The sequence below is a fragment of the Embleya sp. L77 genome (assembly GCF_055557415.1).
The window spans coordinates 1478330-1535466 of the sequence record NZ_CM145710.1 but is presented as its reverse complement, the minus strand read 5'-3'; the positions used below and the strand labels follow the sequence as shown (position 1 = coordinate 1535466).

The following is a 57137-nucleotide window of genomic DNA, read 5'->3' as shown; positions in this document are numbered from 1 at the left end:
GTGCACGGCCGACCAGTCGATGATCACCCAGCCGAACACGTCGGTGGGCACGCCGGTGTCGTCCAGGAACGGTACGAACCAGCGCAGCACCCGCTCGGCCACCGGCAGCAGTTCGGCGATCTCCTCCCGATCGCCGACATAGCGGTACAGGTTCCACACCGAGTGCACCCAGTGCAGCGCCCAGTCCGGGATGACCGTGAAGTCGGCCCACTCGGCGTCCCCGGCCACCGCCATCGGCAACATCCCGTCCGAGCGCGGCGACGCGGCCAGGCGGGGATGCCAACGGGCCAGTCGCCAGTCGGAGTTGGTGGTCAGATCGACCATCTGGTGCACCACCGCGTCGCCCGTCCAGGCCCGCTGCTCGCGGGTGGGGCAGTCGACGTAGGCATCCGCCGAGCACAGCGTCACGGTGCGGCGGCCGACCCGCCAGATGTGTTCCAGCCGCGGGTCCGAGCAGGCGAACCATGCGTCGCCGGTGACCGGATAGGTGCGTTCGCGGACCGCCACGCGGTGCACGGTGACGCCGTCCGGGGCCTCGACCAGGACGCCCCGCAGGCCGTACGAGTCGAACGATTCCAGTGCGCGGCGGGTGCCGTCGGCGGTCACCGCCAGGCTCGCGTCGTGCTCGCCGGGCGCGGGCCTCCCGCTCGGGTCCACGAACTCGGCGGTGTGCACCACGATTTCGGCGCCGGCCGGGCCGTGGGCGTCGACCACCAGGGTGCCGGAGAGCACCTGCTCCGCCGTGTACGCGCCGCCCGGGCCCGGGGTCAGGATCGTCTCGCGCGGTTGTGGCCAGGTGATCGGCCGGCCGCCGAACGGGCCGCCCGGGTAGCTGGGCGGTTCGGGCCGACCCGGCTCGCCGGTGGTCATCGCCCGCCGCAGTACGGCCGTCGGCCAACCGGGATCGTGGTCGGGGCGCTGCCAATCGGCGGGCAGCGTACGGGCGTCGAGCAACTCGCGACCGCGCCCGGAGACGGTGCCGCCGCCGGGGGTCGCGGTCCACCCGTCCAGGACGCGGCCCTGCCAGCGCTCGTCGGTGACGAACCACGCGTCCGGACCGAGCCGGGCCTCCAGCACGAATGCGCCGTGCACCAGGTCGTTGCCGAACGGCGACGGCGGCAACCACCACGGAGTCGGACCGTCGTGGATCCAGGCGAGCGCGGTCACGACGTTGGCGCCCGGCCGCAGATGGGCGGCCAGATCGAGATCGTCGTACGGTCGGATGCGCGGATTCGCGCGCACCGGCCCACGCGCCACCTCGACCCCGTTCACCGCCAGGGCATACCCGGACAGCGCAACCACGCGTGTGGGCACCCGCTCGGGCACCCGGTCCAGATCGAGAACGGCCCGCAACGCGACGGCATGCCGCCCCGGTGGCCGCCCACCCTCCGGCTCGGCCCAAATCCACCGGGCCCGCCACCGCCCGGGCGGAAAGTCGGTACTGACGATCACGCGATCGTCCTTTCGTGTCGGAAGAACGGGGAAACCGGGGCCGGCCTGCGAACGGCCCCTGGGGGCGAACGATCCGCGGGCGGGCGAGGTGCGGATGGGGAAAGGGGCCGTGCCGCTATCGGGCCAGGTGCTCCCGGACCGCGGCCAACCAGGCGTCCGGGCGCTCCGTTTGCGGACTGTGCTTGGCTCCCGCGACGACGCGAAGCTCCGCCCTTCGGATGCCCGCGGCGAACTGTTCGGCCGCGCCGCGAAGCCGGCGGTCGTGTTCGCCGACGACGACGGTGACCGGGCAGGAGGGTTCGGCCAGCCGGCCGGCCAGCGACGGATACGCGCCCAGCGCCCGAGCGCAGCCCACGAAGGCGGCCGGGTCCATCCCGGTGATCGCGCGGGTCTGCCGCTCGCGCCGGGCCAGGTCCTCGGGCGTGGCGTCCGCCGGTGTACGGGTGAACGGCTTGAGCACGGTCAGCAGCGGGGCCAGGCCGAACCGGCCCACCACCGCGTTCATGCCCGCGCCGAGCACCCGCAGCAGCGGCGTGGAGGTGGGTTCGGCGGCGGTGTCCATCAGCACGAGCGAGCGCACCCGGTCCGGGTGGGCCAGCGTGTACCGCAGCGCCAGGACGCCGCCCATGGAGTGGCCGAGCAGATCGAACGGCTCGGGCAGCATGCGCTCGACGAACCCCTCCAGATCGGCGGAGAGGTGATCGAAGGTGTAGGCGGATCGGTCGGCGAACTTGGTGCTGTCACCGTGCCCGCGATGGTCGTACGCGAGCACCCGTCGATCCCGCGCCAGCAGCGGCGCGACGCCGTCCCAGTCGGCCAGGCTGCCGGCGAATCCGTGCAGCAGGAGCAGCGGTGCCGCGCTCGGGTCGGGCTCGGTCGCGGGCAGGTCGCAGTAGCGCAGATCCGCCGCGGAGAAGGGTGGTCGAGGGGGGTCGAAATGGTGCGATTCGGTCTCGCCGGGTGCACCGCCGGCGAGGAGTCGGGATGATGCCGTCCACGAAAGCCTTCCATCTGGCATGTATTCGATGTTAGCGTCCCGCCGACGTGATGTGACACACAAATCCACCCGGATTCGTCGGAGCCAGGGCCTCCGGCCGCCATGCCCGGCACGGATCCGCCCTCGCACGACGGCACTCCCGGCGCCGCCCACCACGATCGCGCCGATCCCGTGCTCGTCGACTCCACCGCCGATCCCACTTGCGAACCACCCGTGATCCACTGCTTCCTTCGAAGGACAGGTGAGCCGTTGTGTTGCTCCGAGGAGATGGACCCGCTCCGGCGCGACGTATCGCAGTAGGCGTCCTGCTCGCCGCCTTCGGCCTGACCGCTTCGGTCGGCTGTTCGGTCGAGAAGAAATCGGACGACAAGAAGGCCGCCGGCCCGGCCGCCGCCCCGAGCGGCCCGGCGCGAGGCGTTACCGACACCACCGTCAGGCTCGGCGTCGCCGCCACCGATCCGGCCCAGCTCAAGGCGTTCGGTGTGCCGAGCGAGGGCCCGGCGAGCAAGGACATGTACGCCGCCTGGATCGCCGCGCAGAACAAGCGCGGCGGCGTCCAGGGCCGCACCATCGAACTCGCCTTCCGCCCGTTCCTGCCCACCGGCCCGGCCGAGGCGCAGGCCGCGTGCGTGGAACTGAGCGAGGACAAGAAGGTCTTCCTGGCGATCGGCATCCTCACCGGGGACACCCCACTGTGCTTCACCGAGACGCACGGCACGCCGTACCTCGGCCAGTGGGGCCAGTCCGCCGAACGCGACCGCCGCTCCAAGGCACCCTTCGTCGCACTGGAGATGGCCGACGACCGCCAGCGCGCCGCCGCGGTCAAGGCGCTGCTCGACCAGAAGCTGCTCCAGGGCAAGAAGGTCGCGCTCTACTGGGAGGCTCAGGACGCCGCCGTCACCAAGAACACCGTCAAACCGCTCCTGGACGCGGCCGGTGTCGAGGTGGTCGTGCAGACCCCGCTGGACGACTACGGCACCGACCAGGCCGCCGGCGACCAGGCGTTGGACACCCTGGTCCAGAAGATGCGCTCGTCGGGCGCCGACACGATCCTCAACACGTCCAACTTCTCCAACCTGATGATCGCGCTGCAACGTGCGAACTGGCTGCCCGAGCAGGTGTACGCGACCTCGGCCCAGGCACTCAGCCCGGCCGTGGTCAAGACCACCGGGATCAAGCCGGCGACGATGCAGCGGGTGACGGTGGCCGCGCCGTACATCCCGACCAAGGCGGAACTGCTCGCCGATCCGGCGGTGACGACGTGCGTGGACGAGTACAACGCGGGCGGCGGCGAGCGCTTCGACGCGGCGGCGGCGAGCCGGGAGAGTCTGAGCGCGGTGGCCAACTCGTGCGCCGCGTTCCGGCTGTTCGTCCAGGCCGCGGACGCCGCCGGCCGCGACCTGACCGCCGCGTCCTGGCAGCGCGGCGCCGAATCGCTGACCAAGCTCGCACTGCCCGGCATGCCGCTCGCCTCGCTCGCCCCCGGCAAGCACAGCGCGGGCGACGCGGTGGGCGTGTACCGCTGGGACCCGGCACAGAACCAGATGCTCCCGGCGGGGCCACCGATCTCCGCCACGAAGTGACGACTCTTCGCCACGACGTGACGACGTGACGAGGGCCGAGGCACGAGGCAGACCCTGATGGCGACTGCTTCGACGGATCTCATTGCAGGCGACTGCTTTGACGGACCGTACGGCACAGCGACCGCTTCGACGGACCGCACAGGTCGGCGATCGCGTCGGCGGACCGCGCGGCTCGGTCACCGATTCGACAGACCCCACGGCCCGGCGCCGCATCACGGGCCGGACGTGGCGGCAACCACCCGCACGGCACGAAGTGACGGCACGCGAACCACGAGAAAGGCCGATCACATATGGACGGCGGCACCGCCGCACCCCAGCGCGACGACACCGCAGGCGAGCCGGGCAACCTGGCGGACCTCGCCGGTGCGGTCCTGGACGAATCACCTCGGGCCGGCGGGCGCACGTCGCCCGGCGGCCGGAAGTCGCCGCCGGCCCCGCAGAGCCCCGCCGCCGACGCCGACACCGCCGTCCCCGGCGTCGGCGGCGGTCCCGGCCCGGCCGGCGGGAAGCCGGCCGCCGAGCAACCGACCCTGCGTCAAGGACTGCGCCGGGGCGGCACGTCCGTGTTCACCGTGCTGCTGATCCTGACCGCACTCGACGAACTCGAAGGCGCCGCGCTCGCGGTGCTCGCCCCCGACATCCGGGACAGCCTGGGCGTGGGCAACGGCACCATCGTCTTCCTCGGCGTCGCCGCGGGCGCGTTCACCGTGCTCGGCGCGGTGCCGATGGGCTGGATCGCGGATCGCTTCCGGCGCGGTCCGGTGATCGGCATATCCACCGCGTTCTTTGCCCTGATGGTGTTCCTGTCCGGCTTCGCGACGAACGCGTTCATGTTCTTCTGGACCCGGTTCGGCGCGGGCGTGGCCAAGTCCAACAGCGGTCCCGTGCAGGGGTCGTTGTTGGCCGACACCTACCCGATCGGGATCCGGGGCCGACTCGGTGCCTCGATCGGGGTGTCCGGTCGGCTGTGCGCGGTGCTCAGTCCGCTGGTGGTCGGCGGCATCGCCGCGGCGGTCGGCGGGCCCGACGGCTGGCGATGGGCGTACTACCTGCTCGGCCTGCCGGTCGTGATCTTCGCCGCGTTCGCGTTCTTCCTGCCCGAACCCCCGCGTGGGCAATGGGAGAAGACCGAAGTGCTCGGCGAGGTGATCGAGGACGAGAACCCGCCGCCGATATCGATCGAGGCGGCGTTCGCCCGGCTGGGGCGGATCCGCACCCTCAAGACGGTGATCCTGGCCTTTGCGGCGATGGGCTTCGGCCTGTTCACCACACCCGTGCTGGGAAACCTGTTCCTGGAACAGGAGTACGGCCTGGACGCGTTCGACCGCGGCCTGGTCGGCACCGCCGGCGGCATCGGCGGACTGCTCGTACTGCCGTTCATCGGTCGCTACTACGACCGCCGCTTCCGCGAGGACCCGGCGCAGGCGCTGCGCCTGATCGGGTTGTTGATCGTGCCCTCGGCGCTGTTCGCGCCGCTGCAGTACTTCTCGCCCAACCCGGTGCTCTACACCGTCTTCGGCGTGCCGCAGATCGTGCTGCTGTCCTGCGCGTTCGCGCTGATGGGCCCGCTGATGCAGACGATCGTGCCCTATCGGCTGCGCGGCCTGGGCACCGCGATGGCGTCCATCTACGTGTTCTTCATCGGTGCCACCGGTGGTGGGTTGGTCTCCGCGCCGCTGATCGACAGCTTCGGCCCGCGCACCGCCGTGCTGATCACCCTGGTTCCGGCGACCGTGATCGGCGGTCTGCTGATCATGCGCGGCGCCGGGTATGTGCGCGACGACCTCGCGCTGATCGTGGCCGAGTTGCACGAGGAACACGAGGAACACGAACGCCGGCAGGCCGAACCCGATCGGATCCCGGTGCTTCAGCTCAACCATGTGGACTTCTCCTACGGTCAGGTGCAGGTCCTGTTCGACGTCGGCTTCGAGGTTCGGCGGGGCGAGGTACTGGCCCTGCTCGGCACCAACGGCGCCGGCAAGTCGACCATCCTGCGGGCGATCGCCGGCCTGGCCACCCCAGAACGCGGGGTGATCCGACTGGGTGGCCGTACAGTCACCTTCGTCGCGCCCGAGCAGCGGATCCGGCTGGGCATCGTGTCGTTGGCGGGCGGCGCGGGCGTGTTCCCCGGGATGAGCGTGCGGGAGAACCTGGAGATGGGCGCGTACATCCACCGCGGCGATCCCGAGCAGGTGCGGACCCGGATCGAACGTTCGCTCGCGCTGTTCCCGCAGTTGGTCGAACGGGCCGACGAGCCGGCCTCGGCGCTCTCCGGCGGGCAGCAACAGATGTTGGCGCTGGCCATGGCGCTGTTGCACGACCCCGAGGTGCTGCTGATCGACGAACTCTCGCTCGGGCTGGCACCGGCGATGGTGGCCGAACTGCTCGCGGTGATCGAGCGGTTGAAGGCCGAGGGCCTCGCGATGATCGTGGTGGAACAGTCGCTGAACGTGGCGATGTCGATCGCCGATCGAGCGATCTTCCTGGAGAAGGGCCGGATCAGGTTCGAGGGGGCGGCGGCGGATCTGGGCGAACGCGACTTCGTTCGGGCGGTGTTCCTGGGTGGGGATGCGGGGGCGGGGGGCCCGAGCGGGGATGGCGTGGGTGACGCGGGCGGGACGGACGGGGCCGCCGGTGAGAGCGATGGTGCGGGTGCGGGTACCGGTGCCGTGGTCGGCTCCGGGGCCGGGCCCGAGTCCGGAGTCGCTTCCGGGTCGGGCTCCGGCTCCGGCTTCGGCTCCGGCGGGACCGTAGGACCCGTAGGACCTGTAGGACCCGTCGGGCCCGTTGATTCCGCCGGACCTGCCGGACCGGCCGGAAAGGGCGCCGACCATGGCTGACCTGATGACTCGCCAGATCGCCTTCGACGGGCTGGTCAACGGCCTTGCGATCGGTCTTATCGCACTGGGCATCGTGCTGGTGTACCGCTCCAGTAGGGTGATCAACTTCGCGGTCGGCAACCTCGGTGTGATCGGTGCGGCGCTGCTGCCGCTCGCGGTGATCAACTACGGCGTGCCGTTCTGGGCCGCCCTGATCGGCGCGCTGCTGGTCGGTACGCTCGCCGGCACCATCGTCGAACTGGCGGTGATCCGACGGCTGTTCCACTCGGCTCGGGTGACCGTACTGATCGCCACCATCGGCGTCGCGCAGGCCTGCGTGGCGGCGGTGCGGGCGCTGCCCGACGTGGACGGCGCGGTTCGGGCGAGCTACCCGGTGGCGATCACCTCGCAGTGGGAGATCGCCGGAGTCCGGGTGACCGGCGCCCAGGTCTGTGTCCTGGTCGTGGTCCCGGTCGTGGCCGGCGCGCTGACCTGGTTCCTCGGCCGGACCACCCAGGGCCGCGCGGTCACCGCGTCCGCCGAGAACCCCAACCTGGCCCGTACGGTCGGGATCAGTCCCAAGATCGTGTCCACCGTGGTCTGGACCCTGGCCGGCCTGCTCTCGACCCTCGCGATGATCCTGATCGCGGGCCAGTCCGGCCGAGTCGCCGCCACCGCCGACCTGGGCCCCAACACCATGGTCCGGGCGATGGCCGCCGCGGTCGTCGCGGGGCTGACCTCGTTTCGCTGGTCGATGCTGGCCGGCGTCTTGATCGGCGTACTCCAGGCGGCCGTGCGGTTCAACTTCGTCGAACAGACCGGCCTGGTCGACTTCCTGCTGCTGTGCGCGGTGGTCACCGCGGTGTGGGTGCGCGCCCGGCGCGACGCCCGCACCGACGGCCGCGGCGGCGTACGCGCGTTCGCCACCGGACCGCGGCCGGCCCCGATCCCGGAACGGCTGCGCGGCATCTGGTGGATCCGGCACCTGAACCGGCTCGCCCTGGTCGTACCGCTCCTGATCGCCGTACTGCTGCCGCTCGTGGTCACCCAGGCCTCCCGGCACCTGCTCTACGGCACGATCCTGGCCTTCGCGATCTGCGCCTGCTCGCTCACCGTGCTCACCGGATGGGCGGGGCAACTCTCGCTCGGCCAGATGGCGTTCGCCGGTCTGGGCGCGCTGACCACGGCCGCTCTCACCCGGGGTGTCTCGATCGACATCGGCGCGGACCGCACGATCGCCTTCCAGGCCCTGCCGTTCGCGCTTTCCGCGCTGCTCGCCGCACTGGTCACGGCCGCGCTGGCGGCGATCGTCGGCGCCGGCGCCCTGCGGGTGGACGGCATGCTGCTCGCCGTCAGCACCTTCGCACTCGGCGTCGCCGCAGCCGGTTACCTCTACCGGCGGCCGTTCCTCACCGACGGCAACGCGTCCTCGGTGCCGCTGCCCAGAGGCGACCTGCTCGGCCTCGACCTGTCCGACGAACGCACCTACTACTACGTGCTGTTGGTCGTCCTGATCGTGATCCTGGCGCTGATCGCCCGGCTGCGTGCGCACGGCACCGGGCGGCGCACCATCGCGGTACGCGACAACCCGGAGGCGGCTGCCGCCTGTACCGTCGCGCCGCTGCGCACCAAGGTCACCGCGTTCGCGCTGTCCGGGGCGATCGCCGGGCTCGGCGGCGCGTTGCTCGCGGGCAGCGTGCAGAGTGTGCCGCTCACCGAACGCTTCTTCCAGGTCTCGGATTCGTTGACCCTGGTGGCCATCGTGGTGATCGGCGGCCTCGGGTCCACCGTCGGCCCGGTGATCGGGTCGGTGTGGGTGGTCGGACTGCCCGCGTTCTTCCCCGGCAACTCGCTCGTGCCGATCTTCGCCTCCAGCATCGGACTGCTGGTATTGCTCCTGTACTTCCCGGGCGGACTGACCCAAATCGCGAACGCGGCACGCGCGGCGCTGCTGCGCTGGGCCGAAGGGCGACTGCCGGCGGAAACCGGGCCGCCGACGCCTGCGCCGAAACCGGAACGCCCCCTGCGAGTTCGCGAGCGGACCGAGACGCCTGCGGCCTCGACCGACGCTCCGGTACTGGTCACCCGCGAGGTGTCGGTGCGCTACGGCGGCAACACCGCGGTGGATTCGGTGTCGATCCAACTGCGTCCCGGCGAGATCCTCGGCCTGATCGGCACCAACGGCGCGGGCAAGTCCACGCTGCTCAACGCGATCGGAGGATTCGCACCGGCGACCGGAACGGTCGAGCTGCTCGGCCGGGACATCTCGCGCCTGGCCCCGGCCCGGCGGGCCGCACTCGGCCTCGGCCGCACCTTCCAGGCGGCTCGGCTGTTCCCGGAACTCACGGTGCGGGAGACGGTATTGGTCGCGCTGGAGGCGCGCCGCCGCTCCGGGTTGTTGTCCACCGCACTGCTCCTGCCCGCCGCCACTCGCGCCGAGCGACACCGACGGACCGAGGCGGCCGATCTGATCGACCTGGTCGGCCTGGGCCGCTACGCGGACACACCGGTGGCACAACTGTCCACCGGCACCCGGCGGATCGTCGAACTGGCCAACCTGATCGCGCTGGACGCACGGGTGTTGTGTCTGGACGAGCCGACCGCGGGCGTCGCGCAACGCGAGACCGAGGCCCTGGGCCCGCTGCTGCTGCGACTGCGCCGGGAACTGGACGCCGCGATGATCGTGATCGAGCACGACATGCCGTTCATGATGTCGATCAGCGACCGGCTGTATTGTCTGGCCGCCGGACGGGTGATCAGCGAGGGTACGCCGGAACAGGTGCGCACCGACCCGGCCGTGATCGCCGGCTACCTCGGCACCGACACCCGCGCGATCGACCGGTCGGGGGCGGCGACCGCGGGCGGCGGTACCGCGGTCTCCCGTGAGGCCGGGGCCGACCTCGACGGTGATCGCGACCCTGACCGTGATCGCGACCGTGATCGCGGCCCCGATCGCGGCCCCGGAGCCGAGTCCAAGCCCATCCCCGCCCTGTCCCACCCCGCGCCCGACCCCGCGATGGAGAACTGACCCATGCCCCTGGACCCGCCGATTCAGCGCATCATCGACCTGCTGGCCGCCCACCGCGACACGAACGAACCGCCCGGGACCCTGGAGGAGCGGCGCAAGCTCGCGAACGCGACCATGCGGCTGGCCTTCACCGGCCGACCCGACGACGTGACCGCCACCGACCACCGGGTGCCGGTCGCGGACGGCGAGATCACCGTCCGGATCCTGCGACCGGCCGGACTGCCCGTCGTCGCCCCGGTGTTCTACTTCATCCACGGCGGCGGCTGGTTCCAGGGCGACCTGGACACCGCCGAGGTCGAACTCGGGCCGATCACCTCGCTGGTGCCCTGCGCGGTGGCCCTGGTCGACTACCGGCTCGCGCCTGAACACCCCTATCCCGTACCGCTGGAGGACTGCGTCGCGGGCTACGCGTGGCTGCACGCCAACCATGCCGAACTCGGCCTGGACCCCGAGCGCATCGCGGTCGGCGGGTGCAGCGCCGGCGGCAACCTGGCCGCCGCGCTGTGCCTGGTCGCCCGGGATCGCGAACTGCCGATGCCCTGTGCCCAGTTGCTCGACGTACCGTGCCTGGATCTGACCGAGATGGACACCGATGCCGACCCCGAGGCGATCCTCGACTTCGGTGGGCTGACCCCCGAGGCGTGCAACGAGTTCTTCGACCTCTATCTGGCCGGCGTCGCCGACCCGCGCGATCCCCGGGTCTCGCCGCTGTACGAACCCGACCTGAGCGGCCTGCCGCCGGCCGTGATCACCGTCGCCGAATACGATCCGGTCCGCGACCAGGGCGAACGCTACCTGACCCGGCTGCACGAAGCGGGTGTTCCGGGCGCGGCCTTCCGGGTGCTGGCCCACCTGCACGGCGGTTGGGTCATCCCCGGCACCATCACGCACGCCCTCGTCGGCGACCTCCGCGCGGCCTCCGTGCGCAGAGCGCTCACCGGGACACTCGCGCCCTGACCACGGCGCACGTCCGCCAACCGTAGTGCGCGCCCCGACCGCGGCGCGCGTCCGCCAACCGTAGTGCGCGCCCCGACCGTGGCGACGTCCGCGAACCGTAGTGCGCATCCCGACCGCGGCGCACATCCGCCCACCGGAGACGCGGGCCCGTCCCTGATCGGGGCGCCGGCCCGCTGACCCACAGCTCGAACGGTCGTTGTCGAACGCCGCGTGACCCTGCCGCAGTTCGTTCTCCGGAAGCCCGGAGCGCTCGGCGGCATGGCCCGCCCGGCGTCCGAGACCGACGCGGCCGCCGGCCGGCCCCTGGGCCATGCCGCCACGCGGCCATCCCGGCACGCCCACCTCACGGCCGTGCCCGCCCTGCGCCGTCGGGCCCACCCGGACCCGACGCGACCCGATGACCGACCCCATCCATCCCGCCACCCATCCCGCTCATCCCACCCATCCCGCTCATCCCGCCTATCCCGCTCATCCCGCCCAGCGCAGTTCGCGCCACCGTCCCCTTGCATCGCGTGATCCTTGGAGGTCAGGGTGTCCGTCCACAGACCCGTCCACATCCCCCCGCAACGAACAGCAGCACGCAGAGCGGCCCGCCGACGTGTCGGCGTGGCCCTCGCCTCGACCCTCGCCCTGCTCGCCGCGCTGTTCGGCGCGGTACCGGCGAGTTCGACGCCCGCCGCCGCGACGCCGCTCGTGCAGGGCAGCGTCGCGCAGTACGGCATCGCCAAGCAGCAGAACCTGCCGGTCACGATGTCCGACGGCACGGTCCTGCGCGTCGACGTCTACACACCGGCCGTCGCCGGCACCTCCACGCCCGCCGCCGGTTCGTTCCCGGTGCTGCTGACCCAGACCCCGTACGGCAAGGGCTCCACCGAGGCCGAGCTGTCCTGGTTCGTCCAGCGCGGCTACATCGCGATCGCCGCGGACGTGCGCGGCACCGGCACCTCCAACGGCTCCTGGTCGCCGTGGGCGCCCAAGGAGGGCCAGGACGGCGCCGAACTCGCCGCCTGGGCCGCCCAGGTGCCACACTCCGACGGCAAGGTCGGCCTCAACGGCGGCTCCTACGCCGGCATCAACCAGATCATGACCGCCGCGTCCGTCGGCCCGAACTCGCCGGTCAAGGCGATCTTCCCGCTGGTGGCCGGCAACGACCTGTACCGCGAACTGGCCACCATGGGCGGGATCCCGGATGCCGAGTTCATGTCCTTCTGGCTGACCTACACCGGCATCTCGCACATGACCGCACCGCTGGCCGAGGCACTGCGCCAGGGCTCGACGCAGAACATCCTGGACACCCTGACCCTGGAGCTGCAACACCTCGGTGGCGTCGCCTCTGCCAACCTGCCGATCCTGACCGGCCTGCTCGGCGGCGGTGAGCAGGCGTACGACGGCGCGTTCTGGCAGCAGCGCCGACCGGCGGACATGCTCGCGGGCGTGGTTGCCAACGGCGTGCCCGCGTTCCTGGTCGGCGGCTGGTACGACCTGTTCCAGCGCGGCGCGTTGATGAACTACGCCGGTCTGCAGAACGCGTGGGCGGGCCGCCCGGTCGGCGCGCCGATGATCGCCGGCCAGCCGGTCACCGACCGCTACCAACTCCTGATGGGCCCGTGGTACCACGACCCGCGCCAGGACCCGACGCTGGACCTGCCGGCCCTGCAACTGCGCTGGTACGACAAGTGGTTGAAGGGCATCGACACCGGCATCACCGGCAGCGCGAACCCGAACCCGCTGCACGTCAAGGAACTGGGCGGCAACCGCTGGCTGGACACCCGCAACTACCCGTTCACCGGCGCCGATCCCACCCGCCTGTACCTGGACCGCGGCCGCACCGGCAGCGCCCCGGCCTCCGCGAACGACGGCCTGCTCACCCCGACCGCGCCGACCGGCAACGGCAGCGAGTGGATCAGCTGGACCACGAACAACAGTCCGTGCACCCGCTCGACCGCACAATGGCTCGGCGGCTTCATCAAGGACCCCGCCTGCACCGACAGCAACACGGCGCGGGAAACCGGTTCGAGTTCGCTCGTCTACACGACCGCCCCGCTGACCGAGACCAAGGTGCTCGCCGGCCCGATCGGCGCCACCCTGTACGCGCAATCCAACACTCCCGAGACGCACTGGGTGGTCACCGTCACCGACGTGGCCCCCGACGGCTCCTCCGTCCCGCTCAGTTCCGGCGCCCTGGCCGGCTCCCACCGCGCCCTGGACCCGGCCCGCACCTGGTACGCCCCGGACGGCACCACCCTGATGCCGTACCACCCGTCCACCCAGGCCACCACGACATCCGTACAACCGAACCAGATCACCCGCTACGACATCGAGGTCTTCCCGACCTTCGCCTCGATCGCCCCGGGTCACCGAATCCGGGTGAACATCACCACGGCCGACACCCCGCACCTGGCCGCGACCCTGACCCAGACTCCGGGCCTGTTGGCCGGCATCTGGCAGGTGAAGTCGGGCCCGGCGAACCCGTCCTCGGTGACGATCCCGCTGGCGCCGACAACGGCCTTCGGAACGCCCTGCACGAGTGTCTGCCCGTGATGGGCTGACCGCTGCCACGTAGTTCGTGTGCGGGCGCCCGGCCGGGGATGTGCATCCTCGGCCGGGCGCCCGGCTGCGTCGGCGCTGTAGCGCCTGGCGGGGCCGTCGTGTCGAGGGTGTCGGCGCCGGCGAGGACCGGGGCGCTTCGGTGCTCCGTAGTGCGACGACGGCCTTGTTGACGTCGGGCGTCTGCGGCCTGGGTTGCCTGGGTTGCCCGGGCGGCGTGGCGGTTGCGGGTTGATGGAGCCCGAGACGGGATGGGGTCCACCAGTTCGACGGGTGAGTTCGACGGGTCAGTTCGTACGGGTCCGGCGAAGGGTGACTCCGTCCGGCAGGCTCCGTCCCGACGCGGCAGCCGCCACGCGGAGGTCCTGCCATGTGGGCCGGTGCTCCGCGGTGTCGCGACCGCATGGGCAGCGGTGGGCGGCGCGAGCGTTGAACGCGCCGACCACGCCGATCCACCAGTTCGACATCGCTTGCTCGTACATGTCGGGCAGGAGCGCCGTGCTCGGGGGCGCCAGATGGGCGAGGTAGACGCCGAGGTTCGTGCCGAACCCCACGAGGGGCGGGTACTCCGGCACGCGGGTGTGCCACACGCCCTTGTCCGTGACGACGACGCCATCAGGGCCGTCCGTGACGATGCCGAGGGTCAACGGCGGTGTCTCGACGCGGCCGACCGGCGCGTCGACGGATACGCCGTGCTCGTCGACCGACGGCGCCTCGTAGGCCGGGAAGACCGTGGGCAGCCCGGTCGTGGGGTGAGTCAGCACCAGCGGGCCGGTGGTGTGGCGGCCGATCAGCGATGTGTGCAGCGCTGCATTCAACTCGCCCATGGTCAGGGGAACCGTATCCAGCCAGGCCCGGCGGTGCGATTCGTGTTCGAACGAGCGGGGGAAACGCGTCCCCGGCACCTCCCATTCGAAGATGGCTTGGTCCAGGTTCGAACTGGGCAGCAACCTCGACTCCGCGAGGCGCAGGCCCGGCAGGAACATCCGGGCGACGTCCCCGGCGTTGGTGAGCGCGACCCCCTCGGCGGGGGACAGGCGATGAATGCCGACGGTGGAAGGCTCGCTGGACACGAAGGCTCCGAAGTTCGGTGCGGACAAGGGGAACACGGATCACTTGCACTTGCGGTTGGGCGCCGCAGGGGCGGGCTGCGGCGCCGGTAGCACGGGGTCGGCTACATGACACGGGACCAGGGCCGGCGCGCGTTCGATGGAGGCGATACCGGCGGTCTTCGGGTCAGGCCGCGCCGTTTCACATCATTGAGGTGAGGTCCGTCAGGACAGGCGCGGTCGCTCGTTCGGGGTACTCATGCTGCTGCCAGGACCACCGTGAACGTCTGGAATCCCGGCGTGCGTTCCTCACACGAGAACTCTCGGGACAGCTCTCGCACCATCGCCAGTCCGCGTCCGCTCTCTGCGTCCGGATCGGGCACTGTGGCCTCGGGCAAGTCGAACCTGGGCTGGGGAACGACGACTTCCAGAACGAACTCGTTCGCCTGCTTCCGCCAATGGACCCTCACCAGAACCTGCCTGCCCGGGGTGAGACGAGCATGCGTGTACGCGTTGGTCAGGAGCTCGACCATGACGAGAACGAGCACGTCACCGGCTATCTGCCACTGGTGGCAGGCCGCCAGCACGCACTTGCGAGCCCGCCTCACCGGGCGGTCTTCGCCGGGCATCAGGCTCAGGAAGCACGGCTTCCGCACACAGCCGGCGGAGCGGTCGAGACAGACGGAAGCGTCGGAAGGCACAACTGTCCCCTTGAGGTTGGGGCGGTCCGGTTCAAACGGGCTTGTTGCGGAACGTGATCCTGCATGCGCTCTGGGGTATTCAGCAATACCGTCACAAGTTCCCATCGGTTGCGTCAATGAAAATCCCAGAGATAATTTCTGAGTCCCTCGAACGAGCGACATCGACACGTCTGACGGTGGTGCACAATGAGCCCTCACAGGGAGGGCGGTCATGACGAGCACACGTGGGCCGGTCACCGGCGGAACCGTCGTTGGGCAACGCACGCTCGGCGCAATGCTCAAGGCGGAGCGCAAGCGGGAGCGCGGCCGGTCGCTGAAGTGGGTTGTGGAGAAGACTCAACAAGCCTTCTCGGTCAGCCGGTTGAGCCGCATCGAGAACGGCGATGCCAAGCCGACGCGGGCGGATGTCAAGCTGCTGATGAAGCTTTACGGCGTTCCGAAGGAGCAACAGGAGCGCTTCTACGAACTGTTGCCCGCAGAGGGTGCGCTACCGAAGCCACACCTGTGGTACGAGCCGTACAGCGGAATCCTGAGTGCGGATCTCTACCAGCGAATCGCGATCGAACACGAAGCCGTCCGATGTCAAGAGCACTTGCCTCTCGGTATCCCGGGACTGCTCCAGACTCGGGATTACGCTGCCCTGACGCAGCATGGCGCCTACTTGGCCATGGGTGCCGACGAGCGTGAAGACCACACGAGAGTCCGAATGCTTCGGCAGGAACGCCTGCACGATGATGAACCCCTCGTGCTGGTGGCTTACATCACCGAAGCCACGCTCTCCTTGACCTTCGGCGCAGGACCGGAGCTGATGGCAGCCCAGATCCGGCGCCTCGTCGACGAGGCTGCACACCCGAACATCACGATTCGTATCGTGCCCAATACCGCGGGGTTCAGGGCCATGTACCCATGCGGCATCAACCTCTTGGAGTTCGGCGACGCCAGCAGTTCGGTCGTGTATCTGGACGTAGTCGGCGGGAGCGTGCTGCGCGACAATGAGCGCGACATCCAACGCACGCTACGGGTCTTCGAGGAACTGGACAGGCAGGCGTTGCCGCAGGAGAAGTCACTCGATCTTCTCCATCGAAAATTGAGAGAGATCACGTGAGTCAGAGCGAGCACCCAGGTGCACCATGGCGCAAGTCAACGTACTCCGGCGAGGGCAACGGGTGTGTCACTGTTGCGCCGCTCGACGTGACCATCGGCGTCAAGGACAGCAAGCTCAGCGACAGCCCGGTACAGGAGTTCCCGCCCAGCGCATGGACCCGGTTCCTGCTCGACGGCATTCGCTGAGGTAGAACCGGCGGACTTCCGCCATAAATACGATCAACCGAGAGGACGGCCCCCGGCGTAGAGGGGCCGTCCTCGTTTGCGTCACCGTACTGTCCGCCCCTCGGGCTGGGGGCGGGTAACCGTGGATTCGTGGGGTCATTAAAGACGAACGTGGGGGTCGACAGGCCGACGGGGTCAATGACGTTGGGTGAATAGTTCTCTAACTGATCGTGATTGACGAGCCATGCGTGTCGCCCGTACGTTGAGAGAGGCCAGACCTCCGCGCGATCAGGGCTGTACCCCCGCGAGGACACGGTCCGCAAGTCGTCGCACAGCGGAGCCCAGAACGACTGTGTTGAGGCCGGCTCGGGGCAGACATGCGTTGGTGTCCGCGACACCAAGCACCGCGTCGGCGGCTTCGTCGTCGTATCCGACGGTGCCTGGCAGGACTTCCTGAACACGCACCGCTGATACGACCCCCAAAAACAGAGGACGCCCCCGGATGGTGGGGGCGTCCTCATCTGCGTCGACGCGCAGGAGCCAACCGGGGCTAAAGCACCCGTCGGGCTCGACGTGACCGTCGGCGTTAAGGGCAGCAGGCTCGGCGACAGCCCGGCACAAGAGTTCCCGCCAACCGCATGGACCCGGTTCCTGCGCGACGGCATGCGCTGAGGCGTCACCGGGCCGACTTCCGCCACGAGGCCGATCGTCCGAGAGGACGGTCGCCCGGCGTGGAAATCCGGCCTTGTCTGCGTTTCCGTAACTGTCCGAACCCGGGGCTGGGGGTGGTGGATCCGTGGGATGGGCGAACCTATCGGATTGGTGACGATGGGTCAATTATTCATGACTGATAGTGATTGACGCGCTGCGCATGTCGCCCGTACGGTGAGAGAGAAGATCTCCGCCCGAATCGGGCCATATCCGCGAGGATTACCGACCGGCGCGGCGTGCGCTTCGTTGCGGGTCGGGGCGAGGTGTACAGGGAGGGAACCGATGGGAGACCACAGCGGCGGTCCGGCGCCGATCGGCCCGCAGAAGCCCAACCCCCGGCCCAAGCCGGGCGGACCCGACGACCATCCGGACGGTTCCACGCCCGCCGGTCCCGGCACGCATCGCAAGGACGACAAGTGACCACCGGGATCGCCCGTCTCCTCGCGGACGCGGGTGCTCTTCCGCCCGGCTGGCAAAGCGCGTTCGACACCGTCCGTCGCGCCGACTTCCTGCCCGCCCGACTCTGGGCTTGGCGCAACGAGAGCGGATACACGCCCCTCATCGACCGCAACGCCGCCGGCGAGTGGGGACGCCAAGCTTGGGACCGGGTCGCCGACGACGACTTGGTGCTTGTCACCCAGTGGGATGACGGCGACCACACCGGCGACGTGCGTGGCGACAATCCCACCTCCTCCGCCTCCGCGCCCGCCGCGGTCGCCCGCATGCTCGACGCTCTCGACATCCACGGCGGCGAGGCCGTCCTGGAAGTGGGTACGGGCACCGGATACACCGCAGCTCTCCTGGCCGCGCGCGGCTGCCGCGTCACCACGATCGAGGTGGACGCCGAACTCGCCGAACGGGCCCGCAAGAACCTCGCCCGGGCCGGCTACCCCGGCGTCGTCGTCATCACCGGCGACGGCGCCCTCGGCCACCCCGCAGGCGGACCGTACGACCGTGTTCACGTCACCGCCGGCGTGCGCCACACCCCAAGGGCCTGGCTCGAACAGACCCGGCCCGGCGGGCTCATCGTCATGCCCTGGGGGACCTACTACGCCGGCCCCGACTGGACCACGGTTCTGACCGTCCACGGCACCCACCACGCGAGCGGACCCTTCACCGACCCCCTGGCGTTCATGAAGCTGCGGGCCCAGCGCGCCCGTTGGCCGCAAACATCGCTCCCGCCCGAGTGGATGGATACCGCACGCGCGTCCGAGCCGGACATCGACATCGCCGACATCACCGGCGCGTTGTACGACCCGGTCGAGTTCGTCATCGGACTCCATGTGCCGCACTGCGTCCCGCAACGCGTCGACCACCCCGAGAGCGTCAACCTGTGGCTGTACGGCGCCGATACGGGCGAAGGCGAATCCATCGCCGTGGCCGCGTTCGGTGATGGCTACAACCCCCAGGCGCTCCAGGCCGGTCCCCGAGACCTGTGGGGTGAAGTGCAGACGGCCTACCACCGCTGGGCGGATGCCGGGAAACCCGCCGCCGATCGCTTCGGGTTGACCGTCGTCGTCGATGCCGACGGCACGGTGGAACAGCGTCCCTGGTACGAGTCACCCGACCGCGAACTGCCGTCCCGGCACCGACATACCCGGTGACGCCTGGTCCCGGGCCACTACTCGGCGGGTTGGTGGGTAACGCGCCTCGGTGGATGCCGGGGGCTCGTGGCCGGCCGGGCGCACAGGTTCTCGCGGACGCCGGCGTGGCCCGACCGCGGCGTGGTCGGCGAAGGAGGACCGTAGGGACGTCCGGTCCGCCAGGGCCGGTTCCGCTGGGTAGGCGGAGGGTCGTGGGGTCCGTCCGTGGCCGCGGCGTCAGGGGCCGTTTCGCCGACCCTCGACGCGATACGACCGGACGAACCGGCGCCCGTGCCGTGTAACCGGACAATCCGCGATACTCCGAGCACACATCGTCGCCGTGGTTGGTTCCACGTGGATTCGTGGTGGCCCCTGGACCGCCGATCCCGGTCCGTGCGCCCTCCGCCCATCGGCCGGGATCGGGGCTCTGCGATCCTGGCCGGATGCAGGTTGGGTTGCTTGGCGGGGTTCGGGCTCGGGACGATGACGGTGCGCCGATCGAGGTCGGTGGGGTGCGGTTGCGCATGCTGCTGGCCCGGCTGGCGTTGGACGCGGGTCGGGTCGTGTCGGTGGACGCGCTGGTGGACGGGCTGTGGGGGGCTGAGCCGCTCGCGGATGCCGGGAACGCGGTGCAGACGTTGGTGTCGCGGCTGCGCAAGGTGTTGCGGCCGGCCGGCGTGTCGGTGGACCTGGTTGGTGGCGGTTATCGGCTCGGCATCCGGGCCGAGGACGTGGACGCGCATCGCTTCGAGGAACTGGCCGCGCACGGGCGCCGCGAGTTGGCCGCGGACCGGCCGGACGAGGCGGCCTCGGCCCTTGTGGAGGCCCTCGCGTTGTGGCGGGGGCCGGCGCTGGCGGACCTGGCGGAGGCGCCGTTCGCCCGGGCGGTCGCGGCGCGGCTGGACGGGTTGCGGGTGGACGCGGCCGAGGACCGCTTCGAGGCGGAGCTGCGCTTGGGCCGGCATGCCGAGGTGCTGGCCGACCTGGAGGCGGCCTGCGCCGCGCACCCGCTGCGCGAACGGACCGCGGCGATGCGAATGCGGGCGCTGTACGCGGTGGGCCGCCAGGCGGATGCGCTGGCCGGGTACGAGGACATCCGGGGCCGGCTGGCCGGGGAGCTGGGCGTGGACCCGTCGGCCGAGCTGCGGGAGACCCATCTCGCGGTCCTGCGCGGCGAATTGCACCGGCCCGCGGCGCGTTTCGAGCCGGCCGCGGCTCCGCCGCTCCCGGCCCGGCTGACCGGCTTCTTCGGGCGCGACGACGAACTGCGGCTGCTCGCCGAGCTGATGGCCGGTTCCCGGTTGGTGACGCTGGTCGGCTCCGGCGGCGCGGGCAAGACCCGGCTGTCCGTGGAGGGGGTGACCCGGCATCAGGCATACCGGCGTGGGCGGGTGTGGTTCGTGCCGTTGGCCGGTGTGGGCACGCCCGACGGGGTGGCCGACGCGGTGTTGTCCGCGCTCGGCTCGTGGGATCTGCGTTCCTCGGACGGTCGGCCGCGCCGGACCGGCACCGCGCTGGAGCGGATCGCCGAACTGCTCGACGTCGGTGCGGCGGTGCTGATCCTGGACAACTGTGAGCACCTGGTCGACGCGGCGGCGGAGCTGACGTACCGGCTCCTGGACCGGTTGCCGCAGTTGACCGTCGTCGCCACCAGCCGGGAGCCGCTGGGCATCACCGGCGAGGCGCTGTGCCGGGTCGGCCCGCTGCCGGTGCCGACCCTGGTCGGCGATGCGGCCGCCGACCTCGCGGCGGCGGCGGATGCGGCGGCGGTGCGGCTGTTCCTGGATCGGGCCGGCGCGGTGCGGCCGGGGTTCGTGCTCGACGCCGGCACGCTCGGCCCGGTGGTGGAGATCTGCCGACGGCTGGACGGAATGCCGCTCGCCCTGGAACTGGCCGCCGCGCGGCTGCGCGCGATGAGCGTCGAGCAGATCGCCCGGCGACTGGACGACAGGTTCCGCCTGCTCGCCTCGGGCAGCCGGGCCGAGCCGCCGCGTCGGCGCACGTTGCATGCGGTGGTCGAGTGGAGCTGGGATCTGCTGGCCGAGCCGGAACAACTGCTCGCCCGGCGGCTGTCGGTGTTCCCGGGCGGCGCGACGGTGGCCGCGCTGGAGGCGGTGTGTGCCGACGAACTGCTGCCCGTGGACGATGTGTTCTACGTACTCGGCTCGCTGGTGGAGAAGTCGATCGTGGACGCGGTCGGGGAGGGCGAACCGCGCTACCGGATGCTGGAGACGGTGCGCGCCTATGCGGCCGAGCAGTTGCTGCGGGCGGGTGAACAGGCCGGGTTCGCGGCCCGGTTCGAGCGCTACTTCCTGGCGCTCGCGCACGAGCAGGACCCGCTCCTGCGCACGTCCGCGCAGTTGGAATCGCTCGCGCTGTTGGATGCGGAGTACGACAACCTGATGGCCGCGCTGCGGGCGTTCGTGGACGCCGGGCGGGCGGTTGATGCGGCCGGGTTCGCCGGTGCGTTGTTCTGGTACTGGGGGATACGCGGGATCGGTGCGCCGTTCGAGACCATCGTGCCCGAGGTGCTGCGCTTCGGCGACGCGCTGCCCGAGCACGCGCGGGCCGCGTTCGCCGTGATGCGCCTGTTGGCCGGGATCGGCGCGCCGCGACTCGCGGACGGCGAGGAACTGCGTTCGCTGCTCGAAGCCTGCGCCCGGGCCGACGTGTTCGCGCACTACCCGGCGCTCGTGGTGGGGCTGCCGCTGGCTGCGTTCCTGTCCGGGAACACCGAGGCGGGCGAGCGCGAACTGGCCCGGATGGCGTCCGGGTCGGATCCGTGGGTCCGGGCCTGTTCGCACTGGATGACGGACTTCGTGCACACCGATCGTGGTGACTGGGAGGCGGGGGCGAGTGCGCGGGCCGAGGCGCTGGCCGGGTTCGCGGCGGTCGGCGATCGGTGGGGTCTGGCGACGGCGCTGATGGCGATCGGTGCGCACCACTCGATTCGCGGCGAACACGAGCCGGCGATCACCGCGTTCGAGCGCGCGGTCGCGCTTGCGAGCGAACTGGGAGCCGCGGACGACGCGTCGCTGTACCGGGGCACGCTCGCCGCCGAGCGCATGCGGGCGGGCGACCTGGCCGGCGCACGGAGCGAATTGGCGGCCGCGGAGCGGCAGGCGTTGGCGCGCGGACATCGCTATCTGGAACTCGCGGTACTCTCCGGCCGCGCCGAACTGCACCGCAGAGTCGGGGAGTTCCCGGACGCCGAGAAAATGCTCGACCGCCTGGAGGCACTCGCCGAAAGCCTGTCGCTGCCCGCCGAGATGGTCGGCGACATGCTCGCCCAGGGGCGGTTGGCCACGCTCCTCGCGGCGGCCGAGGAGGGTACCGACCCGGTGTCGACGGATGGCATGCACGAGATCGACGCGAGGGCGTCCGGCACGACGGATCGGGCCGCTCGGGCCGATCGGGGGCCCTCCCGCACGACGACGGGGGCCGCCGTCGAGTCCTCCGCGGGCACCGATCGGGCCGACCCGGTGCCCTTCGGCACCGCGACGCGGGACGACGCCGGGTCCTTCGCGCGCATCGATCGAGCCGACCCCGGGTCCTCCGCCCGCGTGGATCGGGCCGACTTGCTCGCGCGGGCCCGGGAGTTGTTGCCCGCGACCTCCGCCGCGGCGGTCGCCCGTCGCGATCTGGCCGACGTCGCGCCGACGGCGGAACTGCTCGCCGCGGTGTTGCGGTGGGAGGGGGATCCGGTCGGCGCGGCCGAGGTGCTCGGGCTGAGTGCGGCGTTGCGCGGCATCTTCGACGCGGGCAGCCCGGATCTGCGATTGCTGGTGGACCGGCTCGTGGCGACCCTGGGCACGGCGGGCTACCGCGAGGCGTACGAGCGCGGCGCCGCGCTGCCCCGGGAACAGGCCCTGGGCGCCGTACTGGCCCGACTCGCACCGGTCACCGTGTCGAACGCACCTCAGTAGGACTGGAGTTCGAGCAGGGTGCCGGCCGGATCGCGGACGTGGGCGGTGTGCAGGCCCTCGCCCCAGCCGGGCGGTGGGTGGGCGGTGTGACCGGCCGCGCGCCGTGCGCCAGACACAGTGCGTACGCCGCGTCCAGGTCGGCGACCCGGCTGGAGGCGGATGCGCACGAGGTCCGGGACCGGCTGCTGGAGCCGTTGAACGCCTCCGAACGCGGGTTTTGAACGAGCTGTTGCTGCGGGTGCACAAGCAACTCCCGTACTGAGCAAGCGCGTCGAGTCCGACGGCGGTCGCGTCGACGGTCGGTGATCGGCGATCGACGTGGCCTGCCGATCGGGTTCGCATCTGCCGGTCGTATGCGCATCATCGGGTCGCAAATACCAGCCGATCTGCCACGTCGGTTCAGAGATGTATTTTGTGTTCGGACCCTTTGGCATGGGCATGATCCGGAACGGTGGCCGAACGGGTGATCACGCGATCGGAAGGAGCAGCGGTGAGCGATCGCGAGATCCGGGAGGTCGGGCTGGACGGGGAGTTGACCAGGGTCGCCGGGACCGAGGTGCGCATCGTCGTCGACGGCATCGCAGCCTGGGGCATCGAGTGGGTCGACGGCCCGACGGTGGATCGTATGCGCGGACACGTCGCCGCCGTGCGCACCGCGCGACGCCGTGTCGCGCCCCCCGAGCATCGGCTCGCCTACCGTCGCCGGCAGAGCCCGCGGGCGTGGGCCGCGCGAGCGATAGCCGTGCTGCGGGACGCGAACTCGGCCCGCGCGGTGGCGGCGGGCGCGGCGTTGCGCCGCAATCATCCGGCCGCACAGGGTTGGCGGGCCGGCGGCCTGACACCCGAGGACCACGCGCTGCTCGACCTGGTCCAGCGGTTGTCCGAGGGCGTCGCCGACCCCGAGCGCGCGGACCGGCCGGAGGACGAGCCGCTGATCCGCCGACTGCTCGACGAGGGAGACCATTCCAAGGAAGCGATGTGCAGGCTCCTCAACGGCGGCTCCGGCGGCTCCGACGGGCCGGACGGTCCGGGCATCGGTAGCGGTCTCGGCCTCCGCCTCGCTCTCGGCGTCGATGGCGGAACCGCCGAGAAGCCACGTGAACGGGTGCGGTTGCGGCTGGTCCAGGGGGGCTCCGGGCGCTGAGTACGGCAGCCGGCCGCCGCGTGCGCAGCCGATCGGGTGCGGTGTGTCGGCGGGTTGGAAACGTACAAGACGCGCGCTGGCGCCATGGTCGAGAATCGGGTCATGGAGATCAAGCCCGTCAACCTCACCGAAGCGCTGGCGACCTTCGAGGACGTGTACAGCCCTCGGATCGTGGCCCGGATGAACGACTACGACGTGCGCATCGCCCACACCCTGGGTGAGCACGTGTGGCATGTACACGAGGACACCGACGAGTTCTTCCTCGTCCTCGACGGGCGGTTCGACATCGCACTGCGGGAGGCGGACGGCGGTGAACACACGGTGGTGCTGCGGAAGGGGGACACCTTCGTGGTGCCCAAGGGCACCGAGCACAAGCCGTCGTCGCCGGGCGGCTCCATCCTGATGTTCGAACCCACGGGCACCTCGACCACGGGGGACCGGCACCTGGGCGAGATCCCGGACCACGTGGACAGCACCACCGGCCACCGACTGGCCTGACAACGCCCGATGCGACGCCCCGGGGCGCCGGCCGGGCGCGGCAGCCCCGGACGGACGGCGCACAAGGGCTGCGCGGCCGCAGGTGCGCACCGGCAGGCGCCCATCCGCAACAGCTCCCTGCCCGCAGGCGCTCACCGGCAGGCGCACCCGCAGCAGTGCCCGACCGGCGCCCACCCGCCTGCCGCGCACCCGCCGCCAACCGCGCCCACCCACACCTACGCCCCGGTCGCCACGAAGCACCGATGGTCGGCCCCGGTCAGCCGAACGCCGCCGCGAACCGGGCGCGTACGTCGCCCAACCGCTCCACCGGTTCGTTGGCGAAGACCAGACGCAGATGCGTACTCCCCTGCGGCCCCCAGCCGTTCATCGGCGTGGCCGCGATCCGGCCGAGCCGGAACAGCCGTTCGGCGGCGACCTCCGGGGCCAGGCCCATCGCGGCCGTGTCGATCAGCAGCGACCAGCCGCCGTGCGGTCGGATGCACGGGTAGTCGGCGAGTGCGTCCAGGATGGTCGCGCAGCGCTCCCGCCAGATCGCGGTCGCAGTGGCAACGTCGGCGTCCGCGTCGGGCGCCGACAGCGCGGCGGCGACGGCCGCCTGACCGATGCCGACCGGGCAGACCACGTTGCTCAGGCCGACGAGTTTGACGTCGGCCATGATCTCGGCGGGCCCGACAACCCACCCCACCCGCCAGCCGATCATCCGCAGTTCCTTGGAGGCCGCACCGCACGTGATGGTGCGGTGCGCCAGCCCGGGATGTGCCGCCGGATGGTCGGGAGCCCTGCCGTCGAACCGGATGCGCTCCATCGCCGCGTCGTGGATCACCCAACAGTCGTGCTCGGCCACCGCACGGGCCAGCGCGTCCCAGTGCGTGTGGTCGAGCAGCGCGCCGGTGGGCATCGCCGGGGACATCACCAGCACGGCGGCGGTGTTCGGGCCGACCGCGGCGGCGAGTTCGTCCGGATCGGTGCTCCAGCCGTCCGGGCCCGCGGTGCACGGCACGTGGCGCGGAACGCCCCCGGCGAGGCGGATCCGGTTGACCAGGCCGGCGTAGATCGGGTCGGCGAGCACCACCTCGCGGCCCGGCTCGACCGTGGCGAGCAGCACGTCGAGGATGCCGTTGAGCCCACCGGCGGCGTTGATCACCTCCTCGTACGGGTCGTACGCGCGTCCCGCGAGGCGGCCCACGTGCGCCGCGGCGGCCTCGCGCAGGGCGAGCGAACCGTGGAACGGCAGGTAGCTGTTGGCCGCGTCGTCGTCGATCGCGGCCCGGGTGGCGGCGAGCGCGACGGCCGGCGGGCGGATGTCGGTGTCGAGGTTCTCCAGACGCAGCAGGTCCGGACCGTGTGCGGCGTCGGCGGCGTCGCCGACCCTGTCCACGCCGATGCCGGGGATGTGCTCCAGGCGGGAGACGCGCATGACCATGTTCTTCCATCCCTACGGAGTCGAGGAACGTGCCTACGGAGTCGAGGAACGTCCCTGCGGTGTCGAGGAAACGCCTCGAACGCCGTCGCGGAGTGCCACTGCGCCGTTGCGTAGCAGCACAACGGAGTCGGGAACGCCTCGACGGAGCCGAGGACTGTCCCAAGGAGCCGAGGACCGTCCCAACGGTGTCCAGGCGGCACCGGCACGACGGGCACGTCCCCACGGTGTCCGGGAGCGTGGGCCAGGAGCGCCGGCTCACGTGTACCGGTAAACTGGTACGACGATCCAGCATAATGAACGGCATGACCATCGCAAGGGAAATCGGACACAACATTCGGGTGCTGCGTGAGGCGGCCGGCCGCTCGCTCGCCGACCTCGCCGCGAGTGCGGGCCTGAGCAAGACCACGCTGCACGGCATCGAGCAGGGCGAGGCCAATCCCACGCTGAGCACGCTGTGGGCCCTCGCCGGCGCGTTGGACGTTCCGCTGGGCGGCCTGCTCGACGGTGGCGCGCCGGCGGTCACGGTGGTCCGGTCCGACCAGGGGCCGCAGGTGAGCGGCGAGGCCGTGCACGCCCGCCTGCTGCACCGGATGCACGTCCGCGGCTGGGTGGAACTGTACGAACTCGACGTCACCGACGCCGAACAGGTCTCGGCGGCGCATCGTCCCGGCGTCGAGGAATGCCTGCTGGTCACCGCCGGCCGGATCGAGAGCGGGCCGGTCGCCGACCGTCGGGAGTTGTCGACGGGCGATTCGATCCGCTTCGACGCGACCCGTCCGCACGTCTACCGGGGCCTGGCCGACGACAACCGGGCCGTGTTGCTGATGGTCCATCAATAGTTGCCGAGGGCCCGACGACGACCATCGCGAAACCGGCCGTGCCGCCCGCCGCCCGCCGGCCGGATTTCACCCTTCGTGTTGCCGCCACCACACGACTGTGACCGGGGTCTCGGTACTTTGGCCAAGTATTGCGGTGCCAAAGCGAGTCGGCGAAGGGTTGACTCCCTTCATGGCAACCACACTCGTGCCCGAGAGTCCGGTACGACCGGACCAGCCGGGACCCTACGGCATCGGCACCATCGAGTTCCCGTTCTGGACCGGTGGACCCGGGTTCACCCTCGCCAAGATCAGCTACCCGGCCGAGCACGACGGCTGGTTGGCCCCGGCCGACAAGTCCGAGGGCGCGTACCCGTCCGTCGTCCTCGCGCCGGCGACCTGGACCGGCTCGAACATGTACGACTGGTTCACCGACTACGTGGTGCGGCACGGCTACATCGTCTTCCGCTACTTCCCGGAGAACATCCTCGCGCTCGACCCGCACGTGCACGCGGACACCATCAGCGATGCCATCGACAAGCTGATCGACATCGACGACGACCGGTTCAACCCGCTGCGCGGCATGATCAAGCAGGACGCGTTCGCGGCGGTCGGGGTGTCCCTGGGCGGAGCCGGCGCGCTGGTCGCGGCGGCCCGGGACAAGCGCATCCGCGCGGTCATGGGCTTCGCGCCCGGCCGCAACGTCAAGGAACCCGACCTGTACGCGCTGATCGACGCCGACGTCGCCAAGGTGAGCGCGCCGACGCTGATCGTGTCCGGGCAGAACGACAAGATCTCTCCCGGATCGGGCGTGCACTATCTGGACCTGGTCCCGCAGGGCTACAAGGCGTACGTGGAGATCAGCGGCGGCAACCACGTGCAGTTCCTCGATCCGAGCGACATCGACATCCACCTGCCCGGCCTGCCCCGGGACGGCAAGCCCGGGATCGGCTTCGCCGAACAACACGCGATCACCAACGTCTACGCGACCGCGTTTCTGCACGCGGCGCTGAAGGGGTACGGCCACTGCGAAGGGTACGTGTCCGGCGAGGACGCGGTGATGGCGCTGAAGAACGGCCAACTCTCCGACCTGCGTTCGCACGCCGGACCACTTCCGCTGCCGTTCCCGGCGGCGACGAGCGGCGTACGCGGCGCGGCGGTGGCGGCGAGTACGGCGGCGGCGTCGGGGAACCTGGTCGAGGCGGCGAGCACGGTCGCCTCGGCGGTGCTGCTGCGCGTCAACGGACTGGTCCGGGACGTGGCTCGCGGGGTTGAGCGGGCGACGGTGGCGGTGGAGAAGCGCATCGTGGGCTGACCGACATCGGGATCCGGGCGGGCCGGTGCGGGCGTGGGCCTGGTGCGGTGGTGGCTCGACCGAGACCGGGAGCGGGGCCGCCCGGTGTCGGGCGTGGCCTCGGAACGGTGGTGGGTAGATCGAAACCGGGAGCGGGGCCGGGGCCGGCGGGTGTCGGGCGTGGCCCCGGTGCGGTCGTGGGTTGACCGACGTCGGTAGCGAAGCCGGCCGGTGTCTGGCGCGGCACCGGCTCACTCGCCCGCGTCACTGCCGAAGGATTCGGCGGCGGCGCGGGCGAGTTCGTCCTCGTACTGTGCCGCGTCCCCGCTGACCCCGACCCCGCCCACCGGTCGGCCGTCGACCAGGAGCGGATGGCCGCCGCGGCCCAGGTACCAACTCCCGTGCTGGACGAAGCTCTGCGCGAACACCGGCCGTTCGCCCAGCTGTTGCTCCATCGTCGCGGTGGGCCGGCCGAACGCGGCCGCCGTACGGGCCTTGGCCGTGGCCAGATCCGCGCTGAACCGCAACGCCCCGTCCATGCGTTCGAACGCAACCGGTACGCCGGCGCCGTCCACCACCGCGACGCTCACCGCGCGCCCGGCCGCCGATGCCGCGGCCACCACGTTCCGCACGATCGCCCGCGCGGCACTCGCGGCCACATCGTGGTTCGGCACGACGTGCCCGGCCCGGTTTCCGTTGCCCATCGTTGCTCCCGTGTCGTCGGGCCGCGCGAACCCGGCCGGACCGCGCCGGGCCCGGGGAGAACCGGGACGGGGCGGCGCGGCCACCAGGATCCGCCGGACAGGGCCCAAGGGTGCCGGCGCGGCGATGATCACGGAAGGGCCGATTCGGGCCCGGATTCGGGGCGTATGGGTGGCGGACACGGACTCGCCCATTCGGTGTGGTTCGGCGGCACGCGCGTTTCCGGCATCGACCCCGCGTCGACCCTGAACCCATGGCCGACCGTGAACCCGTGAACCAAGCCGTACTCGTACCCGCCGGTGCCGACGTCGTCGGTGCGCAGGGCATCCGGATGAGCGAACGTGTATCCGCCGCGACCGTGGGCGCCGGCCGCCTGTGCGGCTTCTTCGCCACGCTCGGACCGGGCGAGCGGACCGCGGTGCACCACCACGAGGGCGAGGAGACCGTCGTGCTGCTCACCGCGGGCAGTTGCGACGTCTTCTCCGGCGCCAGGTTGGCGAGCGGGGTGCACATGAAGGTGGGTGACGTCGTGTTCATCCCGTCCGGCTGCGTGCACCAGGTCCTGGCCGGCCCGCACGGATTCACCGTGTTCGAGGTGCGATCCGGCGCCACGGACCACACCGTGCTCGTCGGCCCCCCGTGATCCGGTCCGGGTGTGCCCGCGGCTCTTCGTCCCGCCGGCCCCGGGTCCGGTTCGCGGCCGGGAAACTGCCCTGCCGTCGATAACCATCGGCTATCACCGGTGGTCTTGGACCGGACGTCGGCCCGCACGGCAGGGTGATGGCACGGGAAACGCACGCCGACGACGACTTGCCGAGTCGGCGGGGACGATCACAAGGGGGAACCGCACGATGAGCAGGATCTGGTTGGTCACCGGCGCGAACAGTGGCTTCGGACGGGCCGTCACCGAGGCGGCCGTGGCCGCCGGCGACACCGTGGTGGCCGCGGCGCGCCGGCCCGAGTCGTTGGCCGACCTGGTGGCGGCACACCCGGATCGGATCGAGGCGGTCCGGCTGGACGTGACAGACGCGGCCGGGATCGAGAGCGTGGTCACCGAACTGGTCGCCCGGCACGGCCGGGTCGACGTCCTGGTCAACAACGCCGGTCGCACCCACGTGGGCGCGCTGGAGGAGACCACCGACGCGGAACTGCGTGCGCTGTTCGAAGTGCACGTCTTCGGCCCGGCCGCGCTGGTGCGCGCCGTGCTGCCGCACATGCGTGCCCGGCGGTCCGGGGCGATCGTGCAGCTGAGCAGTATGGGCGGGCGGATGTCCTTCGCGGGCTTCTCGGCCTACAGCGGCACCAAGTTCGCCCTGGAGGGCATGTCCGAGGCGCTGGCCGACGAGGTGCGGCCGTTCGGTATCAAGGTGCTGGTGGTCGAGCCCGGTGCGTTCCGAACCGGCCTGATGGGCGCCGCCGGTGCCAGTGCCGAGATCGCCGCGTACTCCGAGGGCGCGGTGGGCACCACACGACGCATGGTCGGCGCGGCCGACGGGCAACAGCCCGGCGATCCGGCCAAGGCCGCCGCGGCGATCCTGGCCGCGCTCGCCGACGACGCCACCCCGCTGAACCTGCCGCTGGGCGCGGACGCGGTGGATGCGATCGTCGGCCGGCTCGACACCCTGCGGTCCGAGATCGAGGCGTGGGAGGAGGTCGCCCGCGCCACCACGTTCGACACGTGAGCGGGGGGGGCCGGGCGGGCATGTACCGGGCCGGGTCGGCATGCACCGGGTTGGGCCGGCACGTACCGGGCTGGGCCGCACGCACCGGGCTGGGCCGGCATGCACCGGGCCGGGTCGGCACGCACCGGGCTGAGCCGGCACGCACCGGGCCGGCTGCGGGCGACCGGGGCTGGAGGGTCGCGGCTGCGACTGTCGGGTGGGTTGCGGGTGGTCGGTACGGTTGCGGGTGGTCGGTACGGTTGAGGGTCCGGGTCGTACGTCCCGGTCCGGACCAGGAGGCACCATGCACACGCGCGTGATCGACAACCCGGCGCAGTCCCGATTCGAGCTCCACGTCGGCGGCGATCCGGCCGAACTCGCCGGATTCGCCGAGTACTTTCCCGGCGAGGACGACGTGATCGCGTTCGTCCACACCGAGGTCGATCCGCGCTTCGCGGAGCACGGTCTGGGCGACGTGCTGGTGCGATCCGCGCTCGACACCGCACGCGAGCGCCGGGTCGGGGTGGTGCCCAACTGTGCCTACCTGCGCGGCTGGATGATCGAGCACCCCGAGTACCTCGACTTGGTCCCGGAGCGGCACCGGCCTGCCCTTGGGTTGTGATTCGAGCGAAGGGTGTCGGCGGCCGTGCCGGCCTGGCAGTCTTGACGCACGGGCGCCAGGGGGTGATCCGGGTGGATGCGCGTGATGCGCGTTGATGCGTGCGATGCATGCGATGCGTGCGATGCGCGTGATGCGCGTGATGCGCGTGAATTCTCCGAGGAGCGTTGATGGGGAAGTCCCTGCGGGATCGGATCGGCCCGGAGCGATTCGACCAGCTGATGGAGGAGGGCGTCCGGAAGGCCGTGGCCGAGCTGCATGCGGCCGGCCTGCCGTCGGTCGGCACCGACGAGACCGGTCGGATCTGCAAGGTGTACGCGGACGGCACCAAGGTGTACATCGACGACGAGCCCGAGTGAGCCCGAGCCCGTTCGGGGCGGCGGGCTTCGGTAGGCGGTGCGGGGACGGGGGCGACGCGGCCGCCGGCGGTGCGGATACGGTGGGACGCGCGAGTGCGGCGATCGGTGTGGCCGAAGGGCGTGCGCGCGGACCACATTGCCCGGGCCGCAGGTCCCGATCGTGACCCAGGAGGCAGCGGTATGGAAACGCGTGTGAGCGACAACCCCGCGCAGTCCCGCTACGAGATATTCACCACCGCCGAGGCCGCTTCCGACACCTCGACGGGCCCGGTCGCCCCGCCGCTGCGGGCGACCGAACTCGTGGGCTTCGCCGAGTACTTCGTCAGCGGCGACGAGGTCGCCTTCACACACACCGAGATCGACCCGAAGTTCGGCGGCCGGGGTCTGGGCGGTCGGCTCGCCCGGGCGGCGCTGGACGCGGTCCGGGAGCGGGGCCTCGCGGTGCTGCCCTACTGCTCGTTCATCAAGGACTGGATCGCCAAGCACCCGGAGTACGTCGAATTGGTCCCGGAGGATCGGCGCGACGCGTTCGGGTTGTGAGTTGTTTCGTTGGGCGACTTCCTTGTTGGGCGCCTTCGGCGCCGGCTCGCGGGGGCGGGGCGGGGCGGGGGCGTTGGGTGTGGGTGCAGGGGTCGGGGCGCCGGGGTCGGGGGTGCGGCGAAGCGGGTGTGCCTGAGTCGGGGATGCGGCGGAGCGGGCCCGCCAGAGTCGAGGACGCGGCGAAGCATGCCCGCCAGAGTCGCGAGTGCGGCGTTGCTGCTTGTTGGGCGCCTTCGGCGCCGGCTCGCGAGGCACCACTTTTTTCTCTCCCCCGCTTCGCTCCTCCGAGAAAAAAGTGGCCCCTCGCTCGGGACGGTGTGTCCCTCCGCTTCGCTCCGGGCCACACCGTCCACATTTTGCGGCTCCGCCGCTCTCCGCGCTTCGCGCGTCGATCACTGGGGGCGGGCTGGGTCGGGGGCGCTGACGCGCCGGGGGTGGGGCGGGGTGGTGGAGCAGGGGTGACGGGGGTGAGGGCGCGGTCGCGGGGGCTGGCGCGCTGGGGCGGAGCCGAGTTCGGTGATGCTGAGCGGGGGGCCTGATCGTTTGGCGCAGCCGGGCAATTTGCCCACCTTCTCGGCCCGCGGGGCGGGGTGCGGGGTGGCTATTTACGACTCCACGGCCATCCGGATGCCCAGTGCCACCATGATTCCGCCGGATGTCTGCTCCAATCGGCGGCGGACCTTGGCGCGGCTGAGGACCGTGCGCATCCGGCCGACGAACCACACGTACAGGCTGTAGTAGCCGACCTCGTACACCGCCCAGATCGCGGCAAGGGCGATCATCGTGGGGAGTTGCGGTGCGCCGTGCGGAACGAACTGGGGGAGGAAGGACATCGCGAAGACGGCGGCCTTCGGGTTGGCCAGGTTCAGGGTCAGCGCGGCGCGGTAGGCGCGCCGGCCGCTGCCCGGTTCGGGCTCGGCGTTCGCCGTGTTGCCGGCCTCGTCGGTGATGAATCCGGTCAGGCCGTCGCGGCGGGCCGAGCGGATGGCCTGGATGCCGAAGCCGACCAGGACGACGGCGCCGACGATGCGCATGATGTCGTAGGCGAGTTGGGATGCGGCCAGCAGGCCGGTGAGCCCGAAGGCCGCGGCGAGCCCCCAGATGAAGACCCCGGTCTCGTTGCCGAGCACCGCCAGGAAGCCGGCGCGACGGGTGTGCAACGAGTGCCGGATGATCAGGATCGAACTCGGCCCGGGACTCGCCGCGATGAGCGTGCAGGCGCCGAGGAACGCCAGGAGGGTGTGCGTCATGCCCCGCATCCTGAACCCGCGCCGGGCCGAGCCGCCACCGATTTGTCCGGGCGGACTACCGGGTGGGAAGCGGTTCGGGCGGCAGCCAGGTGTGCGGGTCGGCGACGACCTGCTCGGCCGAGGCCAGGTCCTTCACCTGGTGCGAGCCGCCGTAGCCGACCCCGGCGCCCGGATCGGCTGCCGGGAACCATACGTGCCCGATGCCCCTGCGCAACGCGTACCGCAGTTGCTTCTGCAACTTGTCCGGCTGATGGTAGACATCGGTCAGGATCTTGAGGTTGTTGAGGTGGATCGTGAACGGGCCGATTCGCGACCCGGTGAGGATCTCGCGGGCGATGCGCGGTATTTCCGCATCGTATGCGCCGTCACGCCGTGACGGTGGGCGGGGGGTTGGGGTTGCGTACCGCGTTCAGGTATTCGGCGATTGCGTCGCGGTTGCGGGTCAGGCAGTTGACGCGTTCGGTCATTCGGTCGCGTTCGTGTTCCAGAGTGGCGATCATCTCGGGTGTCGCGTCCGGGAAGTGGATGATGCGGGGCTTGTCGAGGCAGGGCAGGATCTGTTTGATGATTCGGGTCGGCAGTCCGGCGTCGAGCAGGCCGCGGATCTGCAGGACCCGGTCGACGCAGGACGCGTCGTAGTCGCGGTAGCCGTTGGGGGAGCGGTCGGCGATGATCAGGCCCTGCTCCTCGTAGTAGCGCAACAACCGGCGCGGAGTACCGGTGCGTTCGGACAGCTCGCCGATGCGCATGTGATCCACCTCGTGTCTCGCCGCTTGACCCTCACATCAATGTGATGGTTCGAGCATACGCAGCATGAGAAGCCGAAGCGCGACCCCGACACCCTCCCCCACCACGATCGACGACCGGAAGTTGCCGATGGCGGCGCTGTTGGCGCTGGCCACGGCGGTGTTCGTGACCAGTCTGACCGAGACGCTGCCGGCCGGTGTGCTGCCCGCGATGAGTTCCGACCTGGGGGTCGGGGAATCGGCGATGGGGCAGTCGGTGACGATCTATGCCATCGGCACGGCGCTCACCGCGATTCCGCTGTCGGCGGCGACCGCCGGGTGGCGTCGTAAACGACTGCTGCTCACCGCGATGGCCGGCTTTGCGGCGGCCAATACGGTCACCGCGGTCTCCGGCAGCTACCCGCTGACCATGGTGGCCCGCTTCGTCGCCGGCGTGGCTGCGGGCGTGGCGTGGGCGCTGCTGGCCGGATACGCCCGTCGCCTGGCACCGGCGCACCTCCAGGGCAAGGCGATCGCGATCGTGATGGCGGGCATTCCGATCGCGCTGTCGCTGGGAGTGCCCGCCGGGACCTTCCTCGGCGACGAGTTCGGTTGGCGGGTCTCCTTCTGGGCGATGACCGTGCTCGCGGTGGTCCTGATCGCCTGGATCATCGCGATCGTGCCGGATCAGCCCGGACAACGTGCGGACGAGCGAACGCCCCTGCTGCGCACTCTGGCCATCCCGGGTGTGGCGCCGGTCCTGTTCGTCACCCTGGTGTTCGTGCTGGCGCACACCATCCTCTACACCTACATCGCCACCTACCTGGATCGACTGGACCTGGGCGACTCCACCGACGTGGTGCTGCTGGTCTTCGGCGGCGCATCGCTGCTGAGCATCTGGGTCGTGGGCACCGCGATCCACCGACGGCTGCGCGAGCTGACCATCGCGGCCACGCTGCTGTTCGCCGCGGCGGCCACGATCCTTGCGGCATTCTCCGACAGCCACGTCCTGGTTGTGGCCGCGGTCGTGCTGTGGGGACTGGGCTGGGGCGGTGCGCCCACCCTCTTGCAGACCGCCGTCGGCGACGCGGGCGGGGACGAGGCGGATGCCGCCCAGGCGATGCTCGTCACCCTGTGGAACGCGGCGATGGCCGGCGGCGGCGTGGCCGGTGCGATCCTGCTGGACCTGCTCGGCACCGGCTCCTTCCCGTGGAGCGTGCTGGTCCTGCTGATCCCGGTGTTCGCGGTGGTTGTCGCAGCCCGCGCACACGGCTTTCCGGCCCGACGCCGGGGCGCGGACGCCTGATCGCCGGGCCGCGCACGGACGGTGCGGAGGGACGCCGGTGGCCGGGCGGCGCACCCACGTCTCGATCGCGGTCCGCTCGCGCTCGACGTATCAGGCGTATCGATGCATTCGATGCAGCCGACGTATCCACCGCATCGGCATCCCGGCGCGTCGGTGCCCCGGGAGACTGGGGCGCCGTTTGGTCCTCGGACCTGTCGGAACGGCGGGATGCCGAGCGCCGGAACAGGAGCGGCAGGGGTGCGAGACCGGCCGTGAACCCCGCCCCGGCGGCGAGATCGATCCCGGTATTAGGCTTTCGTCATGAGCTCGCAGGAATACCTCTCCGCACTGTTCTCGCTGGACGGCCGGGTCGCCGTGGTGACCGGCGGCAGTTCCGGTATCGGCCGCGCCATCGCCCGAGCCCTCGCCCGGGCGGGGGCGAGTGTGGTGGTCGTGGCCCGACGGGAGGCGGAACTGACCGAGACAGTCGAGGAGTTGACCGCCCAGGGTGGCAAGGCGGCCTGGGTGAGCGGCGATCTGGGCAGCCGTGCCGGGGTGCGCGCCGCGGCCGAGGCGGCGGTCGAGGCATTCGGCGAGCCGGACATCCTTGTCAACTCCGCGGGCATCAACGTGCGCCCGCCGATGAACGAGCTCGGCGACGACGTCTGGGACGCCACGATGGCGGTGAACCTGGAGGCGCCCTACCTGCTGGGGCAGCGCTTCGGGCCCGGCATGGCCGAGCGCGGCTACGGGCGGATCATCCACGTGTCGTCACAGCAGGCGCATCGGGCATTCGTGCAGAGCGGCGCCTACGGCGTGTCCAAGGGCGGGTTGGAGTCACTGGCCCGCTCCCAGGCCGAGGCCTGGTCGCCGTACGGGGTCACCGCCAACACGCTCGTGCCCGGCTTCGTGATGACCCCGCTCAACGCGCGACTGTCCGCCGACCGGGAAAGGGTCGCCGCGCTGGCCGCGCGCACCATGGTCGGCCGCAACGGGCTCGCCGAGGACTTCGAGGCCGCGGCGGTGTTCCTGGCGGGCGCCGGATCGGCGTACGTCACCGGCCAGTCGATCTTCGTCGACGGCGGATTCTCGGTGCACTGAGCGCGCTGACCGTAGCGATCACACATCGGCCACACCGGCACCCCGGACCCGAGCCGACGTCGACTCGGGTCCGGCGCCCTTCCCCGCACGGCTGGCCGGCGATCCCGGCGCGCCGTCCGGCGAAGGCGCCCTCAGCGGCCGATCATGAACGCGTCGGGTCGCAGCGCCCGATCGACGATCCGCACGTCGCCGACCCAGGCGTTGAGTGTCTGGTCCAGCTTGCCGTCGTACGCGTAACCGCCCAGCATCCAGGGCAGGTTGAGCGTGGTCAGGCCGATCGAGCGGGCCGACGGGTTGCGCACCACCGGGCAGCCGTCGACGTACATCGTGGTCTGCCGGGAGTCGTTCACGACGGCGACGTGCCACCATGTGTCCGGACCGAGTTCGTGCCCCCAGTTGGTTGCCGAGCCGTCGCTGTTCAACGGATAGACGCACCACTGGAGTTCGCGACCCCCGGACAGGCTCAGCGTGACGACCGGCTCCTGCGGATCGCCTTGCGGCTTGCGTGCCTCGCCGCTCATGCCCCAGCGGCTGAGCAGCGCCGACCAGCCGTCCCGGCCCCCATCCCAGTCGGCCGGCAGCTTGAAGAACGCCTCGATCGTGTAGCCGGATCGGAACGTCGCGGTGTTCAGCGGGGCATCGTTGGCGGTCTGCAGGTGGCCGCCACGCAGCGGCGACTTGCCGCCCGCGAGCCGGATGCTGCCGTGGCCTGGCTGATCGGGGTGGAACTGGTGGGACCAGCTGACCGAACCGGGCGCGGCGCCCGGAGCCGGCACGAGGGTGAGGTCGTTGCCGCGCCCGGACAGGTCGGGGAAGCGCTGCGCCGCGGGGATCGGCGCGCCGTCCTGGTGCGAGCCGTCGAAGCGCCAGTAGGCGACCGTCCCGGGTACCACCATGCGCTGGGCGGGGCGGGCCGCGCGCTGCGGTATCGGGGCGAAACGGGCGAAGCGCCGGTCGAAGTCGATCGGCACCGAGAAGTAGTCCTCCGGGCCGGTCAACTCCATCTCGCGGCGCTCCAGTTCGTTGAGACCCCGGTTGCTGCGGCCGAGGATCCACGGGGAGAGCGTCTCGACGTCGATCGTGTCGCGGTCGAGATCGAAATGGTAGAGCCGGATCATCGCGGCGCCGCCGAAGTAACGATTCTGGTAGTTGGTGATGTGCAGATGCACGTCACCACCCGCATCGTTCTTCTGCGTCGTGCGCCCGGCCGGCCAATAGTGGCCGTTGAGTGTGAGGAAGATCTGGTCGTTGCCCTTGATCAGGTCGTTCCACAACTGCCGCCCGTGCTCGGAGAACTCCGCCTCCTGACCCGGTCGATCGGCCGAGACGAGTTCGTGGCTGGTCAGGATCACCGGCGCGTGCGGGTGATCGGCCATCACCTTCCTGGCCCAGGCGATACCGGCCGGCGAGGGCCGCCAGTCCAGCGCGAGCACCAGCCATTCGCGGCCGGCGGCACGGAACAGGTGGTACGTGTTGTAGCCGTCCGCGCTCGCCCCGCCGAAGGAACGCTTGCCGCGGAAGCGTTGCGGTCCGAACGTGTCCAGATACGGGGAACGCCCGCGCCGGTCGTCGGTGTTGGAATCGATGTCGTGGTTGCCGGCCAGCACGCTGTACCCGACACCCTTGCGGTCGAGCATCTCGAACGCCCGGCCGATTCCGTCGAATTCGGCCTTGCGGCCGTTCTGCGTGAGGTCGCCCAGGTGCGACATGAAGACGATGTTGTCGTCCCGCGCGTGCTCCAGGATGTACCGGAAGGACGCCTCGATCGGGGCGGTGGTGATGCTCGGCTCGTCGAACATGTACTGCGTGTCCGGCATCACGACCAGCGTGAACCGACGGCTGTCGCCGTCCGGACGCCAGGCCGGCAGGTGTTGCGCGTCCACCGTGGAGTCGGCCGCCGCTGCGCCGGCGGCATCGTCGGCGGCGGCCGGGGAGGCACCCACCACACCCGCCGCGGTGACGCCCGCGCCCGCCAGCGCGGCGGAGCGCAGGAACGCCCGTCGCGCGGGTCCGGACAGGGGGGTGGCGGGCGGCTGATCGCAGTCGTCGTCGTGCTGCTGACACATGTTGGTTCTCCGGCGCCGAGCTGGTTGGGGGCATGCGCACGGTATTGGGTGGAAAACCCATGCAGATCGTCCGTACTGCCAACAACCGCCGTCGACCGGGTGAATTCGCAGTTCGGCCGGCTTCCGGCGGATCGGCAGGCGGGCCGGCCACCGTGCCGATCGTCGCTGCCGGCGGCGTGCCGATCGGCGTGTGGGAAAGTCGTGGAGCCGATCCGGCGAACCTCCCGGGCCCTCGGGAAATGCGCTGGACGACCGGTCGGTCGTCGCCGATGATCCGATGATGACCGAACACCTCGACGATTCCTCGCCCCCGCCGGCCGACCCACCCGCCACCCGCCCCGGGGTCGTTTCCGAGCAGCGGATCCGCTGGGTCTACCTGATCGGTCGTCCGCTGACCGCCCTGCTGGCCGGCGATCTGGCCCAGGCGCGCTACCAAACCGGCCTGGAATTGCCCGAGTTCTTCGTCTCCGATCAGGCACGCCGGCTGTGGCGGCGGCGCTTCGAGCAGGTGACCGCCGAACCCGAGAGTGCTCCCTGGCTGGCCCGGGCCGCGGCGTCCGAGCCGGACGGCGCGGTGGTGGGTTACGCCGGCTTCCACGGACCGCCGGACGAGGTGGGCATGGTGGAGATCGGTTACACCGTGGTGCCCGAGGCGCGCCGTCGCGGTCATGCCCGGGCGATGCTGAGGTCGCTGCTGGAGCGGGCCGCCCACGAACCCGACGTGCGGACCGTCCGGGTGACCATCGCGCCGGACAACGCGGCGTCGTTGGCCACCATCCGGGGTTTCCACTTCGTCGAGGTCGGCGAGCAGATGGACGAGGAGGACGGCCTGGAGATCATCTTCGAGGTGCCGGCCGACCGGATCCTCGAGGCGTGACGCCCTTCGCCGCGACGGTGCCCGCGGCCTCGCCGACCACCCACCGAAACTTCGGCGCGGCGAGCACCGCCACCCCCGCGCCGCCGAACCGCCGGACGGCGGACGGCGGACGGCGTTCCGGCCCGCTACCCGGGGTCAGCGCTGCCCGGTGAACGCCCGGTGCAACCGCTCGACGCCCTCGACCAATTGCTCCGGGCCCTCGGGGTAGGAGTACGCGACGCGCAGATACGGAGCCGGCGGCTCGGCGGTGAAGTACGCCGGTCCCGGCGTCACCGCGACACCGGCGCGCAGCGCGGCCGCGGTCAGCGCCGGAACGTCCTGCCCGTCGGGCAGCCGCAACCAGAAGTGGTAGCCGCCGTACGGCAGTCGGTCCGGCAGCAGCTCCGGCAGCCGCCGCTCCAGCGCGCCGGCCAACACCCGGCGCCGATCACGCAGCGCCGCGCTCAGCACGCGCAGGTGTTGCGGCCAGGCCGGCGCGCCGACCAGTTGCAGGGCGGCCTCTTGGAGGGGGCGCGGAACGAAGAAGCTGTCCACCGTCTGCACGGCGCGCAACCGCTCGAAGGCCGGGCCGTGCGCGGTCAGGGCGGCGACGCGCAGGCTGGGTGAGGTGGGCTTGGTCAGCGAACGGATGTGCACCACCACGCCGTTGGGATCGTCGGCGGCCAGCGGTGCGGGCAGCGGCGGCGCGTCCGCGTGCACGAGTCGGCGGGCGAAGTCGTCCTCCACGACGAACGCGCCCGCCTCGTGCGCGATGTGCAGCACCTCGGCACGCCGAGCGACGGAGAGCACCGTGCCGGTCGGGTTCTGGAACACCGGCTGGCAGACGAACGCCCGGGCCCGGGTGGCCGCGAACGCGTCGGCGAGCAGGTCGGTACGTACGCCGTCGCCATCCATCGGCACCGGCACCGGACGCAGCCCGGCGGCCTGCGCGACGGCCAGTACGCCGGGGTAGGTCGGCGATTCCACCAACACCGGCGAGCCCGGTGCGACCAGCGAACGCAGCGCCGTGGTGAGCGCGTTCTGGCCGCCGGCGGTGATCAGCACGTCCGACGTGGCGACCGTGCCGCCGATGTCGCGGGCGAACCACGCGCGCAACTCCGGCAGGCCCTCCAGCGGCGGGCGCTCCCACGCGCCCGGGCGGCGGCCGGCGCGGGAGAGCGCGGCGGCGAGTGCGCGTTCGGGTTGGAGGGAGGCGTGCAGGTAGCCGCTGTTGAGGTCGACCACTTCGGGCGGGGCCACCACGAGCGAGGACAACACGCCGGACGCGTCCGGGCTGCGCTGCGGCGGCAGGCCCGGTTCCGCGCTGAGCGCGACCTCCTGCCACGAGGTGTCGCCGGTCGGCGCGATCGGTCGGCTCGGCGCGGCGCGGTAGACGCCGGCCCCGGGCCGGGAGATCACGAGTCCCTCGGCAGCGAGCGTGGCGATCGCGCGGGACACCGTCACCGGACTGACCCGATGGTGCTCCACCAGGGAGCGACTGGACGGCAGCTTCTCGCCGGGCGAGTAGCGGTTCAGCTCCCGGCGCAGGATGGCGACAAGATCGACGGGACCGCTACTCTGGTTCATGACAGCACAAGATAGCGCTATTCGACCGGTGCCGATAGCGATCGGCGGCACCACCCTCGCCGCGCTCGCGATCGTGACCTTCTCGCTCAGCTTTCCGGCGACCGTGTGGGCCATGGACGGGTTCGGCCCCTGGACGGTCACCGGGCTGCGCGGGCTGCTCGCGGCGCTGTTCGCCGGGGCAGGCCTGCTGGCGGTGCGGGCCCCACTGCCCGCGCGGGCGGACCGGCTCGGGTTGGCCGTGATCGCCGTGGGTTGCGTGCTCGGCTGGCCGCTGCTCACCACGCTCGCGCTACAGAGCTCGTCGACGGCGCATTCGGCGGTGGTGGTCGGTCTGCTGCCCCTGGCCACCACGGTTTGCGCGGTGCTGCGCACCGGTGAACGGCCGAGTCGGTCCTTCTGGGCGGCGTCGGTCGCGGGTGCGGCGGCGGTGTTCGCGTTCGCCGTGCAACAGAGCAGCGGCGGGGTCGGCCTCGCGGACGTATACCTGTGCGGCGCACTGGTGTTGTGTGCGGCCGGCTACGCCGAAGGCGGCCGACTGGCCCGGCACATGCCCGGATGGCAGGTGATCGCCTGGGGCGTGGTGCTCGCTGTGCCGGCCACCGCGCTGATCTCGGTACTGGGACTGGCCACCGAGCCGGTCCACCTCGATGCCCGAGGCATGGGCGGGCTGCTCTACCTGGCGGCGGTCTCCCAGTTCCTCGGCTTCGTGGCGTGGTACCGGGGGATGGCGGTGATCGGCGTGTCGGTGGCCGGCCAACTGCAACTGGGCCAGCCCCTGTTGACGTTGGTGTGGGCGGTGCTGATCCTGGGCGAGACGTTGTCGCCGGCGATGCCGATCGCCGCATTCGCCGTGCTCGGCTGCATCGTGCTGACCCAGCGCGTCAGGTCGACCCCGGCCCGGGCCTGACCCGGGTCGGCACGAACACGGGTCCAGGAGGGGCGGGTTCTGCGGGGGGCGCAGACCGCCCGACGGCCCGAAGGCCCGAACTCGCTGCGGAGAGCACCGCTCTCGGTGGAATGGGAGTGTGCTGCTCGCTGCGGAGTGCACTGCTCTCGGTGGAATGGGAGTGCGCTGCTCGCTGCGGGGTGCACTGCTCTCGGTGGGGTGCACTGCTCTCGGTGGGGTGCGCCGCTCGTGTGTGGGAGCGGTGCTCGCTGCGGAGAGCACCGCTCTCGGTGGAATGGGGAGTGCACTGCTCTCGGCGGGGTGCACTGCTCTCGGTGGGGTGCGTCGCTCGTGTGTGGGAGCGGTGCTCGCTGTTCGGTGCACTGCTCGCAGGGGGATGCACAGTCTTGAGTGGTGCGTTGCTCGCTGCGGAGAGCACCGCTCTCGGTGGAATGGGAGTGCGCTGCTCGCTGCGGGGTGCACTGCTCTCGGCGGGGTGCGTCGCTCGTGTGTGGGAGCGGTGCTCGCTGTTCGGTGCACTGCTCGCAGTGGAATGCACAGTCTTGAGTGGTGCGCTGCTCGCAGGCCCGACAGTCCGAACGCCCGACGGCCCGACGGCCGACGCGGTCGCGGTGGCGGTGGAGATCGTCCGGCTGTACCGGGACGGTGCGTCCGGGGCCTGCCGCTTTGTGTGATCGAAGGAGGCATGCCCCGCCCCGGCCGCCGCGCGCAGCGCGACGGTGACCTCGGACGCACGCATCGCTCGGCGACCGCCCGGTCGCGGACGGCACGACGGCGCTCGTCCGGCGCCGACACCGCCGCCCGGGTCGCGCGGGCGAGTGACGCGGGCCGTGGCCGTGCCGGGCGGATCGGGTCAGGCCACCGGGCGGATGCGGTCCACGCCGGCCCGGCGCAGCGCCGCCGCCAGGTTGTTCCGGGCCTCGGTCTGGGCGGCGATCCGGGCGTCCAGGACGGCCAACCGGTCCACGGCGATCCGGATGGCGGAGGCGGAGGGCGGTTGCGCGACGACGTCGACACCCGCGTCCAGGCACGGAAGGAAGGCGCGCACGTCGTCCACGGTGAGCCCGACGCCGAGCAGGTCGCGGATCGAGCGGACCCGGGCCACGGCGTCCTCGTCGTAGACCCGGTAGCCGTTCGCCGACCGGGCCGATTCGATCAACCCCGCCTGTTCGTAGTGGCGCAGCGCACGCGGCGTCGCACCGGTCGCCTTCGCCAGTTCACCGATCCGCATCCGGACACCTCCGATCCGCACCACTCCTATCACGAGCATCCCGCCCGACCGGTGCCCACCAGGGCCTGTCTTCGATCCCACGCCGAGTACCGCGACGCCCGGCCACCCGCCCTTCGGGCTTCTCGCTGCGCTCGTCTCGCCGGCTCGGTGAAACGCCCGATGAGCATCGCCCTGCGAGTGTTTCCCCGGCCCACCGATGCACGCCACGGCACGCGGCGGAGCCCGAGGCGGGATCGAAGACGGGTACCGGCGCCCCGCGGTCGGAGCGGCCGGCTCCCGGTGTGCGGCCCGTGCGATGCCGACACGACCTATGCCACGACCGCGCCGCCGTCGACCGGGAGGACCACGCCGGTGACGAAGGAGGCAGCGGGTGCGGTGAGTGTGGTGATCGCCCAGGCGACCTCCTCGGGAGCGCCGATCCGGCCCATCGGCGTGTGCGCGAGTTGCCAGGCGCGGATGGCGGCGCGCCGTTCGGGGGTCCAACCCTGGTGGTCCGCGATCGGTGTGGTGATCGCGCCGGGGGCGACTGCGACGACCCGGACCCCGCGCGGGGCGAGTTCGACGGCCCAGCTGCGGGTGAGCAGTTCCAGGGCGGTCTTGGTCGCCGCATACAGCGAGTTGCCCGGCCAGGCGCGCTGGCCGACGGAGGTGGTGATGTTGACGACCACCCCGCCGGCGGCCTCCAGAAGTGGCAGTGCGGTCTGGGTGAGCAGGACCGGGGCGATCAGGTTGGTGGCGAGCAGTGGGTCGATCGTCTCGCGGGTGTAGGTGCCCAGGTCGCCGGTGCCGACGATGCCTGCGTTGTTGACCAGGACGTCGAGCCGGCCGTGGGTGTCGACGACGGTGCGGACGATGTGTTCGGCCGCGCCGTCGGCGGTGATGTCGGCGGTCAGCGCGGTGATCCGGTCGTGGCCCGCGGCGGTCTCGGCGAGCGGTTCGGCGCGGCGCCCGACGGCGATCACGTGCGCGCCCTCGGCGGCGAAGGCGCGCGCGGTGGCCCGGCCGATGCCGGTGCCCGCACCGGTGATCACGACGACGCGGGGCGAGCGGGCGGTGGGGCTCTCATCGAGGTTCATGCGGCGATCGTGCAACCCTGCCGCCAACGACAGGGTCAAGCGATCGCGGGCAACCCGGGCGGGCGACCCCGGGTGCGCGACTCCAGGCTTGCGACCCTGGGTGCGCGACCCCGGGCGTGCGACTCCACGCTTGCGACCCTGGGGCGCGACCCCGGGTGCGCGACCCCCGGCGGGCGGCGAACGGGAAGCGGCGGACGGGTGCGGGGTACGGGTCGGCGGTTGCGGATCGGACGCGGATGATGTCCCGGGCGCACGCTTTCGGCTTGGGCCCGAGGCCCGAGGTCGGAGGCCGAAGCCGGGGCCCGGGACCGAAGCCGAGAATCGTGCCGGAAGCCGGAAGCCGGAAGCCGGAGGCCGGCACCGGAAGCGCGAGGTTCGAGGCCCGAAGCCGGCGAGGCGTGAAGCCCGAAGCCCTAGGCCCGATGCCCAAGACCCGAGCCCGAGGCCAGAACAACCCGAGACCGCAAGCCCGACGCCCGACCCAGAAGCCCGGACCGGAAACCGCAGGCCGCAAGCCCGAGGCCCAAGGCCCAAGGCCCGAGACCGGAAACCCGAGACCGCAAGCCCGACGCCCGACCCAGAAGCCCGGACCGGAAACCGCAGGCCGCAAGCCCGACGCCCGAGGCCCAAGGCCCGAGACCGGAAACCCGAGACCGCAAGCCCGACGCCCGACCCAGAAGCCCGGACCGGAAACCGCAGACCGCAAGCCCGACGCCCGAGGCCCAAGGCCCGAGGCCCAAGGCCCGAGACCGGAAACCCGAGACCGCAAGCCCGACGCCCGACCCAGAAGCCCAGACCGGAAACCGCAGACCGCAAGCCCGACGCCCGAAGCCCAGACCGGAAACCCGAGAGCAAGCCCGACGCCCGACCCAGAAGCCCGGACCGGAAACCGGAGACCGCAAGCCCGAGGCCCGAGCCCGAGACCGGAAACCCGAGACCGGAAACCCGATGCCCGAGGCCCGAAGGACACCCCAGACCGCAAGCCCGACGCCCAAACCCGGAGCCCGACGCCCGACCCCGGAGCCCGATGCCCGTAACGCCGCCTGCCGGCCCGGCCCCGATCGGAATGCGGGACCCCGATGACCGGACCCCGGGAGCCGCGCTCGGCCGGAATTCGGCGCCGCCGACGCGCAGGCGCCGGCCGCCGGATGCCTCGAACGCGCATGCGGGCCCGGGGACGTACGCTTGCGGATTGATTCCCTGGCTCTTCCATCCATAGGCGGAGGCCGTACATGTCCCAACCCGCTCCACGTTCGCGGCCCCGACCCCGGATCGCGATCTTCGGTGCCGGCAGCGTCGGCTGCCAGCTCGGTGGTCGGCTCGCCGCGTTCGCCGACATCACCCTGATCGGCCGCCCGGCCGTCCTGGACGCGCTCGCGGACGGCCTGACCGTCACCGGCGCGGGCCGTCCCGCGACGGTGGTCGGACCGGAGCAGCTGACCCTGGCCGAGACGCCGGACGCGGTGGCCGGCGCCGACTTCGTGTTGGTCACCGTCAAGTCCGCGGCCACCGCCGAGGCCGGCCGGCAGCTGGCCGGTCGGCTGAGCCCGGCCGCGATCGTGGTCAGCCTGCAAAACGGCGTGCGCAACCCGGCCGTGCTCCGGGCCGCGCTGCCCGGGCACACGGTGCTGGCCGGCATGGTCCCGTACAACGTGGTGCGGACCGAGCCCGCGGTGTTCCATCAGGGCACCTCGGGTGCGTTGATGATCGACGCGAATCCCCGGGCCATCCCGCTCGTGGACGTGCTGGCCGAGGCCGGCATCCCGGTGCAGGTCCGCGAGGACATGCCCGAGGTGCAGCACGCGAAGCTGCTGATGAACCTGAACAACGCGATCAACGCGCTGTCCGGCCTGCCGCTGCGCGACCAACTCGGGCAGCGCGACTACCGGGCGTGCCTGGCGCTGTGCCAGGGCGAGGCGCTCACCGCGTTCCGGGCCGAGGGCATCCGGCCGGCCAAGCTGGGCCCCGGCTCCGCCGCGCGCAACCGGCAACTGCTCGGGTTGCCCGATCCGCTGTTCCGTCGGTTGGCGGGTTCCGCGCTTCGGATCGACGCGAAGGCACGCTCCTCGATGTGGGAGGACCTGCAACGGGGTCGGCGGACCGAGGTCGACAGTGTGCAGGGCGAGATACTCGCGATCGCCGAGCGCAACGGGCTGACCGCGCCGGCCAACGCGCGCCTGATCGAGCTGATCCGTGAGGCGGAGACCGCGCCGGCCGGGCAGTCCCGGCAGTGGAGCGGACCGGATCTGCTGGCCGAACTCACCGCGGCGGTCGCGACCGCCTGACCGGGCCCGACGTGCCCCGCTGCCGGATGGGCGGCCCCGACCCGAGCCATGCGACCCGGCCGCCCGGTGAGCCCGGCCGGCGCGGTGAGCCCGGCCGGCGCGGTGAGCCCGGCCGCCCGATGAACCCCGCCGCCCGGCGACCCCCGCCGGCGTGGCGGCGGACGGCGGCCCACCGCCGCTCACCAGCTGCGGGCCGCCCGGACCAGGTGATCGTGGACCAGCGTCAGATGCGGGTGGTCCGCCGTACCCGCGCGGCGGACCAGGAAGCCGGTGTTGATCGGCGGGTCCTCGGGGGTGAGCAGCGGTACGAGTGCGCCGGAGGCGAGTTCGGCCGCGCACAGGTAGCGCGGCAGCACCGTCAGCCCCGCGCCGGCGACCACCGCGGTCAGCACCCCGCGCAGGTCCGGGACGGTGATGGCGGCGCGTTCGGTGAGCCGGGTGCCGAACACGTGACGCCAGTAGCGGCGGGCGATCGGCAGGTCCTCCGCATAGCTGACCAGCGGTACGCCGCGCAGCGCTGCCGGGCCCTCGGCGGCGACCCGGTCCGGGCCGATCCGCTCGGCCCACCGCGGCGCGGCGACCAGCACGAATTCCTCGTCCATCAGCGGCACGGCGACCAGTGCGCGGCCGCGCGGTCGCCCGGTGGACAGGACCAGGTCGTATCGGCCCGCGCGCAGGCCCGGGAGCAGGTCGTCGGTGAGCCCGGTGGTGATCCGCAGCAGCACGCCGCGCTCGATCAGCGGGGCAAGTACCGGCAACACCCGCACGCACAGGACCTCGGCGGGACCGGCCAGGTGCACCGGCTCCGCCGGGGTGTCCGCGCCGAACCGGTCCCGATCGGCCACCTCCGCCAGCGCGTCCAGCGGTTCCGCGACCCGAATCGCCAGGTCGTCGGCGATCGGTGTGGCCGCCACGCCTCGGGGCAATCGTTCGAAGAGTGCCCGGCCCAGCCGTTGTTCCAGCGCGCGGATCTGGGTGGTGACGGTGGGCTGGGACAGACCCAGCACGCGCGCGGCGCCGGTGAACGAACCGGCCCGGTGCACCGCCAGGAACGTGCGCAGCAGGGTCAGATCCAACGGACCGCGGACGGCAGGCTCGGGTATGGACGCCGCCGCCGTCGCCGCCGTGTTCGGCGACCCATTGGAATCCTCATGGCTCATGATGGAAAGCCTATTTGGATGGTGATGGATGAGCATCTACGTTCGAGTCCGACGGCGTGACGATCGGTGGTGACGATCGGTTGGGCCGGCCGGTTCGGCAGCCGGCCGGAACGACCGATCGACCGCTCGACCGATCGGCGGTGCCGATGTGCCCGTGGGGATCCGACGATCCGACGTGGCGTTCCGACGTAGTGATCCTGTGATGGCGTCCGAGCGCATTCCGCTCCGGCGCCGAAATGGAGAGATGACCCATGGCGAAGATCCTGTTCGTGCTCAGCGGCTCCGACTACTGGACGCTGGCCGACGGCACCCGGCACCCGACCGGCTTCTGGGCCGAGGAGGCCGCCGCCCCGTTCGAGGCGTTCACCGTGGCCGGCCACGAGGTCGTGGTCGCCACACCCGGCGGCGTGGCGCCGACCGTCGACCAGGCGAGCCTGGCGCCCGAGGTGAACGGTGGCGCGGACGGGGTGGCCACGGTGGCCTCCGCGCTGGAGCAGTTCACCGCGCTGCGTGCGCCGATCGACCTGGCCGATGTGGACCTCGCCGACTACGCCGCGGTTTTCTACCCCGGTGGTCACGCGCCGATGGAGGACCTCGCGGTGAACGCGCGCTCGGGTGCGCTGCTCACCGCGGCGCTCGACTCGGGCAAGCCGCTGGGCGTGGTCTGCCACGGGCCGGCCGCGCTGCTCGCCGCCGAGCGCCCCGACGGCACCTCGCCGTTCGCGGGCTACCGGCTGACCGCGTTCACCAACGCCGAGGAGACCCAGGCGGGACTGGCGGACAAGGCCACATGGCTGCTCCAGGACCGCCTGGTCGCCCTCGGCGTCGACTTCCGGGAAGGTGCCCCCTGGGCGCCCAACGTGGTCGTCGACCGCAACCTGTACACCGGCCAGAACCCCTCCTCGGCCGCCCCGCTGGCGGCGGAACTGGTCAAGGCCCTGGGCTGACAACAGGCCGGCGGCCGGCGACCCGACCCGGCGAGCGACTGCCGGCTGTCGGCCGTCGGAAGCCCTCCGGTCGAATCGGGGCCGTCGGTATAGGCGGTCGCCGGCCGGGTCGCCGGCCGATCAGGCGACCGGCCGGCCCCGTCGCCCGGGCGGGTCGGCGCCGGTGATCCCGGACCCGGCCTCGCCCGACCCGGGCTTTCGGCGTCCTCCGGGTCGCCTTCTCGACGGTCCGGCCACCCGCGTCGTACACGGCCTCGCATCCGTCCGGATTCCGCGCCCGGGCGTCATCGGTCCTCCGCCGGCAGCGGCGACACCGAGGTCACCGCACCCGAAGGCGAGATGGCGGCCGGAGCGGTCGATACGTGCGTGTCGCCGGCGGTGTCGGCCTCGGGGTTCGCGCCGCGCGGCTCGGCGGAGGGGTTGAGCAGCCGAGCCGTCGGGATCAGGATCGCGGCGAGTACGGCGACCACGGCGAACGAGGCGCCCAGCGATGCCTGGTCGGCGATGCCGCCCACGATGGCGGGCGCGATCAGGCCGGAGGTGTAGGTGACCGTGGCCACGCCGGCGATGGACTGGCTCGGATCCTGGCCGGTACGCCCGGCCGCGGCGAAGGTGAGCGGCAGGACGGCGGACACGCCCACGCCGAGCAGTGCGAAGCCGAGCGCGGCGGGCAGCGGGGAGTGTGTGGTGGCAACCAGGGTCGCGCCGATCGTGGCCAGGACCGCGCCCGCCTGAACCGTCCGGGTCACCCCGAACCGGTCCACGACCCGGCCCGAGGCCAGTCGGGCGATGGTCATCGTGCAGGCGAAGCCGGTGAAGGCCAGCGCCGCGACGCCGGGGGAGGCGCCCGCGACCTCCTTGAGGTGTACCGCGCTCCAGTTCGCCCCGGCGCCCTCGGCGAACACCGCGCAGAAGCCGACCGCGCCGATCGCGAGCACCGCCCGGGACGGCAGCGCGAACCGCGGCGGGGCCTTGGCGCCGGCCGCGGGACGCGCGTCGAGCAGGTTGCGGCCGGCGATCCAGCCCATCGCGGCGAGCAGGACGCCCAACCCGGCCAGATGCACGCGGGCATCGAGCCCGGCGAACGCGGCGGCCGCGCCCAGACCCGCGCCGACCAGCGCGCCGGCGCTCCACATTCCGTGCAGCAGCGGCAACGTCGAGCGGCCGACCCGTTGTTCGACCACGAGCCCCTGGGTGTTCATCGCCACGTCGGACATGCCCGCGCCCACCCCGTACACCAGCAGCGCCGTGCACAACCACGGCAGCCCGGGGGAGGACAGCGGCAGCAACGGCACCGCGCACCACAGCACGATCAGGCAGCGCAGCGCGGTCCGACCGCCGTGCCGGTGGACCAGCGACCCGGCGAGCGGCATCGCCAGCGAGGCACCGACGGCGGGGGCGGCCAGGGCGAAGCCCAGTTGGCCCGGGCTCAGGGCGAGGTGTTCCTGAAGCCACGGCAGCCGAGAGGCGAAGCCGCCGCCGACCGCACCGTGCACCGCGAAGATCAGGCTCGCCGCGATCCGGGCGCGGCCCGCCTCGGCGACCTCGGCCGCGGGTGGTGGTGGCGCCGTCGCGGCGGGCGGGGCGGCGGAGGATGCCGGGGGCGGTGTGTCCGCCGGGCGTGGCGCCGTACGGGCAGGCGGTGTGGCGGGCATGCCGATGGCGTCTCGGCAGCTGGAAGTCTGCGTCATGGTGCGATAAATTATCAGGAAGGGTTCCTGAAAGAAAGACTCTGCGAGGATCGCCACCCATGACAGCCGACCGCACCGCGACACCGAGCACGTGCCGCACCATCAACGACCGCCTGGCCCTCGATCTGCTGATCGAGCACGGCCCGTTGACCGCGTCCCAGCTCAAGACCCTCACCGGACTGTCCCGGCCGACCGTCGCGGATCTGGTCGAACGCCTCGGCGGCGCGGGCCTGATCCACCTGGCCGGCGAGGCGGCCGAACGACAGCGCGGCCCGAACGCGCGGTTGTACGGGATCGTTGCCGAACGCGCCTACATCGCCGGGCTGGACGTGCGGGCGGGGGGCGTCGAGGTGGCCGTCGCCGACCTGGCCGGCCGTACCGCCGCGACCGGCGCGCTGACCGTGGCCCCGGATCGCGACCCGGCCCTGGCCCTGGCCGACGTACTCGGCCTGCTGGACGACACCGCGGCCCGGGCCGGCGCCGACACGCTGCACACCTTCGGCGTCGGTGCACCCGGCCTGATCGATCCGGTCTCCGGCAACCTGCACGAGGCCGGTTTCCTGCCCGGCTGGCACACCCTCCTGGTCGCCGCGCTCCGCGAGCGCGGCCGGGTCGTCCTGGAGAACGAGTCCAACCTCGCCGCCATCGCCGAACACCGCCTCGGCGCAGCCCGGGGACTGGACACGTTCGTCCTGGTCTGGCTCGGCCAGGGCGTCGGCGCGGGCGTGATGCTGGACGGTCGACTGCGGCGCGGGGCCTCGGGCGGCAGCGGTGAACTGGGCTTTCTCCCGGTCCCGGGTACCGCCCACCTGCCCTCGCACGTGGACTGCTCGGGCGGCTTCCACACGCTGGTCTCGGGGGCGGCGATCGAGGAACCGGCCGCCCGGCACGGCTTCACCGGGAGCGCCGAGGAATGTGTGCGGGCGGCGGTCGAGCAGGTCGACGCGGGACGGGACGCGGGAGCCGCCGCGGCGCTGCTGGACGAGATCGCCGACCGGGTCGTGGTGGGGGTGGCCGCGCTGGCGGTCATCCTCGACCCCGGCTGCGTGGTGCTGGGCGGCGAGACCGGACGGGCCGGCGGTGCGGCGCTGGCCGATCGGGTGGAGGCCCGACTCGCCGACGTGTCGCCGCTGAGCACGCGGGTGGCTGCGGGCGCGGTGCCCGGCAACGCGATCCTGGAGGGCGCCGTGCTGACCGCCCTCGACGATGCCCGCGACGACCTGTTCGGCGGGCCGCGGCGCTGAGCACGGCCGGGCGGGATGCGCCGGGGGCGGGAGGCCGGGGTGCGCCGGGGGTCAGACCCGGTGGGTGCCGGAGAGCAGGCCCGCGGGCGCGACCGCGCTCCACGCGTCGAAGAGTTCGGTGACGTTCGAGTAGCGCTCGGCCGGGTCGCGCCGGGTCGCCCGCTCGACCACGGCGAGTTGGGCCAGCGTGCCGCGCCAGGCCCGCTCCTCGTCGCCCGCGTCCAGCAGCAGGCGCAGGGTTCGGCCGAGCAGGAACACGGTGCCCGCGCGGGTGACCAGCGCGCCGCGCCGGCTGTGCTCGGGCGGCATGTAGCGGGTGGACCCGGACAGCCGGGCGGTGTCCAACACGAACGGTGCGCTGCGGTACTCGTCCAGGTCGATCAGGTGCACCCGGCGGGCGGCGAAGTCGTACAGCACGCAGCCGTCGTACCAGTCCACCCCGACGTAGCCGGCCGCGTCGATCAGGCGGTGCGCGTCCAGGATCGCGTCCAGCGCCGCGTGTACGTCGTCCAGCGGCAGGGCGCGGAAGCGGGCGAGCGGCGAGGCCGCGCCGGTGCGCAGGTGCTTGCCGGCGCGCTTGACCGTCGAGTGGTAGAGCACCTCGCCCGCGCGCCACGGCCCCACCGTCACCGGGATGCCGTTGGCGGTGAACGAGTGCAGCACCGGCACGATCGCCGGGTGTCGGACGTGCGCGTGCAGGTCGATCGCGCGGCGCAGGCACAGCGCGGACGCGGCGTTGGGGCCGGTCTTGACGAACCAGTTCCCCTCGGCGTGCACACCGTAGGAGACCGCACCCGAATCCTGGTCGCCGAAGGTCGTGTGCACGGTTCCGATCGAGCGCAGGAAATCGGCGGGATCCTGCGCGGTGTCGATGGCGTCGAGCAGTGGGTGCGGCACGGCGGTGGGCCTTTCCTGGCGGGTGTTCCGGACCCGCCGCCCGGGGGTCGGCAGCGTGGACGGATCGAGCCTGTGGGCATCGGGTCCTTACAGCGACGGTAGCGCCCTCGGGAAGGGCGTTGGGGCGTTTTCGGCGGAAGCCCCGCAGATGAGGGGCCCGGCGGGGGTGATCGGGGGCGGAAGGGGAACAGGATTTCGGGGGATCGCGTCGGGAAACGCGGCAATTGTGCGGAGCGCTCGGAGGCCGGTGCGAGGGCGTCCCGCCGCGTACTCGCGGCCTCGTCGGGTGGGCGGTTGCCCGGCCGGCTTTCGCCGCTCGGCGAAGGCCGGGCGCGTGCGGGCGCGACCGCAGCCGGCCCGACCGGACCCGAACCGACCCGATTCGATTCGATTCGGCCCGACGAGGCGGAGCGCGGTAGACCCGTCACGTCCGCCTCGCCCGCCGCGCCGCGGAGGGGTACCTCCCCAAAGGCTCTCCGCAGGCTATTCACTTCGGTTCGGGTGGGTTTGCGCGCGATCGCCGGTCCGGAGCCGGTGATCGGGCGCGGAGACAGGGGAGTTGCCTGATCGTCGGCGCCGTCCGGGCGAACCCGCATTCGGCCGGCGCGGATCCCGGCGCGAGCATCGCGCGTACCCGGGCCTCGACCCGACGAGGCGGGTGCGGGCGGGCAGCCGCGACGTCGGCGGCCGGAACGCTGCCACCGTAGACCGACACGACCCTGGTGCGACAGGCGATTACCGGACAGATACGCCGAGTTCGTCCCATCAGCGCAGCGGACAGGCTCCCGGGCCGGCTGAAACCGCCGCCGGCACATCGGCGAAGGAGCCACCCCGCCCACCCTCCACCACACCTCGACCCGCCGATGCGTCACCACTTGCCGACCCTTCGGCCACGAGCGTGCGGTGGGCGGTATGGTGGGGGCATGCAGTGTGTAGTGGGAATGAGTTGGTGGCGCTCCACTTAGGAGCGACCACCATGCGTGCATGACCCGGGTCGTTCGGACGGACGGCCCTTTTTTGTGCCCTGATCGAGGGGCGGTGCCGTCGGGACGGCGACCGAACCATCGACGGGAGAGACCATGAACGGCACATCGAGCAGCACGGCCGACGCGGCTGCCATGACGACGACACCGGCCGCCTCGGCGGACGCGACCGCCCCGAACGAGCCGATCGATGCGATCGATGCGACGGATGCGCTCGGAACGAGCGCCGCGCAGGCCCGGAGTGTGGTGCTCGAAGAGCGGATTCGCCGCGAACCCGGGCGATTTCGGGTCCTCACGGGCGACCGTCCGACCGGGCGCCTGCATCTGGGCCACTACTTCGGCACCCTGCACAACCGGGTGCGTCTGCAGAACCTCGGTGTCGAGCAATACCTGATCATCGCCGACTACCAGGTGCTCACCGATCGCGATATCGCGGACCACCTCGTCGAGTACGTCGAGGGCCTGCTGCTCGACTACCTGGCCGTCGGGATCGACCCGGACCGGACCACGATCTTCACGCACAGCGCGATCCCGGCGCTCAACCAGCTCCTGCTGCCGTTCCTCAGCCTGGTCTCGGTCGCCGAACTGAGCCGCAATCCGACGGTCAAGGACGAGATCGCGCACTCGCGACAGGCCGCCGTCAGCGGATTGATGTTCACCTATCCCGCGCACCAGGCGGCCGACATCCTGTTCTGCAAGGGCAATCTGGTCCCGGTCGGCCAGGACCAGTTGCCGCATCTGGAGCTCACCCGCACCATCGCCCGCCGATTCAACGACCGCTACCCGGCGGGAGGACACCCGGTCTTCCCCGAGCCCGACGCGCTGTTGTCGGCCGCGCCGCTGCTGCTCGGCACCGACGGCACCAAGATGAGCAAGAGCCGCGGCAACGCGATCGCGCTCGCGGCCACGGCGGACGAGACGGCCAAGCTGATCCGGGGCGCCAAGACCGATGCCGACCGGCACATCACCTACGACCCCCGGACCCGTCCGGAGGTCTCCGGGCTGGTCCTGCTGGCCGCGCTGTGTCAGGACCGGGACCCGCATCGGGTCGCGGAGGAGATCGGTACGGCGGGCGCCGCCGCGCTCAAGCGCACCGTCACCGAGGCGGTCAACGAGTTCCTCGCCCCGATCCGGGCGCGCCGAGCCGAGTACGCGCGCGACCTCGGCCAGGTCCGGCGCATCCTGCACGCGGGCAACGAGCGGGCGAACGCGGTGGCCGACGCGACACTGCGCGAGGTGCGGAGCGCGATGATGAGCCTCTACTGACACGACCGCCCCGCCGGCGGGGCGCGATGAGGAGGTGGTCCCGGTGACCCGGGACGTGTATGCGGTGCGACCCATCGGCAGGGTCGAATCCGGTCTGGTGAACCGGAGTTCGGCGCCTCGGCAGGCCGACGAGGGGGCGCCCGACGCGTGGCTCGTGTTCGAGGAGGAGGTGCGCGCGGGGCTCGGCGATCTGCGCGCGGGCGACGAGGTCATCCTGCTGACCTGGCTGGACCGGGCCGCCCGCGACGTGCTGAGCGTGCATCCACGCGGCGACCGGGAGCGGCCGGCCACCGGCGTGTTCAGCACCCGCTCGCCGGACCGGCCCAACCCGATCGGACTGCACCGGGTCGTGATCACCACGGTGGACGGCCTCAGGCTGCACGTCCGCAACCTCGAGGCGATCGACGGCACACCGATCCTGGACGTCAAACCCGTCCTGGGCCCGGAGTCCGAACGCTAGAACCGCGGTGCCGAAGCCGGGAACGGGCGCCCCGAGCAAGCCCGTTCCCGGCCGACCGGCCGACCGGCCGACCGGTCCGACTGCTCCGTCACGGCGCCTGCACCCGCGCCCGCCCGCTCAGGCCGTGACCTTCGCCAACGCGCCCGCGTCGTCGCCCGCCGCCGTGGGCCGATCGCGCATCAGATACGCCACCAGCACCGCCGATCCGAGCAACATCGCCGAGCCGGTCCACAGCGCCAGATGCAGGCCGTCCATGAACGCCGTCGTCGCGGCCTCGCGGACCACCGTCGGCGTACCGCCCAGGTGTCCGATCCCGCCGCCACCGCCCGACGTACTGGCGTCGACGATCCGACGCGCGTCGTCCGCCGGGACCCGCGCGTCGGCCAGCAGCTCGGTCAACCGGCTCGACAGGCGCCCGGTGAGCACCGCGCCCAGCGCGGCGATGCCGACCACGCCGCCCAGTTCGCGGGCGGTGTTGGTGACCGCCGAGGCCATGCCGGCCCGGGCCGGCTCGACCCGCGACATCACCGCGACCGAGATCGGCGTGAAGCACAACCCCATGCCCGCGCCGAGGAACGGCAACACCCAGAAGAACTCCGGGTAGGACGCGTCCTCGCCGTAGAAGGAGAGTCCGCCCAGCGCGACCCCGCACAGGGTCAGCCCGGTCGCGAGCGGTACGCGCGGCCCGATCCGACCCGCAAAGTGCCCGGAGATCGGCGCCGCGATCATGATCGCCAGCGTCGACGGCAACGACGCGAACCCCGCCCGGGTCGGCGAGTACCCGAGCACGTCCTGCATGTACAGGCCGAGGAAGAACAGCGCGCCGAACATCCCGAAGCTCACCGCGAAGCCGCCCCACACCGCGGCGCCGATCACCCGGTCGCGCAGGAAGCCGATGTCGAGCATCGGTTGGGCGACCCGGAGTTCGACACCCACGAAGGCGATCAGCGCGACCGCGGCCAGAGCGCCGGCCCCGAGCACGCGGGCCGAGGTCCAGCCCTGGGCCGGGCCCTCGATCAGCGCGAACACCAGCGCACCGATCGCCGGTACGCCCAGGAGCAGTCCGGGAACGTCGAAGCGGCCGCGGCGTTCCGCGAATTCGGGGAGCACCCAGGCGCCGATCACGATCCCGCCGATGCCGATCGGCACGTTGATCCAGAACACGCTCGCCCATCCGAACGTGTCCACCAGCGGGCCGCCGATCGCCGGGCCGAGCGCGAGCCCGCCGCCGGAGACCCCGGACCAGATGCCGATGGCGCGGGCCCGCTCCCGGTCGTCGGTGAACACGTGTCGAATGATCGACATGCTGCCGGGCATCAACAGCGCGCCGCCCACGCCCTGGATCGCGCGTCCGGCGATCAGTGCGGTGAGCGAGCCGGCCAGCGCGCAGGCGATCGATCCCGCGGTGAACACGCCGAGGCCGATCAGGAACACACGGCGCCGGCCGTACCGGTCGCCCAGGGTGCCGCCGGTCAGCAGCAGCGCGGCGAAGACCAGGCTGTAGCCCTCCATCACCCATTGCAGCCCGCTGACCCCGGCGTCGAGGTCGCGGTCGATGCTGGGCAGCGCGTTGGACACCACGACGTTGTCGAGCATGGCCACGAACAGCGCGACGCACAGCGTGGCCAGGATCAGGCCCTTGCGCGGCGCGTCGGCCTGCCCGGATGCGGCCGGGATCGAGCCGCCCGGCGGGATCGGCGGGCCCTCCGGTCCCGGTATCGGACCGGGGGAATCGTGCGCCATGATCACTCCCTAACAGTGTTAGTGACTGTCTAACGGTGTTAGATTGCACGTCGTCGGGCATCGGCGCAAGGGGATTGATCCGGCCTCGGGGTGCGGGCGCGACGCAATTGCGGAAGAGGAATGACCTGATTCCGAAGGAGAATCGACCCGACGGGGTCGGCGGCGACGCCCGCCGGGGTCGACGACAAGGAGTGGGCATGACGGGCAAGGGCCGGGCACCGGCGGAGGGTGTGCAACGGCGGCCGGCGGTGACCCTCGACGCGTTGGTCCGGGCGGGGTTGGTGGTGCTGGAGCGCGACGGTCTGGATGCACTGTCGATGCGCTCGGTGGCGGCCGAACTCGGCGTGCGGGCCCCGTCGCTGTACTGGCACGTGCGGGACAAGGAGGAGCTGCTCGACCTGCTCGCCGACGGACTGCTCGGCATCGGCGTGCCCGCATTGCCGCCGATCCGCGGCGACTGGCGCGTCGAACTGCGCGAACTGGCCTGGGCGTTCCGCGCGTTCCTGAACCGCAGGCGGGACTCGGTGCGGGTGCTGATGGGCCGCTTCCCGGCCGGCCCCGGGATGGCCGCGGTGATGGAGCACCAGCTCGCCATGCTGGACCGGGCCGGGTTCGGTCGGCAGGACGCGGCGTACATCACCTACGGCCTCAGCACGCTGGTGACCGGGTTCGTATACGGCGAGCAGCGACCGATCTCGGC

Annotated in this window: 48 protein-coding genes (2 of these 48 running past the window's edge); 30 read left to right on the top strand and 18 right to left on the bottom strand. The window is 71.8% G+C overall.

Going from position 1 to position 57137, the window contains the following annotated elements; all coding sequences use genetic code 11:
* Both ACZOOI_RS36600 and ACZOOI_RS36595 read right to left on the bottom strand, forming a co-directional pair.
* Positions 1–1452, bottom strand: the 5' portion of a protein-coding gene (locus ACZOOI_RS36600; protein WP_465283876.1) for an alpha-L-rhamnosidase-related protein. 873 nt of this gene lie to the left of the window's left edge; the window shows 1452 of its 2325 coding nt (coding positions 1–1452); it begins with the start codon at positions 1450–1452; its stop codon lies off the left edge, out of view.
* 115 nt (positions 1453–1567) lie between these two features.
* On the bottom strand, positions 1568–2470 hold the full coding sequence (locus tag ACZOOI_RS36595) for an alpha/beta fold hydrolase (protein ID WP_465283875.1): 903 nt from the start codon (positions 2468–2470) through the stop codon (positions 1568–1570).
* Between the two features lie 230 nt (positions 2471–2700).
* On the opposite strand from ACZOOI_RS36595, the gene ACZOOI_RS36590 reads away from it, so the two are divergent.
* From ACZOOI_RS36590 to ACZOOI_RS36570, 5 genes are all read left to right on the top strand, one after another.
* Positions 2701–4032, top strand: coding sequence for an ABC transporter substrate-binding protein (locus ACZOOI_RS36590; protein WP_465283874.1), 1332 nt, complete (start codon positions 2701–2703; stop codon positions 4030–4032).
* Positions 4033–4322: 290 nt separating this feature from the next.
* Entirely contained in the window at positions 4323–6872 is a 2550-nt protein-coding gene (locus ACZOOI_RS36585) for an MFS transporter (protein WP_465283873.1), read from the top strand.
* Positions 6865–9879, top strand: coding sequence for an ABC transporter permease subunit (locus ACZOOI_RS36580; protein ID WP_465283872.1), 3015 nt, complete (start codon positions 6865–6867; stop codon positions 9877–9879). The genes ACZOOI_RS36585 and ACZOOI_RS36580 overlap by 8 nt, the downstream gene beginning before the upstream one ends.
* 3 nt (positions 9880–9882) lie before the next feature.
* Positions 9883–10836: an alpha/beta hydrolase gene (locus ACZOOI_RS36575; RefSeq protein WP_465283871.1), complete on the top strand. Its 954-nt coding sequence runs from the start codon at positions 9883–9885 to the stop codon at positions 10834–10836.
* 606 nt (positions 10837–11442) lie between these two features.
* The gene (locus ACZOOI_RS36570) at positions 11443–13377 is read left to right on the top strand and encodes a CocE/NonD family hydrolase (protein WP_465283870.1); all 1935 of its coding nucleotides are present in this window, start codon (positions 11443–11445) and stop codon (positions 13375–13377) included.
* A gap of 293 nt (positions 13378–13670) precedes the next feature.
* Here the strand turns inward: ACZOOI_RS36570 and ACZOOI_RS36565 are convergent, their stop codons facing one another.
* Complete coding sequence (locus ACZOOI_RS36565; protein ID WP_465283869.1) at positions 13671–14456, bottom strand: hypothetical protein; 786 nt, start codon at positions 14454–14456, stop codon at positions 13671–13673.
* A gap of 233 nt (positions 14457–14689) precedes the next feature.
* Positions 14690–15133 (bottom strand): ATP-binding protein, encoded by a 444-nt coding sequence (locus ACZOOI_RS36560; RefSeq protein ID WP_465283868.1) that lies wholly within the window; start codon positions 15131–15133, stop codon positions 14690–14692.
* A 211-nt stretch (positions 15134–15344) separates the two neighbouring features.
* Here ACZOOI_RS36560 and ACZOOI_RS36555 point away from each other — a divergent pair, with 211 nt between their 5' ends.
* The 6 genes from ACZOOI_RS36555 to ACZOOI_RS36530 all read left to right on the top strand — a co-directional run bounded on the left by ACZOOI_RS36555 (position 15345) and on the right by ACZOOI_RS36530 (position 22622).
* A complete protein-coding gene (locus ACZOOI_RS36555) occupies positions 15345–16238 on the top strand; it encodes a helix-turn-helix domain-containing protein (RefSeq protein WP_465283867.1) in 894 nt (297 codons plus the stop codon).
* Positions 16235–16423 carry a DUF397 domain-containing protein gene (locus ACZOOI_RS36550; RefSeq protein ID WP_465283866.1) on the top strand — a complete coding sequence of 63 codons (189 nt, stop codon included), beginning with the start codon at positions 16235–16237 and terminating at the stop codon, positions 16421–16423. The genes ACZOOI_RS36555 and ACZOOI_RS36550 overlap by 4 nt, the downstream gene beginning before the upstream one ends.
* A 213-nt stretch (positions 16424–16636) precedes the next feature.
* Entirely contained in the window at positions 16637–16873 is a 237-nt protein-coding gene (locus ACZOOI_RS36545; protein ID WP_465283865.1) for a DUF397 domain-containing protein, read from the top strand.
* Positions 16874–17395: 522 nt separating this feature from the next.
* The gene (locus tag ACZOOI_RS36540) at positions 17396–17533 is read left to right on the top strand and encodes a hypothetical protein (protein WP_465283864.1); all 138 of its coding nucleotides are present in this window, start codon (positions 17396–17398) and stop codon (positions 17531–17533) included.
* The gene (locus ACZOOI_RS36535; protein WP_465283863.1) at positions 17530–18717 is read left to right on the top strand and encodes a methyltransferase domain-containing protein; all 1188 of its coding nucleotides are present in this window, start codon (positions 17530–17532) and stop codon (positions 18715–18717) included. The genes ACZOOI_RS36540 and ACZOOI_RS36535 overlap by 4 nt, the downstream gene beginning before the upstream one ends.
* 422 nt (positions 18718–19139) lie before the next feature.
* Positions 19140–22622: an AfsR/SARP family transcriptional regulator gene (locus ACZOOI_RS36530; protein ID WP_465283862.1), complete on the top strand. Its 3483-nt coding sequence runs from the start codon at positions 19140–19142 to the stop codon at positions 22620–22622.
* Here the strand turns inward: ACZOOI_RS36530 and ACZOOI_RS36525 are convergent.
* The gene (locus tag ACZOOI_RS36525; protein WP_465283861.1) at positions 22616–22738 is read right to left on the bottom strand and encodes a hypothetical protein; all 123 of its coding nucleotides are present in this window, start codon (positions 22736–22738) and stop codon (positions 22616–22618) included. The genes ACZOOI_RS36530 and ACZOOI_RS36525 overlap by 7 nt on opposite strands.
* Before the next feature lie 374 nt (positions 22739–23112).
* On the opposite strand from ACZOOI_RS36525, the gene ACZOOI_RS36520 reads away from it, so the two are divergent.
* Together ACZOOI_RS36520 and ACZOOI_RS36515 are read left to right on the top strand one after the other, a co-directional pair.
* Entirely contained in the window at positions 23113–23766 is a 654-nt protein-coding gene (locus tag ACZOOI_RS36520; protein WP_465283860.1) for a hypothetical protein, read from the top strand.
* A gap of 102 nt (positions 23767–23868) precedes the next feature.
* Entirely contained in the window at positions 23869–24264 is a 396-nt protein-coding gene (locus ACZOOI_RS36515; RefSeq protein ID WP_465283859.1) for a cupin domain-containing protein, read from the top strand.
* A gap of 256 nt (positions 24265–24520) precedes the next feature.
* Here ACZOOI_RS36515 and ACZOOI_RS36510 read toward each other — a convergent pair whose 3' ends face one another.
* Entirely contained in the window at positions 24521–25687 is a 1167-nt protein-coding gene (locus ACZOOI_RS36510) for a pyridoxal phosphate-dependent aminotransferase (RefSeq protein ID WP_465283858.1), read from the bottom strand.
* A gap of 302 nt (positions 25688–25989) precedes the next feature.
* Between ACZOOI_RS36510 and ACZOOI_RS36505 the strand changes: the two genes are divergently transcribed.
* Together ACZOOI_RS36505 and ACZOOI_RS36500 are read left to right on the top strand one after the other, a co-directional pair.
* The gene (locus ACZOOI_RS36505; RefSeq protein WP_465283857.1) at positions 25990–26526 is read left to right on the top strand and encodes a helix-turn-helix domain-containing protein; all 537 of its coding nucleotides are present in this window, start codon (positions 25990–25992) and stop codon (positions 26524–26526) included.
* A 169-nt stretch (positions 26527–26695) separates the two neighbouring features.
* Positions 26696–27817, top strand: coding sequence for a poly(ethylene terephthalate) hydrolase family protein (locus tag ACZOOI_RS36500; protein WP_465283856.1), 1122 nt, complete (start codon positions 26696–26698; stop codon positions 27815–27817).
* Between the two features lie 230 nt (positions 27818–28047).
* Here ACZOOI_RS36500 and ACZOOI_RS36495 read toward each other — a convergent pair whose 3' ends face one another.
* The gene (locus ACZOOI_RS36495) at positions 28048–28500 is read right to left on the bottom strand and encodes a GlcG/HbpS family heme-binding protein (protein WP_465283855.1); all 453 of its coding nucleotides are present in this window, start codon (positions 28498–28500) and stop codon (positions 28048–28050) included.
* 269 nt (positions 28501–28769) lie between these two features.
* Between ACZOOI_RS36495 and ACZOOI_RS36490 the strand changes: the two genes are divergently transcribed.
* The 5 genes from ACZOOI_RS36490 (at position 28770) to ACZOOI_RS36470 (ending at position 31677) form a co-directional block, all read left to right on the top strand.
* Complete coding sequence (locus tag ACZOOI_RS36490) at positions 28770–29141, top strand: cupin domain-containing protein (RefSeq protein WP_465283854.1); 372 nt, start codon at positions 28770–28772, stop codon at positions 29139–29141.
* Between the two features lie 208 nt (positions 29142–29349).
* On the top strand, positions 29350–30180 hold the full coding sequence (locus ACZOOI_RS36485; RefSeq protein WP_465283853.1) for an oxidoreductase: 831 nt from the start codon (positions 29350–29352) through the stop codon (positions 30178–30180).
* Positions 30181–30463: 283 nt separating this feature from the next.
* Positions 30464–30781, top strand: a complete 318-nt coding sequence (locus ACZOOI_RS36480) for a GNAT family N-acetyltransferase (protein ID WP_465283852.1) — start codon at positions 30464–30466, stop codon at positions 30779–30781.
* 167 nt (positions 30782–30948) lie between these two features.
* Entirely contained in the window at positions 30949–31137 is a 189-nt protein-coding gene (locus tag ACZOOI_RS36475) for a hypothetical protein (protein ID WP_465283851.1), read from the top strand.
* 180 nt (positions 31138–31317) lie between these two features.
* Positions 31318–31677 (top strand): GNAT family N-acetyltransferase, encoded by a 360-nt coding sequence (locus tag ACZOOI_RS36470; RefSeq protein ID WP_465283850.1) that lies wholly within the window; start codon positions 31318–31320, stop codon positions 31675–31677.
* A gap of 605 nt (positions 31678–32282) precedes the next feature.
* Here the strand turns inward: ACZOOI_RS36470 and ACZOOI_RS36465 are convergent.
* The 3 genes from ACZOOI_RS36465 to ACZOOI_RS36455 all read right to left on the bottom strand — a co-directional run bounded on the left by ACZOOI_RS36465 (position 32283) and on the right by ACZOOI_RS36455 (position 33676).
* Positions 32283–32927: a LysE family translocator gene (locus ACZOOI_RS36465; RefSeq protein WP_465283849.1), complete on the bottom strand. Its 645-nt coding sequence runs from the start codon at positions 32925–32927 to the stop codon at positions 32283–32285.
* Between the two features lie 55 nt (positions 32928–32982).
* Entirely contained in the window at positions 32983–33165 is a 183-nt protein-coding gene (locus tag ACZOOI_RS36460; RefSeq protein WP_465283848.1) for a hypothetical protein, read from the bottom strand.
* Positions 33166–33292: 127 nt separating this feature from the next.
* Positions 33293–33676: a MerR family transcriptional regulator gene (locus tag ACZOOI_RS36455; protein WP_465283847.1), complete on the bottom strand. Its 384-nt coding sequence runs from the start codon at positions 33674–33676 to the stop codon at positions 33293–33295.
* Positions 33677–33740: 64 nt separating this feature from the next.
* On the opposite strand from ACZOOI_RS36455, the gene ACZOOI_RS36450 reads away from it, so the two are divergent.
* On the top strand, positions 33741–34958 hold the full coding sequence (locus tag ACZOOI_RS36450) for an MFS transporter (protein WP_465283846.1): 1218 nt from the start codon (positions 33741–33743) through the stop codon (positions 34956–34958).
* Between the two features lie 300 nt (positions 34959–35258).
* Entirely contained in the window at positions 35259–36038 is a 780-nt protein-coding gene (locus ACZOOI_RS36445; RefSeq protein ID WP_465283845.1) for an SDR family NAD(P)-dependent oxidoreductase, read from the top strand.
* A 131-nt stretch (positions 36039–36169) separates the two neighbouring features.
* Here ACZOOI_RS36445 and ACZOOI_RS36440 read toward each other — a convergent pair whose 3' ends face one another.
* Positions 36170–38104 (bottom strand): LamG-like jellyroll fold domain-containing protein, encoded by a 1935-nt coding sequence (locus ACZOOI_RS36440; protein WP_465283844.1) that lies wholly within the window; start codon positions 38102–38104, stop codon positions 36170–36172.
* Positions 38105–38384: 280 nt separating this feature from the next.
* Here ACZOOI_RS36440 and ACZOOI_RS36435 point away from each other — a divergent pair, with 280 nt between their 5' ends.
* A complete protein-coding gene (locus ACZOOI_RS36435) occupies positions 38385–38981 on the top strand; it encodes a GNAT family N-acetyltransferase (RefSeq protein ID WP_465283843.1) in 597 nt (198 codons plus the stop codon).
* 135 nt (positions 38982–39116) lie between these two features.
* Here the strand turns inward: ACZOOI_RS36435 and ACZOOI_RS36430 are convergent, their stop codons facing one another.
* Complete coding sequence (locus tag ACZOOI_RS36430; protein ID WP_465283842.1) at positions 39117–40547, bottom strand: aminotransferase-like domain-containing protein; 1431 nt, start codon at positions 40545–40547, stop codon at positions 39117–39119.
* Between ACZOOI_RS36430 and ACZOOI_RS36425 the strand changes: the two genes are divergently transcribed.
* Positions 40546–41454 carry a DMT family transporter gene (locus ACZOOI_RS36425; protein WP_465283841.1) on the top strand — a complete coding sequence of 303 codons (909 nt, stop codon included), beginning with the start codon at positions 40546–40548 and terminating at the stop codon, positions 41452–41454. The two genes, ACZOOI_RS36430 and ACZOOI_RS36425, sit on opposite strands and share 2 nt — an antisense overlap.
* 853 nt (positions 41455–42307) lie before the next feature.
* Here the strand turns inward: ACZOOI_RS36425 and ACZOOI_RS36420 are convergent.
* A complete protein-coding gene (locus ACZOOI_RS36420; RefSeq protein ID WP_465283840.1) occupies positions 42308–42685 on the bottom strand; it encodes a MerR family transcriptional regulator in 378 nt (125 codons plus the stop codon).
* Positions 42686–42993: 308 nt separating this feature from the next.
* Complete coding sequence (locus ACZOOI_RS36415; protein WP_465283839.1) at positions 42994–43761, bottom strand: SDR family NAD(P)-dependent oxidoreductase; 768 nt, start codon at positions 43759–43761, stop codon at positions 42994–42996.
* A 1232-nt stretch (positions 43762–44993) separates the two neighbouring features.
* On the opposite strand from ACZOOI_RS36415, the gene ACZOOI_RS36410 reads away from it, so the two are divergent.
* Complete coding sequence (locus ACZOOI_RS36410; protein WP_465283838.1) at positions 44994–46046, top strand: 2-dehydropantoate 2-reductase; 1053 nt, start codon at positions 44994–44996, stop codon at positions 46044–46046.
* Positions 46047–46225: 179 nt separating this feature from the next.
* Here the strand turns inward: ACZOOI_RS36410 and ACZOOI_RS36405 are convergent, their stop codons facing one another.
* Positions 46226–47206, bottom strand: coding sequence for a LysR family transcriptional regulator (locus ACZOOI_RS36405; protein ID WP_465283837.1), 981 nt, complete (start codon positions 47204–47206; stop codon positions 46226–46228).
* Positions 47207–47457: 251 nt separating this feature from the next.
* On the opposite strand from ACZOOI_RS36405, the gene ACZOOI_RS36400 reads away from it, so the two are divergent.
* Complete coding sequence (locus ACZOOI_RS36400; RefSeq protein ID WP_465283836.1) at positions 47458–48153, top strand: type 1 glutamine amidotransferase domain-containing protein; 696 nt, start codon at positions 47458–47460, stop codon at positions 48151–48153.
* A 284-nt stretch (positions 48154–48437) separates the two neighbouring features.
* Here ACZOOI_RS36400 and ACZOOI_RS36395 read toward each other — a convergent pair whose 3' ends face one another.
* Positions 48438–49844, bottom strand: coding sequence for an MFS transporter (locus tag ACZOOI_RS36395; protein ID WP_465283835.1), 1407 nt, complete (start codon positions 49842–49844; stop codon positions 48438–48440).
* A 59-nt stretch (positions 49845–49903) separates the two neighbouring features.
* Between ACZOOI_RS36395 and ACZOOI_RS36390 the strand changes: the two genes are divergently transcribed.
* A complete protein-coding gene (locus ACZOOI_RS36390; protein WP_465283834.1) occupies positions 49904–51088 on the top strand; it encodes an ROK family transcriptional regulator in 1185 nt (394 codons plus the stop codon).
* A 51-nt stretch (positions 51089–51139) separates the two neighbouring features.
* On the opposite strand, the gene ACZOOI_RS36385 is transcribed toward ACZOOI_RS36390, so the two are convergent.
* Positions 51140–51985, bottom strand: coding sequence for a serine/threonine-protein kinase (locus tag ACZOOI_RS36385; protein WP_465283833.1), 846 nt, complete (start codon positions 51983–51985; stop codon positions 51140–51142).
* A 1079-nt stretch (positions 51986–53064) separates the two neighbouring features.
* Between ACZOOI_RS36385 and trpS the strand changes: the two genes are divergently transcribed.
* Both trpS and tsaA read left to right on the top strand, forming a co-directional pair.
* Positions 53065–54234, top strand: a complete 1170-nt coding sequence (trpS, locus tag ACZOOI_RS36380) for a tryptophan--tRNA ligase (RefSeq protein WP_465283832.1) — start codon at positions 53065–53067, stop codon at positions 54232–54234.
* A 43-nt stretch (positions 54235–54277) separates the two neighbouring features.
* Positions 54278–54694 carry a tRNA (N6-threonylcarbamoyladenosine(37)-N6)-methyltransferase TrmO gene (gene tsaA, locus ACZOOI_RS36375; protein WP_465283831.1) on the top strand — a complete coding sequence of 139 codons (417 nt, stop codon included), beginning with the start codon at positions 54278–54280 and terminating at the stop codon, positions 54692–54694.
* A gap of 117 nt (positions 54695–54811) precedes the next feature.
* Here the strand turns inward: tsaA and ACZOOI_RS36370 are convergent, their stop codons facing one another.
* Positions 54812–56437 carry an MFS transporter gene (locus ACZOOI_RS36370; protein ID WP_465283830.1) on the bottom strand — a complete coding sequence of 542 codons (1626 nt, stop codon included), beginning with the start codon at positions 56435–56437 and terminating at the stop codon, positions 54812–54814.
* A gap of 197 nt (positions 56438–56634) precedes the next feature.
* Between ACZOOI_RS36370 and ACZOOI_RS36365 the strand changes: the two genes are divergently transcribed.
* Positions 56635–57137, top strand: partial view of a TetR/AcrR family transcriptional regulator gene (locus ACZOOI_RS36365; protein WP_465283829.1) — the 5' portion only. It continues 238 nt past the right edge of the window; only the first 503 of its 741 coding nucleotides appear in the window; its start codon is at positions 56635–56637; its stop codon lies beyond the right edge, outside the window.

What these genes read in the sequence shown, in the direction of transcription:
- ACZOOI_RS36450 (WP_465283846.1), top strand. Translation starts at nt 33,741, where the DNA reads ATGAGAAGCCGAAGCGCGACCCCGACACCCTCCCCCACCACGATCGAC.
- ACZOOI_RS36495 (WP_465283855.1), bottom strand. Translation starts at nt 28,500, where the DNA reads ATGGGCAACGGAAACCGGGCCGGGCACGTCGTGCCGAACCACGATGTG.
- ACZOOI_RS36390 (WP_465283834.1), top strand. Translation starts at nt 49,904, where the DNA reads ATGACAGCCGACCGCACCGCGACACCGAGCACGTGCCGCACCATCAAC.
- ACZOOI_RS36505 (WP_465283857.1), top strand. Translation starts at nt 25,990, where the DNA reads ATGACCATCGCAAGGGAAATCGGACACAACATTCGGGTGCTGCGTGAG.
- ACZOOI_RS36400 (WP_465283836.1), top strand. Translation starts at nt 47,458, where the DNA reads ATGGCGAAGATCCTGTTCGTGCTCAGCGGCTCCGACTACTGGACGCTG.
- ACZOOI_RS36480 (WP_465283852.1), top strand. Translation starts at nt 30,464, where the DNA reads ATGCACACGCGCGTGATCGACAACCCGGCGCAGTCCCGATTCGAGCTC.
- trpS (WP_465283832.1), top strand. Translation starts at nt 53,065, where the DNA reads ATGAACGGCACATCGAGCAGCACGGCCGACGCGGCTGCCATGACGACG.
- ACZOOI_RS36485 (WP_465283853.1), top strand. Translation starts at nt 29,350, where the DNA reads ATGAGCAGGATCTGGTTGGTCACCGGCGCGAACAGTGGCTTCGGACGG.
- ACZOOI_RS36440 (WP_465283844.1), bottom strand. Translation starts at nt 38,104, where the DNA reads ATGTGTCAGCAGCACGACGACGACTGCGATCAGCCGCCCGCCACCCCC.
- ACZOOI_RS36595 (WP_465283875.1), bottom strand. Translation starts at nt 2,470, where the DNA reads ATGCCAGATGGAAGGCTTTCGTGGACGGCATCATCCCGACTCCTCGCC.
- ACZOOI_RS36500 (WP_465283856.1), top strand. Translation starts at nt 26,696, where the DNA reads ATGGCAACCACACTCGTGCCCGAGAGTCCGGTACGACCGGACCAGCCG.
- ACZOOI_RS36575 (WP_465283871.1), top strand. Translation starts at nt 9,883, where the DNA reads ATGCCCCTGGACCCGCCGATTCAGCGCATCATCGACCTGCTGGCCGCC.
- ACZOOI_RS36555 (WP_465283867.1), top strand. Translation starts at nt 15,345, where the DNA reads ATGACGAGCACACGTGGGCCGGTCACCGGCGGAACCGTCGTTGGGCAA.
- ACZOOI_RS36395 (WP_465283835.1), bottom strand. Translation starts at nt 49,844, where the DNA reads ATGACGCAGACTTCCAGCTGCCGAGACGCCATCGGCATGCCCGCCACA.
- ACZOOI_RS36475 (WP_465283851.1), top strand. Translation starts at nt 30,949, where the DNA reads ATGGGGAAGTCCCTGCGGGATCGGATCGGCCCGGAGCGATTCGACCAG.
- ACZOOI_RS36530 (WP_465283862.1), top strand. Translation starts at nt 19,140, where the DNA reads ATGCAGGTTGGGTTGCTTGGCGGGGTTCGGGCTCGGGACGATGACGGT.
- ACZOOI_RS36540 (WP_465283864.1), top strand. Translation starts at nt 17,396, where the DNA reads ATGGGAGACCACAGCGGCGGTCCGGCGCCGATCGGCCCGCAGAAGCCC.
- ACZOOI_RS36585 (WP_465283873.1), top strand. Translation starts at nt 4,323, where the DNA reads ATGGACGGCGGCACCGCCGCACCCCAGCGCGACGACACCGCAGGCGAG.
- ACZOOI_RS36370 (WP_465283830.1), bottom strand. Translation starts at nt 56,437, where the DNA reads ATGGCGCACGATTCCCCCGGTCCGATACCGGGACCGGAGGGCCCGCCG.
- ACZOOI_RS36510 (WP_465283858.1), bottom strand. Translation starts at nt 25,687, where the DNA reads ATGGTCATGCGCGTCTCCCGCCTGGAGCACATCCCCGGCATCGGCGTG.
- ACZOOI_RS36425 (WP_465283841.1), top strand. Translation starts at nt 40,546, where the DNA reads ATGACAGCACAAGATAGCGCTATTCGACCGGTGCCGATAGCGATCGGC.
- ACZOOI_RS36580 (WP_465283872.1), top strand. Translation starts at nt 6,865, where the DNA reads ATGGCTGACCTGATGACTCGCCAGATCGCCTTCGACGGGCTGGTCAAC.
- ACZOOI_RS36445 (WP_465283845.1), top strand. Translation starts at nt 35,259, where the DNA reads ATGAGCTCGCAGGAATACCTCTCCGCACTGTTCTCGCTGGACGGCCGG.
- ACZOOI_RS36420 (WP_465283840.1), bottom strand. Translation starts at nt 42,685, where the DNA reads ATGCGGATCGGTGAACTGGCGAAGGCGACCGGTGCGACGCCGCGTGCG.
- ACZOOI_RS36415 (WP_465283839.1), bottom strand. Translation starts at nt 43,761, where the DNA reads ATGAACCTCGATGAGAGCCCCACCGCCCGCTCGCCCCGCGTCGTCGTG.
- ACZOOI_RS36515 (WP_465283859.1), top strand. Translation starts at nt 23,869, where the DNA reads ATGGAGATCAAGCCCGTCAACCTCACCGAAGCGCTGGCGACCTTCGAG.
- ACZOOI_RS36435 (WP_465283843.1), top strand. Translation starts at nt 38,385, where the DNA reads ATGACCGAACACCTCGACGATTCCTCGCCCCCGCCGGCCGACCCACCC.
- ACZOOI_RS36430 (WP_465283842.1), bottom strand. Translation starts at nt 40,547, where the DNA reads ATGAACCAGAGTAGCGGTCCCGTCGATCTTGTCGCCATCCTGCGCCGG.
- ACZOOI_RS36470 (WP_465283850.1), top strand. Translation starts at nt 31,318, where the DNA reads ATGGAAACGCGTGTGAGCGACAACCCCGCGCAGTCCCGCTACGAGATA.
- ACZOOI_RS36455 (WP_465283847.1), bottom strand. Translation starts at nt 33,676, where the DNA reads ATGCGCATCGGCGAGCTGTCCGAACGCACCGGTACTCCGCGCCGGTTG.
- ACZOOI_RS36465 (WP_465283849.1), bottom strand. Translation starts at nt 32,927, where the DNA reads ATGACGCACACCCTCCTGGCGTTCCTCGGCGCCTGCACGCTCATCGCG.
- ACZOOI_RS36405 (WP_465283837.1), bottom strand. Translation starts at nt 47,206, where the DNA reads ATGAGCCATGAGGATTCCAATGGGTCGCCGAACACGGCGGCGACGGCG.
- ACZOOI_RS36410 (WP_465283838.1), top strand. Translation starts at nt 44,994, where the DNA reads ATGTCCCAACCCGCTCCACGTTCGCGGCCCCGACCCCGGATCGCGATC.